Source organism: Micromonospora sp. NPDC052213, from assembly GCF_040679695.1.
In the GTDB taxonomy this organism is placed as follows: domain Bacteria; phylum Actinomycetota; class Actinomycetes; order Mycobacteriales; family Micromonosporaceae; genus Micromonospora.
Genome location: NZ_JBFAVI010000044.1, coordinates 1 through 42,435, shown reverse-complemented (window position 1 = coordinate 42,435; position 42,435 = coordinate 1). Strand labels below are relative to the sequence as shown.

The 42,435-nt window shown below is 72.3% G+C and carries 50 protein-coding genes and 1 pseudogene; 28 read left to right on the top strand and 23 right to left on the bottom strand.

Annotated elements, in window-relative coordinates; translation table 11 throughout:
* The 5 genes from AB0L34_RS14155 to AB0L34_RS14135 all read left to right on the top strand — a co-directional run.
* Positions 1–501 (top strand): hypothetical protein (locus AB0L34_RS14155; protein WP_363704853.1); only part of this gene is annotated, 501 nt, incomplete at its 5' end.
* Positions 502–666: 165 nt separating this feature from the next.
* Entirely contained in the window at positions 667–981 is a 315-nt protein-coding gene (rplU, locus tag AB0L34_RS14150) for a 50S ribosomal protein L21 (RefSeq protein WP_088982529.1), read from the top strand.
* 11 nt (positions 982–992) lie between these two features.
* Positions 993–1,247 carry a 50S ribosomal protein L27 gene (gene rpmA / locus AB0L34_RS14145; RefSeq protein ID WP_013288010.1) on the top strand — a complete coding sequence of 85 codons (255 nt, stop codon included), beginning with the start codon at positions 993–995 and terminating at the stop codon, positions 1,245–1,247.
* A 93-nt stretch (positions 1,248–1,340) separates the two neighbouring features.
* Complete coding sequence (gene obgE, locus AB0L34_RS14140) at positions 1,341–2,819, top strand: GTPase ObgE (RefSeq protein WP_350710862.1); 1,479 nt, start codon at positions 1,341–1,343, stop codon at positions 2,817–2,819.
* A 70-nt stretch (positions 2,820–2,889) separates the two neighbouring features.
* Positions 2,890–3,339, top strand: a complete 450-nt coding sequence (locus AB0L34_RS14135) for a GNAT family N-acetyltransferase (RefSeq protein WP_363704851.1) — start codon at positions 2,890–2,892, stop codon at positions 3,337–3,339.
* An 18-nt stretch (positions 3,340–3,357) separates the two neighbouring features.
* On the opposite strand, the gene AB0L34_RS14130 is transcribed toward AB0L34_RS14135, so the two are convergent.
* On the bottom strand, positions 3,358–4,017 hold the full coding sequence (locus tag AB0L34_RS14130) for a DUF6766 family protein (RefSeq protein WP_363704849.1): 660 nt from the start codon (positions 4,015–4,017) through the stop codon (positions 3,358–3,360).
* A 78-nt stretch (positions 4,018–4,095) separates the two neighbouring features.
* Positions 4,096–4,575 (bottom strand): DUF4383 domain-containing protein, encoded by a 480-nt coding sequence (locus AB0L34_RS14125; RefSeq protein WP_357460350.1) that lies wholly within the window; start codon positions 4,573–4,575, stop codon positions 4,096–4,098.
* A 258-nt stretch (positions 4,576–4,833) separates the two neighbouring features.
* On the opposite strand from AB0L34_RS14125, the gene AB0L34_RS14120 reads away from it, so the two are divergent.
* The 3 genes from AB0L34_RS14120 to AB0L34_RS14110 are packed head-to-tail and all read left to right on the top strand — an operon-like array spanning position 4,834 to position 6,774.
* The gene (locus tag AB0L34_RS14120; RefSeq protein WP_363704847.1) at positions 4,834–5,610 is read left to right on the top strand and encodes a hypothetical protein; all 777 of its coding nucleotides are present in this window, start codon (positions 4,834–4,836) and stop codon (positions 5,608–5,610) included.
* Positions 5,611–5,641: 31 nt separating this feature from the next.
* Complete coding sequence (locus AB0L34_RS14115) at positions 5,642–6,094, top strand: phage holin family protein (protein WP_363704845.1); 453 nt, start codon at positions 5,642–5,644, stop codon at positions 6,092–6,094.
* Positions 6,091–6,774: a DUF3618 domain-containing protein gene (locus AB0L34_RS14110; protein ID WP_363704843.1), complete on the top strand. Its 684-nt coding sequence runs from the start codon at positions 6,091–6,093 to the stop codon at positions 6,772–6,774. The genes AB0L34_RS14115 and AB0L34_RS14110 overlap by 4 nt, the downstream gene beginning before the upstream one ends.
* A 231-nt stretch (positions 6,775–7,005) precedes the next feature.
* Here the strand turns inward: AB0L34_RS14110 and AB0L34_RS14105 are convergent, their stop codons facing one another.
* Positions 7,006–8,043: a glycosyltransferase gene (locus AB0L34_RS14105; protein WP_363704841.1), complete on the bottom strand. Its 1,038-nt coding sequence runs from the start codon at positions 8,041–8,043 to the stop codon at positions 7,006–7,008.
* Entirely contained in the window at positions 8,040–8,777 is a 738-nt protein-coding gene (locus AB0L34_RS14100) for a class I SAM-dependent methyltransferase (RefSeq protein WP_363704839.1), read from the bottom strand. The genes AB0L34_RS14105 and AB0L34_RS14100 overlap by 4 nt, the downstream gene beginning before the upstream one ends.
* 145 nt (positions 8,778–8,922) lie before the next feature.
* Between AB0L34_RS14100 and AB0L34_RS14095 the strand changes: the two genes are divergently transcribed.
* Positions 8,923–9,558, top strand: a complete 636-nt coding sequence (locus AB0L34_RS14095) for a cyclase (RefSeq protein WP_363704837.1) — start codon at positions 8,923–8,925, stop codon at positions 9,556–9,558.
* The gene (locus AB0L34_RS14090; protein WP_363704835.1) at positions 9,555–10,727 is read left to right on the top strand and encodes a zinc-dependent alcohol dehydrogenase; all 1,173 of its coding nucleotides are present in this window, start codon (positions 9,555–9,557) and stop codon (positions 10,725–10,727) included. The genes AB0L34_RS14095 and AB0L34_RS14090 overlap by 4 nt, the downstream gene beginning before the upstream one ends.
* A gap of 53 nt (positions 10,728–10,780) precedes the next feature.
* Here the strand turns inward: AB0L34_RS14090 and AB0L34_RS14085 are convergent, their stop codons facing one another.
* Positions 10,781–12,028 carry a cytochrome P450 gene (locus AB0L34_RS14085; RefSeq protein ID WP_363704833.1) on the bottom strand — a complete coding sequence of 416 codons (1,248 nt, stop codon included), beginning with the start codon at positions 12,026–12,028 and terminating at the stop codon, positions 10,781–10,783.
* Positions 12,029–12,506: 478 nt separating this feature from the next.
* Between AB0L34_RS14085 and AB0L34_RS14080 the strand changes: the two genes are divergently transcribed.
* Complete coding sequence (locus AB0L34_RS14080; RefSeq protein ID WP_363704831.1) at positions 12,507–12,899, top strand: hypothetical protein; 393 nt, start codon at positions 12,507–12,509, stop codon at positions 12,897–12,899.
* A 99-nt stretch (positions 12,900–12,998) separates the two neighbouring features.
* Here the strand turns inward: AB0L34_RS14080 and AB0L34_RS14075 are convergent, their stop codons facing one another.
* Entirely contained in the window at positions 12,999–13,217 is a 219-nt protein-coding gene (locus AB0L34_RS14075) for a DUF397 domain-containing protein (RefSeq protein WP_088992395.1), read from the bottom strand.
* A gap of 68 nt (positions 13,218–13,285) precedes the next feature.
* On the opposite strand from AB0L34_RS14075, the gene pepN reads away from it, so the two are divergent.
* From pepN to AB0L34_RS14025, 10 genes and pseudogenes are all read left to right on the top strand, one after another.
* Positions 13,286–15,799 carry an aminopeptidase N gene (pepN, locus tag AB0L34_RS14070; protein WP_363704830.1) on the top strand — a complete coding sequence of 838 codons (2,514 nt, stop codon included), beginning with the start codon at positions 13,286–13,288 and terminating at the stop codon, positions 15,797–15,799.
* Positions 15,800–15,868: 69 nt separating this feature from the next.
* Positions 15,869–16,465 (top strand): nicotinate-nucleotide adenylyltransferase, encoded by a 597-nt coding sequence (gene nadD / locus AB0L34_RS14065; RefSeq protein ID WP_363704829.1) that lies wholly within the window; start codon positions 15,869–15,871, stop codon positions 16,463–16,465.
* A 110-nt stretch (positions 16,466–16,575) separates the two neighbouring features.
* Entirely contained in the window at positions 16,576–16,986 is a 411-nt protein-coding gene (rsfS, locus tag AB0L34_RS14060) for a ribosome silencing factor (RefSeq protein WP_350710838.1), read from the top strand.
* Positions 16,983–17,612, top strand: a complete 630-nt coding sequence (locus AB0L34_RS14055; RefSeq protein WP_363704827.1) for a histidine phosphatase family protein — start codon at positions 16,983–16,985, stop codon at positions 17,610–17,612. Before rsfS ends, AB0L34_RS14055 begins: the two co-directional genes overlap by 4 nt.
* 39 nt (positions 17,613–17,651) lie before the next feature.
* A complete protein-coding gene (locus AB0L34_RS14050; RefSeq protein ID WP_363704825.1) occupies positions 17,652–18,512 on the top strand; it encodes a DegV family protein in 861 nt (286 codons plus the stop codon).
* Between the two features lie 117 nt (positions 18,513–18,629).
* Positions 18,630–19,115: an SDR family oxidoreductase gene (locus AB0L34_RS14045; protein WP_363704823.1), complete on the top strand. Its 486-nt coding sequence runs from the start codon at positions 18,630–18,632 to the stop codon at positions 19,113–19,115.
* A gap of 125 nt (positions 19,116–19,240) precedes the next feature.
* A complete protein-coding gene (locus AB0L34_RS14040; protein WP_363704821.1) occupies positions 19,241–20,182 on the top strand; it encodes a ComEA family DNA-binding protein in 942 nt (313 codons plus the stop codon).
* A 41-nt stretch (positions 20,183–20,223) separates the two neighbouring features.
* A pseudogene (locus tag AB0L34_RS14035) lies at positions 20,224–22,407 on the top strand (ComEC/Rec2 family competence protein); the annotation flags it as partial.
* Between the two features lie 52 nt (positions 22,408–22,459).
* A complete protein-coding gene (locus AB0L34_RS14030) occupies positions 22,460–23,965 on the top strand; it encodes a recombinase family protein (protein WP_363704820.1) in 1,506 nt (501 codons plus the stop codon).
* 105 nt (positions 23,966–24,070) lie between these two features.
* Positions 24,071–24,865, top strand: coding sequence for a hypothetical protein (locus AB0L34_RS14025; protein WP_363704818.1), 795 nt, complete (start codon positions 24,071–24,073; stop codon positions 24,863–24,865).
* Positions 24,866–26,020: 1,155 nt separating this feature from the next.
* Here AB0L34_RS14025 and AB0L34_RS14020 read toward each other — a convergent pair.
* The 4 genes from AB0L34_RS14020 to AB0L34_RS14005 all read right to left on the bottom strand — a co-directional run bounded on the left by AB0L34_RS14020 (position 26,021) and on the right by AB0L34_RS14005 (position 28,743).
* Entirely contained in the window at positions 26,021–26,194 is a 174-nt protein-coding gene (locus tag AB0L34_RS14020) for a hypothetical protein (protein WP_363704817.1), read from the bottom strand.
* Positions 26,191–26,646 (bottom strand): hypothetical protein, encoded by a 456-nt coding sequence (locus tag AB0L34_RS14015; protein ID WP_363704815.1) that lies wholly within the window; start codon positions 26,644–26,646, stop codon positions 26,191–26,193. The genes AB0L34_RS14020 and AB0L34_RS14015 overlap by 4 nt, the downstream gene beginning before the upstream one ends.
* A complete protein-coding gene (locus AB0L34_RS14010; protein WP_363704813.1) occupies positions 26,643–27,248 on the bottom strand; it encodes an HNH endonuclease signature motif containing protein in 606 nt (201 codons plus the stop codon). Before AB0L34_RS14010 ends, AB0L34_RS14015 begins: the two co-directional genes overlap by 4 nt.
* A gap of 439 nt (positions 27,249–27,687) precedes the next feature.
* The gene (locus tag AB0L34_RS14005) at positions 27,688–28,743 is read right to left on the bottom strand and encodes a hypothetical protein (RefSeq protein WP_363704811.1); all 1,056 of its coding nucleotides are present in this window, start codon (positions 28,741–28,743) and stop codon (positions 27,688–27,690) included.
* A gap of 92 nt (positions 28,744–28,835) precedes the next feature.
* On the opposite strand from AB0L34_RS14005, the gene AB0L34_RS14000 reads away from it, so the two are divergent.
* Complete coding sequence (locus AB0L34_RS14000; RefSeq protein WP_363704809.1) at positions 28,836–29,030, top strand: hypothetical protein; 195 nt, start codon at positions 28,836–28,838, stop codon at positions 29,028–29,030.
* Between the two features lie 13 nt (positions 29,031–29,043).
* On the opposite strand, the gene AB0L34_RS13995 is transcribed toward AB0L34_RS14000, so the two are convergent.
* The 11 genes from AB0L34_RS13995 to AB0L34_RS13945 all read right to left on the bottom strand — a co-directional run bounded on the left by AB0L34_RS13995 (position 29,044) and on the right by AB0L34_RS13945 (position 35,655).
* Positions 29,044–29,433 (bottom strand): hypothetical protein, encoded by a 390-nt coding sequence (locus AB0L34_RS13995; protein WP_363704807.1) that lies wholly within the window; start codon positions 29,431–29,433, stop codon positions 29,044–29,046.
* Positions 29,430–29,684 (bottom strand): hypothetical protein, encoded by a 255-nt coding sequence (locus AB0L34_RS13990; RefSeq protein WP_363704805.1) that lies wholly within the window; start codon positions 29,682–29,684, stop codon positions 29,430–29,432. Before AB0L34_RS13990 ends, AB0L34_RS13995 begins: the two co-directional genes overlap by 4 nt.
* A gap of 215 nt (positions 29,685–29,899) precedes the next feature.
* Positions 29,900–30,511, bottom strand: a complete 612-nt coding sequence (locus AB0L34_RS13985; RefSeq protein ID WP_363704803.1) for a hypothetical protein — start codon at positions 30,509–30,511, stop codon at positions 29,900–29,902.
* On the bottom strand, positions 30,508–30,720 hold the full coding sequence (locus AB0L34_RS13980; protein ID WP_363704801.1) for a hypothetical protein: 213 nt from the start codon (positions 30,718–30,720) through the stop codon (positions 30,508–30,510). The genes AB0L34_RS13985 and AB0L34_RS13980 overlap by 4 nt, the downstream gene beginning before the upstream one ends.
* 7 nt (positions 30,721–30,727) lie before the next feature.
* A complete protein-coding gene (locus tag AB0L34_RS13975; RefSeq protein WP_363704799.1) occupies positions 30,728–31,015 on the bottom strand; it encodes a hypothetical protein in 288 nt (95 codons plus the stop codon).
* 219 nt (positions 31,016–31,234) lie between these two features.
* Entirely contained in the window at positions 31,235–31,423 is a 189-nt protein-coding gene (locus AB0L34_RS13970) for a helix-turn-helix domain-containing protein (RefSeq protein WP_363704797.1), read from the bottom strand.
* A 768-nt stretch (positions 31,424–32,191) separates the two neighbouring features.
* Positions 32,192–32,392 (bottom strand): hypothetical protein, encoded by a 201-nt coding sequence (locus tag AB0L34_RS13965; protein ID WP_363704795.1) that lies wholly within the window; start codon positions 32,390–32,392, stop codon positions 32,192–32,194.
* Positions 32,389–34,149: a type IV secretory system conjugative DNA transfer family protein gene (locus AB0L34_RS13960; protein WP_363704793.1), complete on the bottom strand. Its 1,761-nt coding sequence runs from the start codon at positions 34,147–34,149 to the stop codon at positions 32,389–32,391. The genes AB0L34_RS13965 and AB0L34_RS13960 overlap by 4 nt, the downstream gene beginning before the upstream one ends.
* Positions 34,146–34,898 carry a DUF2637 domain-containing protein gene (locus tag AB0L34_RS13955; RefSeq protein WP_363704791.1) on the bottom strand — a complete coding sequence of 251 codons (753 nt, stop codon included), beginning with the start codon at positions 34,896–34,898 and terminating at the stop codon, positions 34,146–34,148. Before AB0L34_RS13955 ends, AB0L34_RS13960 begins: the two co-directional genes overlap by 4 nt.
* Before the next feature lie 11 nt (positions 34,899–34,909).
* A complete protein-coding gene (locus AB0L34_RS13950) occupies positions 34,910–35,077 on the bottom strand; it encodes a hypothetical protein (protein WP_363704789.1) in 168 nt (55 codons plus the stop codon).
* The gene (locus AB0L34_RS13945; protein ID WP_363704787.1) at positions 35,074–35,655 is read right to left on the bottom strand and encodes a helix-turn-helix domain-containing protein; all 582 of its coding nucleotides are present in this window, start codon (positions 35,653–35,655) and stop codon (positions 35,074–35,076) included. Before AB0L34_RS13945 ends, AB0L34_RS13950 begins: the two co-directional genes overlap by 4 nt.
* Before the next feature lie 39 nt (positions 35,656–35,694).
* Between AB0L34_RS13945 and AB0L34_RS13940 the strand changes: the two genes are divergently transcribed.
* From AB0L34_RS13940 to AB0L34_RS13930, 3 genes are all read left to right on the top strand, one after another.
* Positions 35,695–35,982, top strand: coding sequence for a hypothetical protein (locus AB0L34_RS13940; protein WP_363704785.1), 288 nt, complete (start codon positions 35,695–35,697; stop codon positions 35,980–35,982).
* A gap of 123 nt (positions 35,983–36,105) precedes the next feature.
* Positions 36,106–37,086 (top strand): DNA polymerase III subunit delta, encoded by a 981-nt coding sequence (gene holA, locus AB0L34_RS13935; RefSeq protein ID WP_363704783.1) that lies wholly within the window; start codon positions 36,106–36,108, stop codon positions 37,084–37,086.
* Positions 37,083–37,523 carry a hypothetical protein gene (locus AB0L34_RS13930; protein WP_363704781.1) on the top strand — a complete coding sequence of 147 codons (441 nt, stop codon included), beginning with the start codon at positions 37,083–37,085 and terminating at the stop codon, positions 37,521–37,523. Before holA ends, AB0L34_RS13930 begins: the two co-directional genes overlap by 4 nt.
* A gap of 147 nt (positions 37,524–37,670) precedes the next feature.
* Here the strand turns inward: AB0L34_RS13930 and rpsT are convergent, their stop codons facing one another.
* Together rpsT and AB0L34_RS13920 are read right to left on the bottom strand one after the other, a co-directional pair.
* A complete protein-coding gene (gene rpsT / locus AB0L34_RS13925) occupies positions 37,671–37,937 on the bottom strand; it encodes a 30S ribosomal protein S20 (protein ID WP_091104033.1) in 267 nt (88 codons plus the stop codon).
* Positions 37,938–38,223: 286 nt separating this feature from the next.
* Positions 38,224–39,210, bottom strand: a complete 987-nt coding sequence (locus tag AB0L34_RS13920) for a phosphotransferase (RefSeq protein ID WP_363704779.1) — start codon at positions 39,208–39,210, stop codon at positions 38,224–38,226.
* 109 nt (positions 39,211–39,319) lie between these two features.
* Here AB0L34_RS13920 and AB0L34_RS13915 point away from each other — a divergent pair, with 109 nt between their 5' ends.
* From AB0L34_RS13915 to AB0L34_RS13905, 3 genes are all read left to right on the top strand, one after another.
* Positions 39,320–39,856, top strand: coding sequence for a DUF4240 domain-containing protein (locus tag AB0L34_RS13915; RefSeq protein ID WP_357460400.1), 537 nt, complete (start codon positions 39,320–39,322; stop codon positions 39,854–39,856).
* A 174-nt stretch (positions 39,857–40,030) separates the two neighbouring features.
* Entirely contained in the window at positions 40,031–41,908 is a 1,878-nt protein-coding gene (gene lepA, locus AB0L34_RS13910; protein ID WP_350710822.1) for a translation elongation factor 4, read from the top strand.
* Between the two features lie 220 nt (positions 41,909–42,128).
* Positions 42,129–42,413 carry a GlsB/YeaQ/YmgE family stress response membrane protein gene (locus AB0L34_RS13905; protein WP_363704777.1) on the top strand — a complete coding sequence of 95 codons (285 nt, stop codon included), beginning with the start codon at positions 42,129–42,131 and terminating at the stop codon, positions 42,411–42,413.
* The last annotated feature ends 22 nt before the right edge of the window (positions 42,414–42,435 follow it).

Sequence of the window (42,435 nt, the reverse complement as noted above, 5' to 3'; positions counted from 1 at the left end):
GGTGCAACCCCGGTCCCCGCTGACCTGCCCCCCGGCGCCGGAGGCGCGGCCGCGCGGCCGGAGCCGCCCGCCTCGGGCGCCGCGTCGAGCGGGCCCACCGGCGGTCCGGGAGGCGGGGCGACGGGCACCGGGCCGGGCGGCGGGCCGGGGGCCGGCAGCGGGGCGGCGGGCGGCAACGCCCCCGAGGTCTGTGCCGCCGCGCAGGCGGCCGGGGACACCGCCGTGCGGACCTACGTCGAGGAACTCGGCAAGATGGTCGCGGCGGTCGGGGCGAACGACGGCACCGCGGCCGAAACCGCCCGCAAGCACATCTCCGCGGCGCTGACCGACTGGCGGGCCGCCCTGCGGCGGGAGTCGGGCCGGGCCGAGGACGCCCAGCTCAAGACGCTGCTCGCGGACATGGCGGCCGAGGTCGGCACGCTGGGCACCGACGTCGACGCGATCGACGAGACCGAGCTGGACCGGCTCCGGCAGCGGCTCGACCAGCTCTGCGCCCGCTGACCTGCGGGGCCGGTTTGGGCGTCGGCCCTCCCATGGCGTACGCTAGCCTGCGGCGCACTTTGGTGTGCCGAGTTCCCGCGCGCCTGCGCCGCCGTGCCTCTGCTACCCGGCGAGCCGCCGTGGGAACACCCGCCAGCAGCCTCAACGACAGGGAGTCCGCCTCCGATGTACGCGATCGTCAAGACCGGCGGCAAGCAGTACAAGGTCGCCGAGGGCGACGTGATCGAGGTCGAGAAGCTCGCCGGTGCCCCCGGCGACGCGGTGAAGCTCACCGCGGTGCTCCTCGTCGACGGTGACGACCTGGTGACCGACGCGGCGAAGCTTGCCGAGGTCGCGGTGTCCGGCGAGATCGCCGCGCACACCAAGGGCCCGAAGATCCGGATCCACAAGTTCAAGAACAAGACCGGCTACCACAAGCGCCAGGGTCACCGTCAGCCGCTGACCCAGGTCAAGGTGACCGGCATCTCCAGCGGGAAGTAGGTCGTCCTCAGATGGCTCACAAAAAGGGTGCGTCCAGCTCGCGCAACGGTCGTGACTCCGCGGCCCAGCGGCTCGGCGTGAAGCGCTTCGGTGGTCAGGTCGTCAGCGCGGGTGAGATCCTCATCCGGCAGCGTGGCACCAAGTTCCACCCCGGTGACCTGGTCGGCCGTGGCGGAGACGACACGCTCTTCGCGCTGGCTGCCGGTTCGGTCCAGTTCGGCACCAAGCGCGGTCGCAAGACCGTCAGCATCGTGCCGCAGCAGTAGTTTCTCCGGCGCAGCGGGCCGCGGACCTCGTGTCCCGGCCCGCTTCGCCTTTTCTCGTGCGGGGAGTCGACCTCGCTGGAAGGATTGACGCCCGTGGCGACGTTCGTTGACCGGGTCGTCCTGCACCTGCAGGCCGGCGATGGCGGGCACGGTTGTGTCTCGATCCACCGGGAGAAGTTCAAGCCCTTCGGCGGCCCCGACGGCGGCAACGGCGGGCACGGCGGCAGCGTGTCCCTCGTGGTCGACCCGCAGGTGACGACGCTGCTCGACTTCCACTTCCGCCCGCACGTCAAGGCCGAGAACGGCCGGGGCGGCGCCGGGTCGAACCGGGACGGCGCGAACGGCCACAACCTCGTGCTGAAGGTGCCGAACGGCACCGTCGTGCAGGCCCTCGACGGCACCGTGCTGGCCGACATGGTCGGCGCCGGCACGACCTTCGAGGTGGCCCGGGGCGGGCGCGGCGGCCGGGGCAACGCGTCGCTGGCCAACGCCCGGCGCAAGGCCCCCGGCTTCGCCGAGCTGGGCGAGCCCGGCGAGCAGCTCGACGTGGTGCTGGAACTCAAGAGCGTCGCCGACGTCGGCCTGGTGGGCTTCCCGTCGGCCGGCAAGTCGTCGCTGATCTCGGTGATCTCCGCCGCCAAGCCGAAGATCGCCGACTACCCGTTCACCACCCTGGTGCCCAACCTGGGCGTGGTCCGGGTGGACAACCACACCTTCACCGTCGCCGACGTGCCGGGCCTGATCCCGGGGGCGGCCACCGGCAAGGGCCTCGGCCTGGAGTTCCTCCGGCACATCGAGCGCTGCTCGGTGCTGGTGCACGTCATCGACACCGCCACCCTGGAGCCCGGCCGGGACCCGGTGGCCGACATCGACACCATCGAGGCCGAGCTGACCGAGTACGGCGGCCTGGCCGACCGGCCCCGGCTGGTGGCGCTGAACAAGGTCGACGTGCCGGACGGCCGGGACCTGGCCGAGATCGTCCGCCCCGACCTGGAGGAGCGTGGCTTCCGGGTGTTCGAGGTCTCGGCGGCCACCCGGGAGGGTCTGAAGGAGCTGACGTACGCCATGGCGGAGCTGGTGGAGCAGGCGCGCAGCGCCGCGCCGCCGGCCGAGCCGACCCGGATCGTGATCCGGCCGAGGGCGGTCGACGACGCGGGCTTCACGATCGAGGCCGCGCCGGACGGCGGCTGGCTCGTGCGCGGCGTCCGTCCCGAGCGGTGGGTGCGGCAGACGAACTTCGACAACGACGAGGCGGTGGGCTACCTGGCCGACCGGCTGGCGCGCCTGGGCGTCGAGGAGAAGCTCGGGAAGGCCGGCGCGGAGCCGGGCGACCTCGTCCGGATCGGCGACCGCGAGTTCGACTGGCAGCCGACCCTCTACGCCGGCGCCGACTTCGTCCCGGGCAACCGGGGCACGGACGTCCGGCTGGAGGAGAAGTCGACCCGCGCCTCCGCGGCGGAGCGGCTGGCGGCCCGCAAGGCCCGCCGGCAGCGCCCGGCCGACGAGGTCGAGGCGGGCCCGTCGGACGAGGTCGGCCCGTACGACGGGGTCGGGGAGGGCGACGCCGAATAGCTCGTCGCGCTCCGTGAGCGGGTCGACTGCCGGAAACCTGCCCGAAATCCGCGCCGCCTAGCGTGGCCTGATGCTGATCGAGTCCCGCCCCGCCACGGATCCGGAGATCGACGCCCTGGTCACCGCCCAGCAGCGGGAGCTGCGCGAGGCGGACGGCGGGTTGGACGGCCAGGCGACCGTGACCCACGACGACATCCGCTACCTCGTGGTGGTGGCCGACGGGCGGGCGATCGCCTGCGGCGGGATCCAGGCGCTCGACGACGGCACCGGCGAGCTGAAGCGGATGTACGTCCGTCCGGCGTACCGGGGGCGGGGCATCGCCCGGCAGTTGCTGGCCGCGCTGGAGGAGTTGGCCTTCCGGCAGGGGCACGCGGTGGTCTGCCTGGAGACCGGCACGTACCTGCCGGCCGCGATCGGGCTCTACACCTCGTGCGGGTACGAGCCGATCCCGGTGTACGGCGGGTACGTGGGCAACCCGTACAGCGTCTGCTTCGCCAAGCGGCTGCGCGTGCCGGCCTGACGGCGGCCGCCCGGCCGGTCAGTCGCCGGTGTGCGCGTGCGCCACCGTGACCGGCTTCGACTCCGGCGAGGCGTGCTGACGCAGGAAGATGCTCAGCACGATCAGCGTGCCGACGGCGAGGAACTCGCTCTGCCAGTTCTGCATGGACTGGAACCAGAACTCGCTGGTGCCGAGGAACTCCCAGACGCCGATCGGCGGCGCCCCGCTCTGTAGGGCCTGCTGCTCGTTGTACTCGGCGGTCCCGCCGAGCAGGTGACCGACGAACGAGCCGGCGAAGATCAGCAGCAGCGCGATGGAGAGGCTGTTCCGGTAGATGATCAGGGGCAGCCCGCCGACGCGTACCGGCCAAGGCGAGTCGGGGGTGGCCCGCCGCTCGTCGTCCTCGGGGCGGTCGGTCTGCTCCATCGGCTTCGACTCGGCCGATCCGCGCTGCACCAGGTACGCGGTGAGCAGGACGTAGCCGCCCATCTGGAGGAACTCCGACTCCCAGTTCTCGAAGACCGACTCCATGAAGTGCCCGCTGCGCAGGTACGCCGGCCAACTCGTCGGCGCGGCTCCGAACTCGGCCAGCTCCTCGTTGTGGGCGTGCCAACCGAAGACGCTCTGCAACACCAGGAAGACGAGGAACGCGCCGAACATCGCGATGGTCAGTGCGTTGTTGCGCAGCCACTTGGGCATGGCACCTCCTCGTTCTCGGCTCTTGATCCTCCGGTGCCCTGATGTCGAGCCGGGCAAACGCCTCGAGCCGGCGACCGGTCAGGGGCGGTCGAAGGGATCGTCCAGCCGGGTGCCCATGCCCACCCGGTTGGACAGCAGCAGCCCGAGGGCGAGCATGCCGAAGCCGAGGGCCAGGTGGAGCCAGTTGTCGGCGTTGTTGACCGGGATGAAGTTCAACACGGTCTCCCGGTCGATCGCGAAGCCGTACAGCCACAGGCCGAGGTAGAGCGCGCCGCCGCCGGCGAGGAAGATCCGGGCCCCGGCGACGGTGCGGGCCAGCACCAGCCCGGCCAGTCCGAAGCCCAGGTGCAGCGCGTTGTGCAGGATCGACACCTGGAACAGGCCGAGCAGCCGGGCCTCGGAGTGGTGACCGGCGAACGTCATGTCGCCGTAGTCGGTGGTGACGCCGGGGATGAACCCGAGCACCCCGACCAGGGTGAAGATCCCGGCCGCGGCCACCGCGGCGAACTGCACCGCGGGCTTCGGTCCCGGTGGGGCGCCGCGTGCGTTCCGTGCCATCGATGTCACCTCCGTGGACCCGCGGAACGCCCTGCCCGCGGCGCGGGTCGCGGCGACTGACCGTCACTGTCCGTGATGGCATCGGCATCCGGCCCGACGATCCTCCATTTTGTAGTCCTCGCCGGACGGACCGCAGGAGAAGTCACGAACGAGGTATGGAAGCAGCGACGGAGGGTAGGTCAGAGGAGGCGGCGGCAGCAACGGCCGGTCGCATCCCCCCAGCACAACCGCGACGACTTTCCGAGCGGAAGGGACATCATGACTTACGATCTGTCACCTACGACTTCCACGTACGGGCAGGAGTCGACCAACGGCGGCGGCGTCCGCGAGCAGGCCCGCCAGGTCGGGTCGGAGGCGAAGCAGGCCGGCGGCGCCGTCGCCGGGACGGCCAAGGAGCAGGGCAGGGAGGTCGTCGGCGAGGCGACCCGCCAGGCGCGCAACCTCTACGGCGAGGCCCGCAGCCAGGTGGCCAGCCAGACCGGTGAGCAGCAGCGGCGCGCCGCCGGTGGGCTCCGCTCGCTGGCCGACGAGATGCGCTCGATGGCCGAGCAGGGCGGTCAGGCCGGGCCGGTGAGCGAGATCGCCCGCCAGGCCGCCGACCGGGTGCACGGCGTGGCCGGCTGGCTGGAGCAGCGGGAGCCCGGCGACATCATCGCCGAGGTGCGTGACTACGCCCGCCGCAACCCGGGCACCTTCCTCGTCGGCGCCGCCGTGCTGGGCGTGCTCGCCGGCCGGCTGACCAGGAACATCTCCGCCGCCGGCGACGGCCAGGGCGGCAACGGCCACTCCGCGTACGGCTCGGGTGCCGGCTACGACCCGGACCGGACGGCGGTCATCCCGACGACGCCGGCCGCGCGTGCGGTGCCGGACGCCGTGCCGCCGGGTGGCTACCTGGACCCGGCCCCGGGCGCGTACGCCGATCCGCAGACCACCACCGGCTACGCCGACCCGGCGGGTGGCGTCGGTCAGCCGCTGCCGCCGGTGACCCGGACCGACCCGCTGCCCGGCGTGCCGTCGAGCGGAACCCGTCCGTGAGCCCACGAGTCATCCGAAGGGAGGCGGCGGCATGAGCGTGCCGACGCAGGGGGCGGGGCTGAACTCCGGTCACCACCCCCACGACGCGGACGAGGTCCGGGGCAGCTCGATCGGTGAGCTGATGCGTCAGGTCACCACCGACCTGTCCACCCTGATGCGGCAGGAGGTCGAACTCGCCAAGGCCGAGATCCGCCAGGAGGGCAGGAAGGCGGGCAAGGCCGCCGGCTTCTTCGGCGGCGCCGGCTTCGGCGGCTACATGGTGGCCCTGTTCCTGTCGCTGGCCCTCTGGGCCGGGCTGTCCAACGTGATGGACGCCGGCTGGGCGGCGCTGATCGTGGCCGTCATCTGGGGCGCGGTCGCCGCGGTTCTCTACTCCATGGCCAAGAGGAACGCCGAGCGGATTCGCGGCCTCAAGCAGACCAACGAGAGCGTGCAGCGGATTCCCGACGCGCTCAAGCCCCACCCGCAGGAGGTCACCCGATGAGCACCGACCCGGACCAGATCCGCCGGGAGATCGAAGCCACCCGGAGCAACCTGAGCTCCGACGTGGACGCGCTGGCGTACAAGGTCAGCCCCGCCCGCATCGTCGACGACCGCAAGCAGCGGGCCCGCAACGCACTGCAGAATGTGAGGGACAAGGTGATGGGAACCGCTTCCGACCTGGGGCACAGCACCAGGCACGGCGCCCACTCGGTGGGCGACCACGCCTCGTCGGCGGCGTCCGCCGTCAGCGACAGGGCGCACTCGGCGGCCTCGACGGTCGGCGACAGGGCGCACTCGGCCGCCTCGACGGTCAGCGACGCCGCGCACCGGGCCCCGCACGCGATCCGGCAGAAGTCCGAGGGCAACCCGCTGGCCGCCGGCCTGATCGCCTTCGGAGTCGGCTGGCTCGCCTCCTCGCTCATCCCGGCCACCCGCCGTGAGCAGCAGGTGGCGACGCAGGTCAAGGAGAAGGCCGGCGAGCACGCCGGGGTGGTGAAGGAGAAGCTGGGCGAGGTCGCCAGCGAGCTGAAGGAGGAGCTGCGGGAGCCGGCGCAGCACGCCACCGAGTCGGTGAAGTCCACCGCGCAGGAGGCCGTGCACGCCGTCAGGGACGACACCCGCTCCGCCGCGCAGGACGTGAAGGACCAGGCGCAGCAGTCGCGCGAACAGGTGCGGTACTGACCGACCCGGCCACCGCACGCCGCAGCTCGCGGCCACTCCTCGGAACGTTCCGGGGAGTGGCCGCGAGCTGTCGTGTGCGTCCCGCCCCCGCGCCGCCCTCCCGGCCGCCGCGATCTTGCAGTTTGTGCTCACCATCTGCGGCTTTGCAACCGGACTGTCCGGGCATGAAGCGCAAGATCGCGTGGGTGTGAGCGTGGGCGTCCGGGTGGCGCGGGAGAGGCGTGGGGCGGGTCAGCGGAGGCGGCGGCGGAGGGTGCGGTCGAAGTGGGCGGCGCGCCGGACCCGGCCGCCGGCGTAGCGGACCCCGCCGAAGAGGAGCCGCCGGCCGAGGGCGAGCCAGCTGCACGCGCCGCGTTCCAGCACCCAGAGCGGGGCCGCCAGGGCGGCGGTCGGCGGGAAGACCGCGCTGCCGCCGCCCCGGCGCCGGCCCGCCTCGGCCAGCACCACGGTGGTCCCGGCCGCGCCGAGCAGCAGCCCCGGTCGCCGGGCCGCGACCGCCGCGGCCAGCGCCGGCAGGACCGCGAGCGAGGCCACCAGGCGGGCCGGCTGGGCCAGGTCGTCGTACGCCTGGCGCACCCGCTGGCCGAGGAAGTGGGCGGTGTCGGGCGGCAGCCGGCGTACGTGCAGCCAGGCGGGTGCCGCCTCGGTGCCCCCGTACGCGCGCACGGTGCGGATCAGCTCCAGGTTCTCGAAGAGCACGTCCGGGTCGTATCCGCCCATGGCGAGGAAGGTGCTCCGGCGCACCGCCAGGGTGCCGGGGTAGTCCGCGCCGAGCGCCCGGTTGAGCAGGGTCCGCCCGGTGTCCCACCACGCGTGCCAGGGCAGCGGGTCGAAGTAGTTCTGCGGCCGGACCAGGTCCACCCGGTCGAGCAGCCGGTGCACGGCGCGCAACCCCGCCTCGTCGTACCGGACGTCGTCGTCGGCGATCACCACGTGCTCGTGCCCGGCCGCGGCGACGCCGGTGAGCACGCCGGTCACCTTCCCGTTGACGCCCCGTACGGCGGGATCGGGTGGCAGGTGCCGGACCAGCCCCCGCCAGGCCACCCGGTGCCGGGCGAACAGCTCCGGCGGCGACCCGTCCACCACGGTCACGTCGACCCGCGAGCTGAGCCGGCGCAGGTAGCCGGTCAGCTCGGGGAGCCCGGCGTCGTCGGTCCAGCGCAGCGGCAGGACGTACGCGATCGGCAGGCCGCGGTCGTCGGCGCTCCCGGCCGTCGGTGTCGCCGTGGCGTGCCGGTCGTCGACGGGCCCGGCGGTGGGGGCGCTCACGGCCGCTCCGGGCGGCGGTAGACCGACACGTGGTCGCGGCTGTCGTCGGTGAACGGCCGCCCGGTCCAGTCCTGCCACCGGTGTTCCCGGCGCATCCCGGCCAACTCGGCCATCAGGTCCAGCTCGGCGGGCCAGGCGTAGCGGTGGTTGGCCGGCAGCAGCCGCACCCCGGCGTTGCCGAGCAGGACCTTCGTCGTGGTCATCCGCTGCTCGGCCGGGTGCAGCAGGGCCGCCTCCAACAGCACCGCGTCCTCGGCCACCCGCACCGGGCGCAGCGCCCCGCCGGCCCGGAAGGCCCCGGGATCGGGCACCCAGGCCTCGACCACGAACCGGCCGCCGGGGCGCAGGTGGGCGGCGGCGTTGCGGAAGCAGGCCACCTGGGCGGCCTGGTCCGGCAGCGCGAAGATCGTGTTGAACGCGAGCACCACCAGCGCGAACTCGCCGGGCACGCGGGTCCGCGCGAAGTCGCCGACGGCCACCTCGACCGCGTCGCCGCCGGGCTTCGCCCGTAACCCCGCGACCATCTCGGGGGAGCCTTCGATGCCGGCGACGGTCAGCCCCCGGGCGACCAGCGGCAGCGCGAGCCGTCCGGTGCCGACGCCGAACTCGCACACCGGGCCGCCGTCCGCCAGCGCGGCCAGCCGCTCCACCGCGGCGTCCGGTGTGAGGTGGGCGTACGTCTCGTCGTAGACCTCGGCCACGTGCCGGCCGTACTCGCTGGCGTCGAAGGACAACGGTGTCTCCCGGTGACGGTGGTTGCCCGCAGCAGGTGCCCGCATATCGGCCGGTCAAACCGGTTCGTCGTTTCGGCCGGGCGACGCCGGGTAGCGCAGCGGGTGCGGGTGGTCCATCCCCGGGCGCCCGGGTGGAGGAGACGTGATGACCAGCAACGGAACGAGGTGGGCGCTGCTCGGCGCCGCCACGGTGACCGCGGTCGGCGTCGGCCGGGCAGTGGCCCGTCGACGGCGCCGGCACCAGCCCGAGCGGCGCGACGGCTGGTACGTGGTGCGGCGCGGGGTGACCGTCGACCGGCCGGTCGAGGCGGTGATCGGCTTCTGGACCGACCGGGAGCGGATGGACCGGGCGCTGGCCGAGTGGGCGACCCTGGAGCCGCTCGACGACAACCGGTGGCGCTGCGTGGCGCGTGACCCGGACGGCGGCGGCACCGAGTGGCGCGCCGAGATCACCGTCGACGGCCCCGGCCGGCTGCGCTGGCAGGTGACCGACGGGCCGGCGCAGGAGGGCGCCGTGGAGCTGGCGCCCGCGCCCCAGGACCGGGGCACGGAGGTCCGTGCCGAGTTGCGGTGGCGCTCCGGCCCGGTGCGCCGGGCGCTCGGCCTGGTCCGTGGCGACGAACCGGACCTGGCGCTGCGGGACGTGCTGCGCCGGGTGAAGTCGCTGGTGGAGTGCGGGCAGGTGATCGACACCCGGCGGGACCCGTCCGGGCGCGGCCCGGCCCAGGAGAAGGCGACCGACGAGGTCCGCGAGCGGCTGACGACGGGAGGACGGGCGTGAGGGCGCTCTGCTGGGAAGGCGTCGGCAAGCTGGCCGTACGCGACGTGCCCGAGCCGCGGATCCGCGCCGAGGGCGACATCATCGTCAAGGTGCGGGCCAGCAGCGTCTGCGGCTCCGACCTGCACCTGATAAACGGGTTCCTGCCGGCGATGCGGGAGGGTGACGTCCTCGGTCACGAGTTCATGGGCGAGGTGGTGGAGACCGGTCCCGGCGTACGGCGGCTGCGCGCCGGCGACCGCGTGGTGGTCGGCTCGGTGGTGGCCTGCGGCGGCTGCTGGTACTGCCGCACCGAGCAGTACTCGCTCTGCGACAACTCCAACCCCCAACCGGTCTTGGTGGAGAAGCTCTGGGGGCACTCGCCGGCCGGCATCCTCGGTTACTCGCACGCCGCCGGGGGCTACTCCGGCAGCCACGCCGAGTACGTCCGGGTGCCGTTCGGTGACGTCGGGGCGTTCCCGGTCCCCGACGCGGTGCCCGACGACTCGGTGGTGTTCGCCTCCGACGCGATGCCCACCGGCTGGATGGCCGCCGACTTCTGTGGGCTGAAGGGTGGCGAGGTGGTCGCGGTCTGGGGCGCGGGCGGGGTCGGCCAGATGGCGGCCCGGGCCGCGCAGCTCCTCGGCGCCGAGCGCGTGATCGTCGTCGACCGGCTGCCGGAGCGGCTCGCCACCGCCGCCGACCGGCTCGGCGTGGAGACGGTCAACTACGCGGAGACCGACGTGCTGGAGGCGCTGCGGGAGATGACCGCCGGCCGAGGGCCGGACGCGTGCATCGAGGCCGTCGGCATGGAGTCCCACGGCGTCGGCCCGGCGCACGCGTACGACAAGGCGAAGCAGACCGCGCGGTTGCAGACCGACCGTCCCACCTCCGTACGGCAGGCGATCATGGCCTGCCGCAAGGGAGGCACGGTGAGCATCGTCGGCGTCTACGGCGGCCTGGTGGACAAGTTCCCGCTGGGCGCGGCGATGAACAAGGCGCTGGTGCTGCGGATGGGGCAGATGCACGCCCAGCGTTACATCCCGATGCTGCTGGACCGGCTCGCCGCCGGGGAGATCGACCCCGGCTACCTGGCCACCCACCCGATGCCGCTGGAGCAGGGCGCGCGGGGCTACGAGATGTTCGAGAAGAAGCAGGATGGCTGCCTGCGTACCGTCCTGCACCCGGCCTGACCGGTCCGCGCCGCGGGGATTGGCCGGTCCCCGCGGCGCGGGCGCGGCGTCGCTCAGGCGGTGCGGCGGACGTTCGTGATCACGAAGCCGCTGGGCGGCAGCGTCGGCATCCGGCTCAGGCTCAGCGCCAGGTCCTGCGGGGGCACGTCGTAGCGCATGGCGGTGGTCAGGTTCGTCACCGCCCGCCTCATCAGCTCGATGGTGATCCACTCACCGGCGCAGCGGTGGCCGGACAGATGGTTCCCGCCGCCCTGGGGGACGAGGCGGAACGGGTCGCCCCGCCAGCCGGTGAAGCGCTCCGGGCGGAACCGCTCCGGCTCGGGCCAGAGCTCCGGGTGGTGGTCGGTGCCGTACAGGTCGAGCAGCACCCGCCTGCCGCGCGGAAAGTGGTAACCCTGCCAGTCGAAGGAGCGACGGACCCGGGCGGCGGCCACCGGGAAGAGGGGGTAGAAGCGGCGTACCTCCTGCACGAAGCTCTCGGTGGCCTCCTCGCTCTCGCGGGCCCGCTGCCGCCAGGACGGGTGGTCGTGCAGCGCGAGCGCGGCGAACACGACGAACCGGTCGACGGCGACGGTGGGGCGCAGCACGTTGAGCAGTTCGACGGCGGCGATCCGGCGGGGGAGCAGCCGTCCGCGGGCGTCGCGGTGCTCGGCGATCACCCGCAGCGCGCTGCCCTCGGGCGCCGGGAGCGTGCCGACGCGCTCGCGGTCGATGACGCCGCCGATCCAACGCTCGCCCCGGCGGCGGCCCAGCAGGCCGCGCCAGTGCCGGGGGCCGAGCGCCGCCGGTCCCTCGATCATCGCGTGCAGGTCGGCGGTGCGCCGGTCGACCTCGGAGGCCGCCAGGGGCACGCCCGCCCAGGCGCAGACCGCGCGCGTCAGCATCCGGCCGACCTCGTCGTACAGCACGACGGGCCCGCCCGCCTCCCAGGCCGGGACGCGGGCCCGCCACTCGTCGTCGAAGAGCTGGCCGAGGTGCCGGACCGCGGTCGGCGTCATGATCGACATGAACATGGCCTTGCGGTCGCGGTGGTCGGCGCCGTCCAGGCCCTGCACGCCGCCCCGGCCGGTCAGGGTGCGCTGCGCCCGCATCGGCATCGCACCCGCGCGGACGAACCGCTCGGGGTCGTAGAACAGCTCGACCGCGGGGCGGCCGCGCAGGCAGATGGTGCGCTCCAGCAGCAGCCGGGCCTGGAAGATGTCGCTGCCGTGGCGGTCGCAGCGGCGGCCGACGAAGCGGTAGCCGTCGCGCAGGAACGCCACCGAGCTCTCCGGGCTGCGCTCCGTCGGGATGGTCGCCATCGGGCCTCCTGCAGCGGGCGGCGGCCGTTGCCGGCCTGCCGGTCTCGTCGATGCCTCTCCGACTACCCAGGCCGGCGTGGCGCAATCCCGCCGCTGGCCGGCGTGCGGCCGGCCGGGCGGCCGACGGTCGGGCTGGCCGGTGAGCGGCCGGTGCCGGGCGGCCGGCGGTCGGCGGTCGGGCTGGCCGGTGTCGGGCGGCGGGCGGTCGGGAACCCGGCCCGCCGGGCTGGCCCGGTGCCGCCCGGGACTCGCATGTGGCTCCGGGTCGCCGGCCACGTCCGGCCGGAGGGCGGAACGTGAGGGGAGGGGCCAGCACACGGCGCGCCCGCTGGCCCCTCCCAGGGGCGCGGAAAGCTGGTTGGCTCGGGGGAGCGGTCCGGTCGGGCCGCCGACGGCGTGCCGACGGCAGGCAGCCGGGCCGGAACCCGGGCGGGTCACCCGGGGGAGGGCCGCGCCCACGATCGCCACGGGAGGACCCATGCGGGACAACAGGCCGCCGTACTGGCGGCAGCGGCAGGCGTTGGGGGCGCTCGGCGCGGCACGGGACGCGGCCGACGCCCCGTTGATCGCGCCGCCTCGCCGCCCGGCCCGGCCGGGCCGGTTCTTCACCGTGCACCTCGGCTTCACCGCGCCCGACCTGGAGTCGGCCCGGGAGATCGCCGTCGGATACGCGGAGGCGCTGAGCCTGCTGCGACCCGAGCTGGCCCTGGGCGCGTCGGCGCTGTCGCCGGCCGAGGCGTGGCAGCACGCCGAGCGGCTGTTCTGCGGCGCGTCCGGGCCGGACGGCGAGCGCTGCGTCGACGTGGCCGGCCACCCCGGCTTCCACCACGCCCCCGGCCCCGGCGGACTGGGCTGGGGCGACGGCGACTAGGGCCGCGCGGCCCACGGGATGCCCGGCCCGCCCGCCCCGCCCCTGGAGCGGGCCGGGGCCGACGGCGGGGCCGCGACCGACCCGACGGGCGTCCTCGGCTCAGTCCAGGTCGAACTCGCCGTCCTGGGCGCCGGCGACGAACGCGTCCCACTCGGCCTGGGTGAAGACCAGCACCGGGCCGTCCGGCTCGGCGGAGTTGCGCATGCCGATCAGGTCGTCGACGAAGGCCACCTCGACGGCGCTCTCGGAGGTGTCGCCTTCGGCCCGCTGCCAGACCGCCCGGGAGAGGTCGAAGTCGCCCTTGGGGTGCGAAGCCATGGTTCAGTCCTCCAGTGCCACGGGGTCATGGGAAACACGTGCGGATCCCCATCGGGCAGGATAAGCGGATGCCGAGCCTGACCCGTGTAGAGGCGACCGCGCGTGGCGCGGCGATCACCGTCGAGTCCTACCAGGTGGACCTCGACCTGACCGGCGACGGCGAGCGGTTCCGCTCGACCGCCACCATCCGGTTCCGGGCCGCCGCCGGGGCGCGGACCTTCGTCGAGGTCAAGCCCGCGAAGCTGCTGACGGTACGCCTCAACGACCGGGACCTCGACCCGGCCGCGCTGGCCGACGGCCGGTTCCCGCTGGCCGACCTGGCGGCGGAGAACACGCTCACCGTCACCGCCGAGATGGCGTACTCGAACACCGGCGAGGGGATGCACCGCTTCGTCGACCCGGCCGACGGCGAGACGTACCTGTATGCGATGTCCTTCCTGGACGAGGCGCCGCGCATCTTCGCCGCCTTCGACCAGCCGGACCTGAAGGCCCCGGTGACGCTCTCGGTCACCGCCCCGGCGGAGTGGACGGTCGCCGCCAACGGGGCGCTCGCCGCGAACCCCCGGCCGGGGCGCTGGGAGTTCGCCCCCACCGCCCCGCTGGCCACGTACTTCTTCTCGGTGGTCGCCGGCCCCTGGCACGTCCGCCGCGACTCCCACGACGGCATCCCGCTCGGCGTGTACTGCCGCCGTTCCCTCGCCGCCCACCTGGACGCCGACCTCGACGAGATCCTCACCGTCACGAAGCAGTGCCTCGACCGCTTCCACCAGCTCTTCGCCGATCGCTACCCGTTCGGCAAGTACGACCAGGCGTTCGTGCCCGAGTTCAACGCCGGCGCGATGGAGAACCCCGGCCTGGTCACCTTCCGGGACGACTACGTGTTCCGCTCGGCGGTCACCGACAGCCAGCGCGAGGTGCGCGCCACCACCATCGCGCACGAGATGGCGCACATGTGGTTCGGCGACCTGGTCACCATGCGCTGGTGGGACGACCTCTGGCTGAACGAGTCCTTCGCCGAGTACCTGGGCACCCGGGTCACCGCCGAGGCGACCCGCTTCGACCGGGCCTGGACGACCTTCGCGATCCGCCGCAAGTCCTGGGGCTACACCGCCGACCAGCGGCCGTCGACCCACCCCGTCGCCCCGACCGAGGTCGCCGACGCCGCCGAGGCCCTGCTCAACTTCGACGGCATCTCGTACGCCAAGGGGGCCAGCGTGCTGCGGCAGCTGGTCGCCTGGCTGGGCGACGAGGCGTTCCTCGCCGGGCTGAACGCGCACTTCGCGAAGCACCGGTTCGGCAACGCCACGCTGACCGACCTGCTGGCCGCCCTCGGCGACGCCGGCGGGCGGGACCTGGGCGCCTGGGCCGACCGGTGGCTGCGCAGCGCGCAGGTCAACACGCTGCGCATCGAGACGTCGGTCGACGCCGACGGGCGCTGGCGGGACGCGGCGATCGTGCAGACCGCCCCCGCGTCGCACCCGGTGCTGCGCCCGCACCGCGTCGGCGTGGGCCGGTACGCCGACGGCACGGCGAGCCGCTTCGAGGTCGACCTGGACCCGGACGCCGACGGCGGGCGGACCACGCTGACCCCGCTGCTCGGCGAGCCGGCTACCGGGCTGCTGCTGCCGAACGACGGCGACCTGACCTTCGCCAAGATCCGCCTCGACCCGGCTTCGGCCGACGCGGTGCCCATGGTGCTGCCGGGGCTCGCCGACCCGCTGGCCCGGGCCCTGCTCTGGGGCGAGGCGCTCGACGCGGCCACCGACGGGGAGCGCCCGGTCACCTCGCTGGTCGCCCTGGTCGCCGCGGCGCTGCCCACCGAGACGGAGGTGACGATCGCCGAGGAGGTGCTCACCCTGAGCCGCCGGCTGATCGACCGCTACCTGGACCCGCTCGCCCGGGACGCCGCCCTGCTCCGGGTCGCCGGGGCGTGCGCGGCGCTGCTCGCCGGGGCGCCGGCCGGGGGCTCGTTGCAGCTCGCCGCCGCCCGGGGCCTGATCGCGGCCACCACCGACACCAGGCTGCTCGCCGGGTGGCTGGCCGGTGACGGCGTGCCGGAGGGCCTGGCCGTCGACGCCGACCTGCGCTGGGCGCTGCTGCTGCGCCTGGTGGTGCTGGGCGCGGCCGGCGAGGCGGAGATCGCCGCCGAGGCGGCCGCGGACCGTAGCGCCACCGGGGCGGAGCGGGCCGCCTGCTGCCGGGCGGCGCTGCCCGACGGGGAGGCCAAGCGGGTCGCCTGGGAGATCGTGGTGCGCAACACCGAGCTGTCCAACCGCCTCGTGGAGGCGACCGCCGAGGGTTTCTGGCAGCCGGAGCAGGCCGAGCTGACCGCACCGTACGTCGAGCGGTACTTCGCCGACATGCCGGCGGCGGCGAAGCTGCGTACCCCCTGGGTGGCCGACGCGGTCACCGTGCGGGCCTTCCCCCGGTACGCCGTGGCGCAGCCCACCCGGGAACTGGCCGCGGCTCTGCTGGCCCGGGACGACCTCACGCCCGGCCTGCGGCGCTGGGTCACCGACCTGGACGACGACCTGCGCCGGGCGCTGGTGGCCCGGACGGCGACGGCCGCCGCGTCGGCCTGAGCGGACCGGTGGTCGGGACGGCCGGCGGCCCCGGGGCGCCGTCGGCCGTGCCCGGCCTACGATCATCGGATGGAGGAGGACATCCGGCGGGTCGGCATCATGGGCGGCACCTTCGATCCGATCCACCACGGGCACCTCGTCGCGGCCAGCGAGGTGGCGGATCGGTTCGGCCTGGACGAGGTGGTCTTCGTCCCCACCGGCCAGCCGTGGCAGAAGGAGGACCAGCCGGTCAGCCCGGCCGAGGACCGCTACCTGATGACGGTGATCGCCACCGCCTCCAACCCCCGCTTCCAGGTCAGCCGGGTCGACATCGACCGGGGCGGGCCCACCTACACGGTCGACACCCTGCGTGACCTGCACGCCGAGTACGGCCCGAAGGTGCAGCTCTTCTTCATCACCGGCGCCGACGCGCTGGAGAAGATCCTCTCCTGGAAGGACCTGGACGAGATCTTCGAGCTGGCCCACTTCATCGGGGTGACCCGGCCCGGCTTCGAGCTCACCGACGCGCACCTGCCCGCCGACACGGTGAGCCTGGTGCAGGTCCCGGCGATGGCCATCTCGTCCACGAACTGCCGCGCGCGGGTCGCCCGCGGGGAGCCGGTCTGGTACCTCGTGCCGGACGGTGTGGTGCAGTACATCGCCAAGCGGCGCCTCTACCAGCAGTGATTCGACCCGGTATCGGGTGGTTCGGCCGGGTAACGCGTCAGAACTGACGAGTCGGGATTCTGCCGTGTGTGAGAGGCTTGGAGGATCGCACGGTTGATCGAAGGAGAACGGTGACAGTTTCCGAACGCGCTCACGAGTTGGCGATCGCCGCCGCCCAGGCCGCGGCCGACAAGAAGGCGCAGGACATCGTCATCATCGACGTGGGCGACCAGCTCGCCATCACCGACGCGTTCCTGCTCGCCGCCGCCCCGAACGAGCGTCAGGTGCTCGCCATCGTCGACGCCATCGAGGAGCGCCTCCTCCAGCTTCCGGAGAAGGCCAAGCCGGTCCGGCGCGAGGGTGAGCGGGGCGGCCGGTGGGTGCTGCTGGACTACGTCGACATCGTGGTGCACGTCCAGCACACCGAGGAGCGCGAGTTCTACGCCCTCGACCGGCTTTGGAAGGACTGCCCGACGATCCCGTTCGTCGACCGGGACCTGGTCGACGCCGAGTCCGGCACCGGCTCCGCCGCCGCGGAATGACCCGTCTGATCATCTGGCGGCACGGCAACACGGACTGGAACGCCGCCAGCCGGGTCCAGGGGCAGACCGACGTGCCGCTGAACGACCTCGGCCGCGAGCAGGCCCGCACCGCCGCGCCCCTGCTCGCCGCGCTGCGGCCGGACGCCATCGTCGCCAGCGACCTGAGCCGCGCGGCGGACACCGCCGCCGCGCTCGCGGCGCTGACCGGGTTGCCGGTGCGCACCGACCCACGACTGCGGGAGCGACACTTCGGGCTCTGGCAGGGGCTCGTGCTCACCGAGGCGGCCGAGCGACACCCCGCCGAGTTCGCCCGCTGGCGGGCCGGTGACCCGGATCCGGGCGCCGGCATCGAGACCCTCGACGACCTCGGCAAGCGGATCGGCGCGGCGTTCCAGGACGCCGCCGACCTCGCCCCCGGCGGCACCGTCGTGGTGACCACCCACGGCGGCGGCGCCCGGCAGGGCGTCGGCCAGCTGCTCGGCTGGGAGCACGCGGTGCTGCGTACCGTGGGGCCGCTGTCCAACTGCCACTGGACGGAGCTGCGGCACGACGACGCCCGGGGCTGGCACCTGCGCGCCCACAATGTCGGCCTGATCACTGTGCCGGCCACCACCGAGGCCGTCTGACCCCGGCGTTCCCCGCCGCGATCGGCTAGCGTGCCGGGCATGCCCGTCGCGGTCGTCACCGACTCCACCGCCTACCTCCCGCCCGAGCTGCCGCACGCCCGCCGGCTGACAGTGGTGCCCTTGACCGTCGTGCTCAACGGCGCGGAAGGGCTGGAGGGGGTGGAGGTCACCCCGGCCGACGCCACCCGGGCGCTCGGCGGGCGGCGGGTCTCGGTGAGCACCTCCCGCCCCGCCCCGGAGCAGTTCGTGCGGACGTACCGGGACCTGTTCGACGCCGGCGCCGACGGCATCGTCTCGGTGCACCTGTCGGCCGAACTCTCCGGCACGGTGGAGGCCGCTCGGCTGGCCGCCGCCGAGTTCGACGACCGGGTCGCCGTGGTCGACAGCCGCTCGACCGGCATGGGCCTGGGCTTCCCGGCCGTCGCCGCCGCCACCGCGGCCGAGCGGGGCGGGGACCTTCCGGGCGTACGCGACGCGGCGCTGGCGGCGGTCGACCGCACCAGCATCTGGTTCTACGTCGACACGCTGGAGTTCCTGCGCCGGGGCGGCCGGATCGGCGCCGCGGAGGCGCTGCTCGGCACCGCGCTGTCGGTCAAGCCGATCATGCACATGCCGGACGGGGCGATCGTCGTCAGGGACAAGGTGCGCACCGCCAGCCGGGGCGTGGCCCGGCTCGTCGACCTGGCCGTCGAGGCGGCCGGCGAGGACGACGTCGACCTGGCCGTGCACCACCTGGCCGCGCCACAGCGGGCCGAGGCGCTGCTGGAGACACTGACCGCCCGGCTGGGCGACCGCCTGCACCACGCGTACGTCTCGGAGGCGGGCGCGGTGGTCGCCGCGCACGCCGGGCCGGGCCTGGCCTGCGTGGTCGTGCACCGCCGGCCGCCCGCCACCGACTAACGTCGATCCCGCGACGGTCGTGCCCCGCCGACGCTGCCGAGCTGCCCCGCCGGACGGGGCAGCGGGGGCGGCCGACGCGCGGCCGGCGGCGCCGCCGACGGAATCGGGGAGGCTGCGATGTCCTGTGTGGTGACCGGTGGCGGACGCGGCGTCGGGCGGGCCGTCGTGGAGCGGCTCCTCGGCGCGGGGGACGCGGTCGTGGTCGTGGAGCACGATCCCGACGCGGTGGCCTGGCTGGCCGCGCACCCGGCCGCCGACCGGTTGGCGGCGGTCGTCGGCGACGCCGGCGACGAGCAGGTCGCCGCCCGGGCCGCCGACCTCGCCGAGGAGACCGGGCCGCTGACCGGCTGGGTCAACAACGCGGCGGTGTTCCGGGACGCCTCGCTGCACGCCGATCCGGTCGGCGAGGTGCTCGACCTGATCGGGCGCAACCTGCGTCCCGCCGTGGTCGGTGCGGCGACGGCGGTGCGCCGTTACCTGGCGGCCGGCACGGGCGGGGCCATCGTGAACGTCTCCTCCCACCAGGCTCGGCGGACGGTGCCCGGCTGCCTGCCGTACGCGACCGCGAAGGCCGTCTTCGGCCCGGATCCGGAGGCGCGCTGACTTGCGGCTTTCCGGGGCTTAGCACAGCTTGGGCATGATCAGGCGGTTGTCCACAGGGGGCCGCACCGTCCACAGCCGGCCCCGCGGCCCCCTCCCGACGGCCACCGCGGTCCTAGCCTCGCGTCGTGTCAGACGACGAGGAGACGGTGGTCCGGGAACGGCTGCGCCGGCTGGTGACGGGCCCGCCCTCGGCCGGTACGCCGGCGCGCGAGACCCGGTTCGCCGAGCACACCGGATGGTCTCCGCCGGCACCGGCCGGGACCGACCCGGAGTCGTGGCCGGGGCCCGGTCCCGGCGCCGCTCCGGCGTTCCGGTCGGCGCCGGCCCTCGCCCCGGTCCCGACCGGGCGGACGACGCCGCCGGAACCCGATCCGCCGCCCGAGACCACGGCGGCCACGGCCGGGGCGGCGACGTCCTCCCGGTTGCCGGGGCCGGACGCGTTCGACCCCGGGCGGCGGGGTGTGCGGGCGCTGGCCGTCGTCGCCGTGCTGGTGGTGCTCGGGGCCGGCTTCTGGGCCTGGCGGTCCCGACCGCAGGCCGAGCCGGTCCGGCCCGTGGCCACCGCCGAGCCGCCCGCGGTGTCGGCGACCGGCCCGGTGGAGCCGGGGGAGTCCCCCGCCGGCGAGCTGGTGGTCGCGGTCGCCGGCAAGGTACGCCGTCCCGGGCTGGTCCGGGTGCCGGCCGGCGCTCGGGTCGCCGACGCGGTCGAGGCGGCCGGCGGGGCGCTGCCCGGAGTGGACGTGGCCCTGCTCAACCCGGCCCGCAAGGTCACCGACGGGGAGCTGATCCTGGTCGGCGTCGCCGCCGCGCCGGGAGCGGCGCCACCGCCCGGCGCGGCACCCGGCGGGGCGCCGGGAGCGGCGCCCGGCGCGGGCGGCCGGCTCAACCTGAACACCGCGACGCTCGCGCAGCTCGACGCCCTGCCCGGAGTGGGTCCGGTGCTCGCCCAGCGCATCCTCGCCCACCGCGACCAGCAGGGCGGCTTCCGTTCGGTCGGCGACCTACGCCAGGTCGACGGCATCGGCGACGCCCGGTACGAGCAGCTCAAGGACCTGGTGACGGTGTGACGGCGGGCGGACCGCCCGCGCGGGCCGAGGGACCGCCGCCGGTGACGGCTGCCGCGGGCGGCACGCCGGGCGCCGCGGGGCGCCGGCAGGCGGAGGAGCCGGACCTGCGGCTGGCCGGCCTGGCCCTGGCGGCCTGGCTCGCCGCGCTGGCCGGGCTGCACCTGACCGCCGGCGTGACGCTGTTGCTGGCGGCGGTGGCCGCCGGGTTGGCGGGCCTGGCCGGGCTCCACCTCGTCGGCGTCCTCGGCCGGCCGTCCGCCCCCGTCCGGCGGTACGGCTGGATCGCCGTCGCGGTGCTGATCGGCGTGGTCTGCGGCGCGACGGCGACCGCCGCCCGGGTGTCCCTCCGCGACGCCGGGCCGGTACGCGCACTGGTAGAGGAGCGTGCCGTCGTCACCGCCGAACTGGTCGTCCGCGACGACCCCCGCCCCGTACGCGGTGTCGCCGGACGGCCGGCCACCCTGCTCGTGCCGAGCGAGCTGACCGGGGTCACCGGCCCGGACGGGCGGCGGGTCGTCGCGCCGGTCCGCGTGCTGGTCCTCGCCACCGACCCGGGCTGGAAGGGATTGCTGCCCGGGCAGCGGCTGACCGCCGAGGGGAGGCTGGCCGTCCCGCGCGGCGGGGACCTGACGGCCGCCGTGCTGAGCGCGGCCGGCCCGCCGGAGCGGCACGGCGCGGCGCCGACGTCGCAGCGGGCGGCCGGGGCGCTCCGCGCCGGCCTGCAACGCGCCTGCGCGCCGCTCCCCGACGAGCAGGGCGGCCTGCTGCCCGGCCTGGTCGTGGGCGACACGAGCCGGTTGCCGCCCACCGTGGAGGAGGACTTCCTCGCCACCGGCATGACCCACCTGAACGCCGTCTCCGGCTCCAACGTGGCCATCGTCGTCGGCGCCGTGCTGCTGCTGGCCCGTTGGGCGCGGGCCGGCCCCTGGCTGGCCGCCGGGCTCTGCGGGCTGGCCCTGGTGGGTTTCGTCGTCCTGGTCCGCCCCTCGCCGAGCGTGGTGCGGGCCGCCACGATGGGCGCGATCGGGCTGGCCGCGCTGGCGGCCGGGCGGCCCCGGGCGGCCCTGCCCGCGCTGTCCGCCGGCGTGGCCGTGCTGTTGCTGTTCGACCCGGAACTGGCCGGTGACGCCGGCTTCGCGCTCTCCGTGCTGGCCACCGGTGGCCTGCTGCTGCTCGCTCCGAGGTGGCGCGACGGGCTGCGCCGCCGCGGCGTGCCGGCCGGGTTCGCCGAGGCACTGGCGGTGCCGGCCGCCGCGCAGCTCGCCTGCGCCCCGGTGGTGGCCGGGATCTCGGGCACGGTGAGCCTGGTCGCCGTGCCGGCGAACCTGCTCGCGGTGCCGGCGATCGCGCCCGCCACGGTGCTCGGCGTGCTGGCGGCGGCAGTGTCGCCCGTCTGGCCCGCCGGGGCCGAGTTCCTCGCGTGGCTGGCCAGTTGGCCGGCCTGGTGGCTGGTCACGGTGGCGCGGCACGGGGCGCGGCTGCCGGCCGGGACGCTGCCGTGGCCGGGCGGGGTTCCCGGGGCCCTCCTGCTGGCCGGGCTGACCGTCGCGCTGCTGGTGGCCGCCCGACGCCCGGTGGTCCGCCGGCTGGTGGCGGTGGTCGTCGTCGCGGTGGTGGCCGGCGCGCTGCCGGTGCGGCTGGCGGCCCCCGGCTGGCCCCCGGCGAACTGGGTGGTCGCCGCCTGCGCGGTCGGCCAGGGCGACACCGTCGTGCTGCCGGTCGCCCCGGGCCGGGCGGTGGTGGTCGACGCCGGGCCGGATCCGGCGGCGGCGGACGGCTGCCTGCGCCGGCTCGGCGTACGCGAGGTCGCGCTGCTGGTGTTCAGCCACTTCCACGTCGACCACGCGGGCGGTGTGGCGGGCGTGTTCCGGGGACGGCCGGTGGACGCCGTGCTCGCTCCGCAGTGGGCGGAGCCGGCGGCCGGGCGGGACCTCGTCCGCGCCGAGGCGGCGGCGCACTCGACCGAGGTGGTCGCCGGCCGGGCCGGTTGGCGGTACCGGGAGGGTGTGCTCGACCTGGTCGTCGTCGGTCCGCCCCACCCGCTTCGGGGCACCCGGTCGGACCCGAACAACAACTCGCTGGTGCTGCTCGCCACGGTCGCCGGGGTGCGGATCCTGCTCGCCGGCGACGCCGAGACCGAGGAGCAGCGGGCGCTGCTCGACGGCGCCGTGCCGGGCGGGCGGCGGGCCGACGTGCTGAAGGTGGCGCACCACGGCTCGGCGTGGTGTCCGATGGTACCGTACTTCTTCCCCTCGGTCGACCAGCGGAGAACAGACCATGCGCGCGGCACTCTACCTGCGGATCTCTAAGGATCGGACCGGCGAGGCAGAGGGTGTCGAGCGGCAAGAGCAGGACTGCCGTGCGCTGATCGACGCCAAGGGCTGGACGCTGGTCGAGACGTACGCGGACAACGACACCTCGGCCACCTCGGGTCGCCGTCGACCAGGCTTCGAGGCGTTGATGGCTGCCGTCGAGCGGCGAGCCGTTGACGTGATCGTGCCGTGGAACGCTGACCGGCTGTACCGCACCCCCGCTGACCGGCTGCGGGTGGTCGAGGCTTGCCGGGCGCACGCCGTATCCCTCCACCCCGTACGCGGGACCGGCATCGACATGACCACCCCGAACGGTCGGATGGTCGCAGGCATGCTCGGCGAGATGGCGTGGGCTGAGGTTGAGAACAAGAGCGATCGGCAACGGCGAGCCAACCGGCAGGCAGCAGAGAAGGGCAAGCCGTGGATGACGGGCCCGCGCCCGTTCGGCTACGAGAGAGCGAACGGCACGCTGGTCGAGCACCCGACCGAGGGACCGTTGGTGCGGCAGGCGTTCACGCTCATCACCTCGGGTGCCTCGCTTCGCTCGGTGACCCTGATGCTCAACCGGGCGGGTGCCCGGACCAGCCTCGGCAACGAGTGGCGGCACAACAACGTGCGGGTGATGCTGCTCAACCCGCTGTACGCCGGTCTCCGTGCGTACGCGGAGATGCCCCCGCTCGGCGCGAAGCAGTCTGCCCGTTCCCGTCCGCCGGTCGAGCAACGGAAGCTGACCCCGGGGACGTGGGAAGCGTTGATCCCCGAGGACGTGTGGCGAGCATCGGTAGCCGTGCTGCGCGACCCTGCCCGGACCACCAACGTCGGCAACTTCTCAGCCGTGCGGCACCTTGGTAGCAACCTCTTCCGCTGCGGGCGTTGCGCCGACCAGCTCGGCACCGAGGCTGACGCCAAGCGCAGCGGCGAGCCGGTGATGGGGGTCAACTACACCAACCCGAGGCGCGATGGCCAGCAGGGGCACCGCGTCTACAAGTGCAAGCGATGCCATGCCAGCAGGCGAGCCGACCCTGTTGATGCGTTCATCGGCGAGGTGATCGCAGCCCGGCTCGACCGCAGCGACGTTGCCGACCTGGTCGCCGTCGAGAAGGCGAGTGGCACCGACCTTGCCGTGCTGCGGCGTGAGGCGGGGGAGTTGCGTGCCCGGCTCGACGTGCTCGCCGATGCGCTCGCCGATGGCGAGATGACACGGGACCAGTTCGCCCGAGCCAACCGGCGCGCGCAGGAGCGGCTTGCAGAGGTTGAGGGTCGGTTGGCCGAGGCTGGCAGTAGCCACGTGCTCGCCGGCTTGCACGGTCCAGGGTCAGGGCGACGCTGGCTCACCTCGGATGACATCCAGTGGCGGCGGGCCGTGCTCGCCGCGCTGGTCGAGGTGGTGTTGCATCCGGTCAAGACTGGTCGACCGAAGAAGGGCGAGGAGATCGACCCGACCAGCGTCGAGTTCCGCTGGCGGGGATGAGGGCTTCCGACATGTGTCTCAGCCTCGCCTGGTCGCCAAGGTCATCTACTCTCGTAGATACTGTCAGTGACGCCACGGACCAGGGGGGACGGGAACGCAGGTCACATGGGCAGACGCGACAGCAAGCTGATCGATGAGATCGAGCGGGGCGCGCTCGACGGCGGTGTCTCCCTCGCAGACACGCTGCGCAAGTGCGTGGCTCTCGGTGGGCAGACCAGGTCTGCCGAGCTGCGAGACTGGGCAAGGCGAGAGCTGAGCGGGTACGGCCCGGACGACGAGCTACCCGAGTGGCGCAAGGTGATCGCGCCCATCCTGTTCGACGGTGTGAACATGCGCGCGACCTTCAAGGGGATGCAGGTCAGCGTGACCGAGCTTCCGGACTTCGCGCGCGACTCGTACTCCAACGAGGTGGAGTTGCGGGGCGGTGTGGGCGAGTTGGAGGCATGGCTACGCGAAGCCGACGAGGGGACGGTGCGCCTCGGTCTGCCGGGTGGGGCCGAGCTGGCGCACTACATCAACCTGCACAACGCCGGGCAGCGCATCGATCGGTTCTACTGGGGCGTTAGCACGACCGCTGTTCATGGCGTGCTGGATCGCATCCGAACCTCGCTCACGGCGCTGGTGGCAGAACTGCGAGACGGGATGCCCGATGATGCAGACAAGCCGTCGGCGGAGGTGGCCAACCAGGCAGTCCAGTTCATCGTCACTGGGAAGCGTCATCGGGTGACGATCAACAACGCCCAGGCGAGCGGCGAAGCCACAAGCAGTATCGGGCAAGCATCGGAGCAGGAGCCCGAGTCGCCGGGATGGAAGCGCTGGGCGAAGGTGAGCGGCATCATCGCCTTGGTCCTCACCGTCGTTGGCACTGTCGCAGGCGTACTTCAGTACCTGGCCGGGTAGCCGACTGGTCCGGCTCGACGTGTCCGTCGATGTCCCTGACCGTGCTCGCCTCGGCCTACGATTGACGATCAACAACGGAACGGTCTGTGCCAACCAACCTCGACGGGTTGGTCTTCATGGGTAGCCGCCAAGAGACTGCCTCACCCACCCCCAAGAAGGGGCTGTGAGAGCGCCAGTGAGTGCTCTCTATTGATGTGGTGGGTGAGTGACCGGCAGGATAAAGGGGGCGTTGTGTCGCCCGCTACCGACGCGCATAGGCAGGTGGAGTAACGTGCACAGCGTTGCACCGCGATGCACTGGTGCAACGAAGGAAGCCCCGCCCCACGGTTACCAGGCCCCAGGGCGAGGCGTCCAACGGTGTGATGGGGGCTCAGTTGACCAGCGGTCAGTTGGGCCCGCATCCGTTTCCGGCCAGCGTCACCGCTAGCCCTGCCGCATAGGTGAGCACCTTCAACGCCAGTGCCACCCACTCGCCGACATCCCGCCACCGGTTGGCGTTGGTCCGCCGGCTTCTCCTCGGGCCCGAAGGCCCCTTACGGCGCATTCCCACTCGCCGCCCCCTCCAAGATCGCAGGATCGGGAGATCGGTTCGTCCCCCGGCCGTCGGGGCGACCCGAGCGTGCCCGCCTTGATCTCGGAGACCAGATCGGCAGTTTCGCTTGCGCCGGGAACACCATAGCGACCGGTACGGGTGACCTGCGTGTCGGACTACATCTTCGTACGGACGTGCTAAGTGGAGGGATGGCGGGCCGGCGGGGCGCTGACCAGGGAAAACGGTGGAGCAAGACAGGTTGAGTGCCTTAGTGCAGGTATATGGCGACGCGTGGAAGACGGAGTCAGAGAACTTCTTGTGCAGCTCCGGCACCTCGACGATCAGGTTGTCCATCAGCGGGCCGTCGAGGTTGGGGATGCCGATCGGGTCGAGGTGCCGGCAGGCACCACCACGTTCACTGCGGGAAGTTGTGCAGCGCGATGCAGTCCACGATGAAGAAGTCGTTGGCGAAGCTGCGCGGGGGGGTGGGGGCATGACCCGTTCGACCGGCCTCCCTGACCGCCAAGTGATAGCAGCGGAGATCGCGCGCAGCCCCAGGGGATTTTAGAACTGACCCCCTCATGGGCCCTGGGCGACACCTGTCCAGGGCCCGCAGGGACGTGTCAGCGTCGTTTCTGCTCAGCCATCTGCCGAGCCCACTGCGCGAACCGCCGCGCCATGGCCAGGTACCCGGCTCTCAGTTCGGGGTTGGTCTGCCTCATGGCTGTCTTGTACCAGCCTTCCGCGTGGTCACGGAGAACCTTGACCGGATCGACGACCGGATCAGGTCTGCTCACTGCTTCACCTCGCTCTCCGCCGCCGTGATCGCAGCCTCGATCTCGTCGAGGGTCGGTTCACGGGGAGCCGGCGGGCGCGGCGGCTCGATGGCCACACGGAGGCGCAGCCGGTCAGCCGGTGGGATGATCACGCCGCGCAGTAGCCGATCTACGGTCTCCAGTGCTACGGCGCTCTTGCCCTTGGTGCGGCCTCGGCTGGCGTACTCGCCGTTGAGGTAGGCACTTAGCTCGCCGAAGCAGAACTTGGCGTAGGCCCAGTCAACGCCGGTCATGATGCCGGCTTGCGGGGAGTCCATCAGCGCCAACCACATCTCGCGTGCCGTTGTGTGCCAATCGGGATCGGCAGGTGGGATGAGTACCTGCGCCTCACCTCGGAGGATGAACACGGGGGCAGCGTTCCGCTCTGCTCTGACCTGGTCGCGCTCGCGGCTGTAGTCGTCGGGGTTCCTCACGCGGCCACCTCCTCGACGTCGACCAGGTCGCCGGCAGGGTCGAGCAGGGTCCAGGTAATCGCCCTGCCGATCGGGATCAGCTCGCCGCCGACCGAGTCCCAACGGGCCAACCAGTACTCATCGAGAGACTTGGTCCGCTTCTCCCATACGTTGCACGCTAGGTGTGCCGTCACGGCGTTGTCGTAGGTGTGGCTGCCGCCATCGGCCAGCGGCACGGTGTGATCAACGGATGCCGAGCGAGGGTCGGTGCCGGTCTCCCGTAGGGTCGGCTCTCCGCACAGAAGGCAGATCCAGCCGTCGCGCTCGAACACGTCGCGGCGCTTGACCAGCTCGACCACGGGAGCGCCGTGGGCGCGGGCACGCCGCTTAGCCATCTCGGCCCAACGGGCATCCTTGCCGGCATCGGTCTTGCGGTGGGCCTTCTTCCATGCCTTGCGGCTGTCCCTGTGCCGGGCGTTGCGTTCCGTCACGTTGCGCCTCGCGGCAGCCTTCTCCTTGCACCGTCTCGTGCAGTAGATGGCGCGGGCAGGCTTGCCCTCCATCGAGCCGCCGCAGTGTCGGCACTCCCGTTGTGCATGCTGTTGCTCGTTGGTCTCGCTCACTCGGATCTGTCTCCATGCAGAGTCATGGGCGCTCCCCGTAGCCCGCTGAGGGCCACGGAGAGCGCCTGTCGTTGATCAGGGATGGTCTGGTCGGGGGGTGGCGCCTACGGGCTTCTCGCGCCGCTTCAGCCGCTTGTGGCTGGCTCGGCATGCGTCACGGCAGTAGAGGGAGACTCGGCCGCTGTTGACCGGCACGGCGTCGCCGCACCAGGCGCACGGCTCCGCCGTGTCCGGCTCTTGGCCCACGCGGAGAACGACGTCCCCGCTACGCCTCCACCTCATGTAGTGCTTCTTGCAGAGCCCGCGCGCCCAGTGCTGGCCGGGGCAGCCGAGCACTGTGCACTCATGGCGGAAGCTCTTGCGCGTACGGGAGTTGGTCATGGTGATGCCTGGCGTCCAGGGCAGGGCACTCCGCGGAGCACCCTGCCCGATCGCTCCGTCAGGCAGCAGCCTTGCTGGTCAGAGTCACTTCAGCCGTGACGTCCAGGGCGCGGCGGTCACCGAACATGGTCGGTTCCGCGCTGGCCAGCTTGACCGACTCGACTCGACCGAGGCCGGGCGAGAAGATGCCGGTGGTGTCCTCGATGCCGCCGGCCACGAAGCGGGACAGCTCGGGGAAGTCGATGTCCTGGTTGATGCCGTGCACGATGAACTGCACCCGCACCTTGCGCCGGACGGTGTCGCCGTCGCGCGACTGCGAGACCACCTCGCCCGACTCGCGCCGGGACATGATGGTGTGGACGTTCGCCCACCGGTCGGTCCGGTGATCAACGACGTACTGCTTGCTCCGCACGGCGGCGAGCCCGCCCACCTGCCGAGCCAGGGTGATGCCGGTGGCGGTCGAGCGCTCCTCGATCACGGGCATCAGCGGCGCAAGGTCCTTCAGGAAGACCGAGAGAACGAAGTGATCCGGGCGTACGACGATGCTGTCTCGCACGTCGGCGTGCCCGGCGTCGCGGATCAGCTTGTAGACCGCCGTACCGCAGGCGTCTCGGATGGTGGCCAGTCCGTCAGCGGGTACCGCCACGAGCAGGTGAACCTGCCCGGTCATCCGGCCGGTCTTCGTGTCGCAGTCCGCGCCCTCGGTCTGGTACAGGTACGCCGCCGGAGTGGTCAGCTTCTCCGGCCGCTGCGGCACCACCTCGACCGGAACGCCGAACAGACCGAAGTTGAACCGGTTCTCCTCGATGACCGACCGCAGGTACTCGGCGAGCACGGGGTTGGTCTGCCCCTCGTACAGCTTGACGGCGCGCTCGGCGGCAGGGATGCGCTTGCGAGCCATGCCGAGCAGGTGCTCAGTGCGCTTGATCTCCGCCTCGGCGGTGGCCAGGTCGAGCCCGGTCACGGTCTCGTCGCCACCGTCGAGCCGAGCGAACAGCTCATCGGCAGCTTCCTTGGCCTGCTCGTGCTCGGCCTCCCGCTGACTGACCAGGGCGAGGGCCTGGGCCAGAGCCTCGACGGGGGTGGGGGTGGTGTTCTTCTTGGCGGTAGCCACGGTGTTGGAACCTTCTTCCAGATACGACGAAGGGCGGCCGGTCGGCCGCCCGTGGGATGTGTTGCAAGCCCTGAATCCGTCATGATCACGAGATGGACATGGGGAACCCGAAGGAAGTCAGGGAAGAGTTCGACAAGCTCATGGTTGCTAGCGAGATGGGTACGCCTTCGGAGCTGGACTCGCGTGGTCGTGCAGGCATCGGCAAGTTCGCTGCCAACGCGCGCCGGCTGCGTCAGGGCGAGATCACGCCACAGGAGTTCGACCGGATCATGAGCGAGGACGATTGACGGTCGCCGGGCTTCAGCCGGCTAGAGAGGCTGAGGCGGACCAGTGGTGTACGGCGATGCTCAGTCCGCCATCGGACTGGACGCGCGTTGCCCTGTGCTGGCGTAGCTTCAGCTCGACGCCAGGTAGCGCGGTCATCAACTTCGGCAGCACGAAGCCGGTGACGTTGTCGACCAGGTCGAGCGGCGAGAGTGTCAGCGGCTCGCCATCGCTGAAGGTCAGGACCAGGAGGCGACTGACCAGCACCCCGCCTCTGGCATGTCCCCGCCCGCGTAGCCGGATCGCCGGCCGCGTGGGCGGCGGCAGGATCTCCGTCCGGGGTGGGGTCGGCTCGATGTCGATGCCGTCATAGCGAGCCCGGAACACTTCGGCGACAAGCGCCGGCAGGATGGGGTCGAGGCTCACGGGCGAACGTCCCGCCAGGCGATGCGGTGGTAGCGGCTGGCCTGATCGAGCGCAGCTCGGGCATCGGTGACCAGAGCCGTTGCCCGGCTCAGGTTCTCGACGGCGGCGGCGATGAGATCGGGGGCGGCATCCGCCGCCTGCAAGCGGGCGAGATCCGCAGCGGCGGAAGCCTTGGTGTCGAAGGCTAGGGCGTAACGCTGTTCGGCGAGTTGCCGAGCCTTGCGAGCGTCGGCGCGGGAGAGGGTTTCCACTGGTTGATGCTCCTGAGGGCATACGAAGAGAGCCGGCCTCCGGCCGGCTACTGCTGGTGTTGGGTGTGCTGTGAGTGCCGGCCTCCGGCCGGCATCTACTGGCTCTGCTGGTGATGGCCCCTCCGGGGCCTCATCTCCTCGCCGCTGCCTGCAAGCCTGCCGCAGGGGTACGCACCGCAGCGGCGCAGTGCGAAGCGGGTGCCGGGCGGTAGGGCCTACGGCATGGTCAGCTTCGCCAGCGTCCAAGGATCTTCATCCTCGGTGGGGGTGAAGGTCTCGACGTCGGCGGGATGCTGGCTCGGCCTGGTGAGGATGCCGACCGGCCTCTTGGTAGATGTAGAGGTAGATAGAGGTAGAAGGTGCGACTCTGTGTCGCACTCAGTACGACTCTGTGTCGCACTCGGCGGACATGGTGTCGCACTCGGCTCTGACTGCGACTCTCGGCGAGGCTTGCGAGTACGACTCTGTGTCGCACTCGGGGAGACCTGGCCAGGCGAGTCCGACTCTCTGTCGCTCTCGCGAGTGCGACTCTCCGTCGCACTCGGTTCCATCTTGAACCAGAGATCAACCCGTCGCCGGCTGCGCTCGACTCGGTCGAAGTACTTCAACGCTTCGGCCTGGTCCTCGGCGAGGGCCCGCTCAGCGGTTCGCCTGGAGAGCCCGGCATCGCTGGCGATCATCTCAAGGCTCGCCCTCACCTTGCCGTCGCCGTTGTTGGTCCGCAGGACAGCGAACACCAACACCGCCTTCTGCGGCGCGGTCAGCTTGTCGTCCTCGCGGACGGCTCGCATGGTGCCGAACGCATCGAACTTGGGTGGCTTGCTCACGGGGTCTTCACTCCCTCGGGGATCGTCATGATCCACACGTCAGGGGCGACCGGGATCAGCCAGCCCTTGACGACCAGTGCGTCTACGTTCTCTCGCACCTGGTCCACGGTCATGCCCGTGTCTCGCGCCCACTCTTCGAGCGTCATGCGGAACGGTGGGCTGACGCTTGCCGTCGCCGGCTCCCGGCTCCGCTTGCGCTTGCGGCTCACTGGTCGGTCACCTCCTGGTCTCGTCCGCCGATGGGAAGTAGGCGATGCCGTTGAGGGGCCGTCTGCTCGCCGCGCCGCTGATGCTCCGGTGCCACTCGGCAAGCTCTGACGGTCCGTCGTCGCCGATGCCCATGGGGTCGAGCCCTCCGGACACCTCCGGCGGTTCGATGGGCCCTCGGCTGCGCTCGATGCGCTCGGCTTCCCGTGCGGCACGCACGCGCTCGGCATGCTCGGCTCGCTCGGCTTCCAACGTCTCGGCGATGGCAAGGGCTCGGTTGATGCTGGCGTAGCTCACTGGCCGCCCCAGAGGATCAGGAACAGGGCGAGCGAGGCCGCGCTGAGCAGGTGGCCAAGGACGACAAGCTGGGTGTAGCTGAGCTTGGTCAGTGGATACACGGTTACTGGTCTCCGTTCAGGGTGCCGGCGAAGAGTCCGCGCAGCCTGGCTCGCTGCTCGGGGGTGAGGGGTGGCGCTTCCTGGGCGATGCGTTCGGCGATGCGCCGCAGCTCCTCGGTCAACGGCCCAGCTCTCGGCCGTACCGCTCAACCTCGGTCAGCGGGTAGAGCACCCTGCCGAGGTGCTTGACGTAGCGCATCGGGGAGCGCCCCTCGCTGCGCTGGTTGATCAGCGTCCGCGCGCTGAGGCCAAGACGCTTCGCCGCTTCGATGGTGTCCAGGTAAGTGATGCCGTCGATTACATGCACTGCTGGCCGCTCCGTTCCGCCCACGTGCGGGCATGAAGAAGGGGCAGCCTCAACGGCTGCCCCCTCGGTTGGGTGTGAAGTAAGACTTGACCTACCTGCTCATGGCCAAGAAAAAAGCCAGGCCAACCGGCCTGGCGGATGAAGCCTCTACCTATATATCCCCGGTGATCTTGGAGTTATGCACCCCTGTCGTGACCGAGGTCACCGGCAAGTCTCCGAGGTGAACCCTCTACCTATGTATCCGCTCGGATCTTGGAGTCTTGACGACGATCGTGACCACGCTCACTGGCAAGCCTACGAGGTGAACCCTCTACCTATGTATCCCCTCGGATCGACCCGGAAGTCAGGGTGCCGTGGCCGAGGTCACCGGCAAGTCTCCGAGGTGAACCCTCTACCTATGTATCCGCTCGGATCTTGGAGTTTTATAACCAGGTGTGACCGGAGTCACCGACAAGCCTCCGAGGGAGAACCCTCTACCTGTGTATCCGGGCCGACTGAGCCGATAGTCAACGTGCCGTGACTGGGGTCAACCGGCAAGCCTCGGAGGTGAAGCCTCTATCTACGTATCCGGGCCGTCTGGCGCGGAAGTTGCGCCGCCGTGACCACGCTCACTGGCAAGCCTCCGAGGTGAACCCCTCTACCCATGTATCCCCCTTGATCTTGGAGCCTTACCGGCGATCGTGACCACGCTCACCCGGCATGCCCGGACAAGCCAACTGCCCGCCACCCTCGGGATCAGGGCGACGGGCAGTCAGTCAACCGGTCGGGCTACCCGGTGATCACCGGGGCGACCATCGGGGGCGTGGCCGTCCTGACCCAGTGCTCGACCTGGTCGCGGTGGGCGGTTGGCAGCGCGGCCCTGATCGCGTCAACAGTGGCGTCGGGACCCATGCCGGGGTCAACGAAGATGACCCCGAGGGAAGGGGCGACCACGGCGGCAGACCCGGTGCGCGCTTGGATGATCTTCACTGGCTGATCCTCTCCTCGTTCTTGGCTCCTGCCCAGCGGGCAAGGTCTGCTCTCGCGTACAGGTCTGCGTTGCCGCTCTTGCCCCTCGCGGTGGGCACGTTGCCCACCTTGCGCTGTAGGCGCTTCTTCGCTGCGTCGAGCTTCCACGGGATCACTCCGGCGTCGATCGCTTCGCGCAGCGTCAGGAAGTCCCCGGCAGGGCTTGATAGGCCGTTGACCTGGGATGTCTCCGGGGACCGGGGACATGCAAGCGCCCGAGCCTCGCTCGCGGTCAGGTAGGCAACCTGCGTCTCGGTGGCTTGCCCGCCGATGACCACCTGCCACCGGCCGAGGGTCCGCGAGGCACGCGGCATGGCTGCCTCGGGTACCAACATCTTCCAGTTGTTCGCCGTGTACCGGGCGAGGCACCGGATGCCGAAGTTCTCCCGCGCCTCGGGTCCGCCGATGGCGCGGGCGGTGAGCATCTGCGCGATGGCCAGCACGTTGACCTTGGCGCTGCGGCCCATGAACAGCAGGTCAGCCAGCGCCGACACGGCAGGGGAGCGCTTCGGGTCACCCTTGCCGCGAGCCTCGGCCCAGAAGTTGACCAGTTGCCCGATGGTCGCGTTCAACTCCTCGGCGATGACCAGCACGCGCGGACCGGGGTCCCAGTCCTCAGCCTCGTGCATAGCCAGCGTGTTCCGCTCATCGGCGAGCGCGGCCAGCCTGACCAGCGCGTCATGCATCTGCGCCGGCTTGGTGCAGTAGTCGACCCCGGTCAGACCGAGCGCCCAACGGTGCGAGCCCTTGCGGTCGAGGATGACCACCCGGCCACCTCGGGCGAGCACCTGCACGGCGACCAGCTCGGCGAGCACGCTCTTGCCCGCACCCGTACCGGCAGAGACCGCGATGTGCGGCGAGTCGTCCCGCAGCGACAGGATCAGCGGCCGATCGCCTGCACCCTGCCCGATGTAGAACTCCCACTCAGCCAGCCGGGGCAGGTGCTCGGCGACCTGGTCGACACCGACCCGAGCCGGCGGACGCTTACGCACTGTCCACGTAGCAGTCACCCGCGGACCGACCTGGTGCCAGTGCTCGACCAGGTCAGAGACCGGGATCTTGCTGCCGATGATCGAGGAGACCAACTGCCGCTGTTCCTTGGTCAGGTACGGGGTGTCGGCAACCAGCTCGATACGCGGACCCATGTCGCCGTCGACCGGCCGGCGGAACACAGCCAGCCGAGAGGTGACCGGCTCGGCGGCACGCTGCACCGACCATGCCGCCCGCTGAGCACGCTCAGGCAGCCACCGGATGATCGGCTCGACGTGCTCGCCGTACCAAGCCCGTACGGCGGTCTCGGCAGGGCTGAGCGGCTTGGCCAGCCTCGGGGTGAGGTTGCCCAACGTCGGGTCGACGTGCAGGCGTACGCCGGTCTGTAGGCCCATCGCCGGCGCAAGGGCAGCCAGGGTCGGCGCGATGTACTCGCGATTGAACCGGCGCATGGTGAACCGGCGACGCACTCGCCAGCCGGCGACCAGCGCAGCCGAGCCGACCAGTGAGCCGACCTGCTCGGGCTGAGCCGCTGCCAGTGCAGCCGTAGCGGGCACGCTGAGCCGGATCACCTGACGCTGCCAGCCGGTGAGCCGACCAGCACCCCGGCTCAGGTACGGGTAGCCAGCCTTGCCGCTGAGCGGCCTACCGGAGACGTACCGGTAGGCCACCCGCGACACGGTGTGCTTGCGCCGCAGCTTGCGGATAGCCCGCTCAAGCTCGGTCACGCCGCCACCCCCGCAAGCTCAGGCGTACGACCGTTGGCAGCAGTCTCCGCAGGCTGCGAGGTGGACGGCGAGCCAGCCGAGCGGGTAGGCCGGTACCGCTTCACCGTCGCCAGGGACACCCCGGCAAGCTCAGCGATCCGGGCGTGCGTCGCCTCGGGCTCGGCGAGGTGAGCCGACATGATCCGGTCAGCCGAGGTGAGCGAGCGGGGAACAGGCTTGGTGCTCGGCTGGCTGGTCCGCTTGACCGGCTGAGCCTTGACCGGCTCGACGGCAACCGGCTCAGGCTTGCTTGGCTCAACGGTCGGCAGAGCGGTCGGCAGCCTCACCGGCTCAGGCTTGCTCGGCGCGATGGTCGGGCGGCTCACCGGCTCAGGCTGGTTGATCAGCTTGCCTCGCCGAGACAGCACCTCGACGGCGAGCAGGAAGGCGACCGGGGGAACGGCGGCAACGGCTCGGGCAGTCCACGTCGGGTGAGCCGAGGCGATGTTGGCAGCCAGCGTGGCGACGATGCCGAACGCGACAGCCAGTCGAGCGGACAGGCGAGGCTTCCGGTTGCTGCGCTTGTCGTCGAGCATCGCCAGCGTGCCGACCAGGATCAGACCGTCGATGGACAGGGGCAGCACCGACGCGACCGAGACGTGCTCGCCAGCCTGCCGGGCGACCTTGAAGATGTGCGAGAACGATGCGTAGCCGGCGACCAGGGCAACCAGGCCGGTGGTCAGCCGAGAGGTGATGGCAGTACGGGACACGGCGAGGCTCCTCAGAAGCGGGTGGGGACGTTAGGAACGTCCGAGAGGTGGGCGATGTCGTCGGCGACCTGCTCTGCGTGGCGCTCGCTCAGCCGGCGAGCGATGACGAACGGCGCGAGCATCGAGAGCGGTCCGCCGATCAGGACCAGGGCGAGCGCGTAGGCGGCGGTGGCGTTCATCGGCCACCCGCCAGCGCCTCGGAGCGGCACGGTCCGCAGTTGTGGGCGAGGGAGCCTCGGTGCCTCGGGCACTGGTCGGTGCCGGCGACAGGCGGCAGGGCTGCACCTCGACGCTCGGGGTACGGGTAGCCACCCGGGCGAGGGGTGGTGGTGTTCTTGTTCTTGGGAAGGAAGCGACGCCAGTCCCGCGCGCCAGCGCGGTTCTTCAACTTCCCTTGGTCTTCAACACTTCGGGTGTCACCCTGGCTGTCACCCCCGGTGCCCTGATCTGTCACCCCGGCCGGCTGGTTCGTCACCCCCTGCGGAGCGGATGACACCCCCTGACCGAGGACCAGGCGGTAGACGCGGGTGGCGATGCCGGCAACCTTGGTGACGACCAGGCGACCGAGCTGCACCAGCTTGGCGAGCGCCCGCTGTACGGTCCGCTCGGAACAGCCGGCGTACTCGGCGATGGTGGCGACAGACGGCCAGGCGTTGCCGTCGTGGTTGGCGTGGGCAGCGATGGCGATAGCTACGGCACGCTCGTTCTTCCCGAGGTCACGGGTCGCGAGCAGGGCAGACTTCACAGCTACACTCATGGGCGGCGGACCTCCGATGTCCGTCAGACCCCGGGGTCAGTGTTCGCAGCACTGCCCGGGGTCGCTTGCTATTCCGGTACCCGCCGCGCTCATGCGTCCGCCTACCAGGATCCGGCCTTCCTGGACGCGGTCCGCCCGGCGGTCGCCCTGGTGCCGGTCGGGGCCGGCAACACGTACGGGCATCCGCACCCGGCGGTGCTGGGGCGGCTGGCCCGGGGCGGGGCGCGGGTGCTGCGTACGGACACCGACGGGGACGTGGCAGCGGTGCTCGGCCGGTCGGGCCTCGCGGTCGTGACGCGCGGCACCTCGCCGGGTCGGCAACCGTAGGAGTCGATGCCAATTCTCGGCTTTGGCGGCGTACTGAGATAAATGTCTGGATTTGCACTGAGTGCGGGCTCTGCCGTCACAGAGCGGATGACCAGGCTGGATCGGGCCGCCGGCCGTGCGAATATGGGCGGCGTGACCGCCGCCAGCCTCGCTCCCATTCTGCTCGTCCTCGGCGACGAGGAGCTGCTCGCCACGCGCGCGGTCACCGAAGCCGTCGCCCGGGCCCGCAGTGTCGACCCCGACGTGGACGTCCGCGAGTACCAGGCCGGCGCCCTGGCCGTCGGCGAGATCGCCGAGATGCTCAGCCCCTCCCTCTTCGGCGGGCGGCGGGTGCTGGTGCTCCGCGCCGGCCAGGACGCCCGCAAGGACCTGGTGGCGGCCCTGCTGGCGTACGCGAAGAACCCCGACCCCGAGGTGCAGCTCGTCGTGCTGCACCTCGGCGGGGCCAAGGGCAAGGCGTTCGCCGACGGGCTGAAGGCGGCCGGCGCGACGGTCGTGCCGGCCGCCAAACTCAAGGGGCACCGCGACCGGGTGGCGTTCGTCCGCGACGAGATCCGCCGCGCCGGCGGGAAGTGCACCGACGACGCCGCCGAGGCGCTCATCGCGGCGGTCGGCAACGACCTGCGCGAGCTGGACGCCGCCTGTTCCCAGCTCATGGCCGACACCGACGGCCGGATCGGCGCCGACACGGTCGCCCGCTACTACCGCGGCCGGGTCGAGGTGAGCGGCTTCACGGTCGCCGACGCCACCATGGTCGGCGACGTGCCGGCCGCCCTGGAGGCGCTGCGCTGGGCGCTGCACGTCGGGGTCGACCCGGTGCCGATCGCCGACGCGATCGCCGACGGTGTACGCACCGTGGCCCGGGTGGCGTCCGCCGGTCGGGGCAGCCCCTACCAGTTGGCGAGCAGCCTGGGCATGCCGGCGTGGAAGATCGAGCGGGCGCAGCGCCAGGGGCGCGGATGGACGCCCGAGGGCCTGGTCGAGGCGATGCGGGCCGCCGCCGAGTGCAACGCGGCCGTCAAGGGCGGGGCGGACGACCGGGCGTACGCGCTGGAGCGGGCCGTCTTCTCGGTCGCGGCCGCCCGGCAGGGTGGCGCCCGGTGAGCGGAGCCCTCCGCGGCTCGTGGGCCACGATCCCCGCCGACGAGGAGCGCTACCGGCCGCTCTACGCCCGGCTCCTCGGGCTGCGCGTCGTCAACCCGGGCGGGGTGCTCTGCTTCCTCTTCTTCGAGGGCGCCGTCGCGCTTGCCGCGCTGCTCGCCCTCGCCGAGCTGGTCACCTGGTGGGCGGTGCTGATCCTGCCCGCGACGGTGGCGGTGATGGTGAAGCTCAACGACATGGTGGCCGCCATGGTGGTCCGGTCCGCGGCTCTCGTGCCGGAGCAGGAGCGGGACCGCTTCCGCCAGCAGATGCAGCCCGTGGTCGGGCGGGCCAGGGTCGACTGGATCACGCACAGCGTGCCCGGCGTGGTCGTCACGGCCGAGCCGGTGGCGCGGGCGGCCGGTGACGGGACGGAGACCCGTCGGCCCGCCCAGCCGTGATCCGCAGCCTGCTCAGCCGTGATCGTCGGCACGCCGGAAGCCCGGCCGGGTTCTCCCGGCCGGGTGGTGGTGCGGAACGCAGAAGGGCAGACAGCCGGAAGCCCCGGGGATTGCCCGGGGCTTCCGGTCAGGTCTGAGGTCGCCGCGTCAGGCGGAGAGCGACACCACGCGCTTGGCGATCGCGGACTTGCGGTTCGCGGCCTGGTTCGAGTGGATCACGCCCTTGCTGACCGCCTTGTCCAGCTTGCGCGAGGCGTCGCGCATGAGGATGGTGGCCTTCTCGACGTCACCAGCCTCCGCGGCCTCGTGGAACTTCCGGACGGCGGTCTTCAGCGACGACTTGACCGACTTGTTACGCAGCCGGCGCTTCTCGTTCTGCCGGTTGCGCTTGATCTGGGACTTGATGTTCGCCACGCGACAGCCTCGTCTTGATAGCTCGGGTTGGTCTGCTTTTGCGCGCGACGAGCAGGCGTCATCGCTGCGCGAAAAGCCAGGTTACCAGGTCGCCCGGGACGAGCCAAAACGGCTCCGCCCAGGCCCTGGTGGGGCCGTGTCCGGTCGGGCACGGGCCGGTCAGGAGCCGGACACCGGTTGGGCACGGGCCGGTCGGGAGCCGGACCCGGCCGGGCGCGGGCAGCCGGGGCGGGGAGTCCGGCCGGCGCGTGCGGAGGCCCGGGTACCGGCCGAGGGCACAGGGGGGTCAGGCCCAGCCCTGCCGGTGGGCGAGCCAGGCGAGTGACTGCTCGCCGCTCCACCGCTGGTGCGCCGGCAGGTGCGGCGACGCCGTCGCGGGCGCCGAGGCGGCCGTGGTGAGAAAGTAGCCGGACAGGGCGGCCAGCGTGACGTCCAGCGCGTCCGGGGGCGCGCCCGCCGCCGCCGGATGCCGGGCGAAGAGCGCGTCGGCGTCCAGGCCGCCGGCGTACGCGGTGAGGAGCAGGCTGACCAGGTCGAACCAGGCGGGACCGTGGCAGAGCCAGGTCCAGTCGCAGAGCCAGGCCCGGCCGGTTCCGTCGATCAGCACGTTGTCCAGCCGGAGGTCGCCGTGGATCAGGCCGCTCGCCCCGGCGGCGTACCCGGGGAGGCGGGACTCCAGCGCGACCAGGTCGGGCAGGCGGTCGCGCACCCGCTCGGGCAGCGGCGGCGACGGCTCCCGGCCGGCGGCCACCTCGCCCCACCAGAGGATGTCCTCGCGGGCCAGGTCGGCGAGGTGGGGCAGCCCGAGCGCGGCCAGCGGGGCCGGGGGCGCGGCCAGCGCGTCGGCGACCTCGGCGTACCCGGCGAGGGTGGCGGTCAGCTCGGCCGGGTCCCAGGGCAGCCGGGGCGTGTGGCCGTCGACGGCGTCCAGGCAGAGCACGAACCAGCCGGCCTCGTACAGCGTCCAGCGGGGGCGGGGAGCCGGCAGGCCGTCCGGAAGCCGGTCGAGGATCGCGGCCTCCCGGGCGTACCAGTCGACCAGGCGCGGTTGCTCGGCGGCGGACGCGGCCTTGACGAAGGCCCGGTCCCCGGCGGCGGTGGTGAGGACGGCGGCGAAGCCCCGGGTGAAGCCGGCGCCGGCCACGCGGGCGGCGACCACCGGGGCGCCGATCCGGGCGGCGATCGCGGTGCGCAGGGCCGCGGGCAGCGTCTCCCACGGCGGCCGGCGGGCGGTGGCGTGGTACGGCACCGGGGGCGGGAAGGTCGGGGTCACGCCACCATGCTGCCGGGGCACCGGGCACGGGGCACCGTGCGGGCCGCGACTCGTCGGGGTGTTCCCGCTGCCGCGGGAGGGGCGGCGCGGTCTGCCAGACTGCCAGGCCATGAGGACCGACGACTTCTGGCAGTTGATCGACCGGGCCCGGGCGGGCGGCGGGGGAGAGCCGCACGCGGTCGCCGCGCGGGCCGTCGCCCTGCTCGCCGAGCGCGACCCGGACGACATCGTCGGGTACGCCCGCCACCAGGCCCGGGTGCTGTCGGCCTCGCACAAGGCCGACCTCTGGGGTGCGGCCTACCTGATCAACGGCGGGGTGTCCGACGAGGGCTTCCACCACTTCCGGGGCTGGCTGATGGCCCAGGGCCGCGAGGTCTTCGCCCGCGCCGTCGGCGACCCGGACTCGCTGGCCGGGCTGCCGCAGGTGCGGGCGGCGTCCCTCAGCGGCGAGGAGTTCTCGGCCGAGGAGATGCTGGCGGTGCCGTGGGACGCCTACCGCAGGGCCACCGCCACCGAACTCCCGGCGGACCGGGAGCCGGCGCCGGTGCCGGACCTCAACGACCTCTGGGACTTCGACGACGAGGAGGAGGCCAGGCGGCGGTTGCCCCGGCTCGCCGCCCTCTTCGTGGAGCCGCCCGCCGAGTGACGCCGGTCGGGGCGTCGGCGGAGTGACGCCCGCCGGAGGCCCGGCGCGGGGTCGCGGGGTGATCCTCGGCGGTGGGGATCGCCCGCGCAGTGGGCGCGCGGCGGCGACGTGGGAGCATAGAGGGGGCCGGCGTCGTGCCGGCCCGCTCACGTCAGCCGACCAGAACGGACCGCTGTGCCACCGACGCTCGATTCCGGCGCGAACGCTCCTGGTGCCACCGACCCGGCGCGCATCAGGAACTTCTGCATCATCGCCCACATCGACCACGGGAAGTCGACCCTGGCCGACCGGATGCTGCAGCTCACCGGCGTGGTCGACCCCCGGCAGATGCGTGCGCAGTACCTCGACCGGATGGACATCGAGCGCGAGCGCGGCATCACGATCAAGAGCCAGGCCGTCCGGATGCCCTGGACCGTCCGGGAGGGCGACCGGGCCGGCGAGACCGCCGTGCTCAACATGATCGACACTCCGGGCCACGTCGACTTCACCTACGAGGTGTCCCGGTCGCTGGCCGCCTGCGAGGGCGCGATCCTGCTGGTCGACGCCGCGCAGGGCATCGAGGCGCAGACCCTGGCGAACCTCTACCTGGCGCTCGAGAACGACCTGCACATCATCCCGGTGCTCAACAAGATCGACCTTCCGGCCGCCCAGCCGGAGAAGTACGCCGAGGAGTTGGCGCGCCTCATCGGCGGCGACCCGGCGGACTGCATCAGGGTCTCCGGCAAGACCGGCGAGGGCGTGCCGTACCTGCTCGACGAGATCGTCCGGCAGTTCAAGCCCCCGGTCGGCGACGCCGAGGCGCCCGCCCGCGCGATGATCTTCGACTCGGTCTACGACGTCTACCGGGGCGTGGTCACCTACGTCCGGGTCATCGACGGGCGGATCAGCGCGCGTGACCGGATCAAGATGATGTCCACCGCCGCCGTGCACGAGCTGCTGGAGATCGGCGTCATCTCGCCGGAGATGGTGAAGGCCGACGCGCTCGGCGTCGGCGAGGTGGGTTACCTGATCACCGGCGTGAAGGACGTCCGCCAGTCCCGGGTGGGTGACACGGTCACCATCAACTCCCGGCCGGCCGCCGAGGCCCTGGGCGGCTACAAGGACCCGAAGCCGATGGTCTACTCGGGCCTCTACCCGATCGACGGCTCCGACTACCCCAACCTGCGCGAGGCGCTCGACAAGCTCAAGCTCAACGACGCCGCGCTCGACTACGAGCCGGAGACGTCGGGTGCGCTCGGCTTCGGCTTCCGCTGCGGCTTCCTCGGCCTGCTGCACCTGGAGATCATCCGGGAGCGGCTGGAGCGCGAGTACAACCTCGACCTGATCTCGACCGCGCCGAACGTGGTCTACCGGGCCATCACGGAGGACGGCCAGGAGATCGTCGTGACGAACCCGAGCGAGTACCCCACGGGCAAGATCGCCGAGGTGTACGAGCCGGTCGTGCGCGCCACCGTGCTGACCCCGAACGACTACGTCGGCGCGGTGATGGAGCTCTGCCAGGGTCGCCGGGGGAGTCTGCTCGGCATGGACTACCTCTCCGCCGACCGGGTGGAGCTGCGCTACACGCTGCCCCTCGCGGAGATCATCTTCGACTTCTTCGACCAGTTGAAGAGCCGCACCAAGGGCTACGCCTCGCTGGACTACGAGCCCTCGGGCGAGCAGTCGTCCGACCTGGTCAAGGTCGACATCCTGCTGCACGGCGAGCCGGTGGACGCGTTCAGCGCGATCGTGCACAAGGACAAGGCGTACAACTACGGGGTCACCATCGCGGCGAAGCTGCGCAACCTGATCCCGCGCCAGCAGTTCGAGGTGCCGATCCAGGCGGCCATCGGCAGCCGCGTGATCGCCCGGGAGACCATCCGCGCGATCCGCAAGGACGTGCTCGCCAAGTGCTACGGCGGTGACATCAGCCGCAAGCGCAAGCTGCTGGAGAAGCAGAAGGAGGGCAAGAAGCGGATGAAGATGGTGGGCCGCGTGGAGGTCCCCCAGGAGGCCTTCATCGCCGCGCTCTCGTCCGACTCCGGGGACGGCAAGGCCCCCGGCAAGAAGTAGCGGTCCGGCTCCGCGCAGCGGCCGGCGTCCCCTCGCAGGGGCGCCGGCCGTTCGCGTACCCAGGAGATTTTCAGCCTCTGGCAGCGCTCCCACCTGCGGGTTCGCGTCAGTCGGGAGGGTGGCGGTCGATACGGCCGGTTTCGGTTTTCGATGCGTCGGGCACTTAGCGGTCACGACAGCAACCGCACAGAACGTGCGAAATCGCTTTAGGAGGACGACCGTGGAGTTCACCGTCTGGGGCATCATCACCGCGCTGGTCGTGGGTCTGATCGTCGGCGCGCTGGGCCGGCTGGTCGTGCCGGGCCGGCAGAACATGCCCATGTGGCTGCACATGCTGATCGGCGTCGGCGCCGCGCTTCTGGGCACGCTCGTCGCCCGGGCCTCCGGCTTCGCCGAGACCGCCGGCATCGACTGGCGCGAGCTGATGCTGCAGGTGCTGTTCGCCGCGATCGGCGTGGCCCTGGTGGCCGGTGTCGGCCGTCGCCGCGGCGTCTCGCGCTACTGACCCCGCACCACGCGCCTCGACG

Bases quoted from the DNA above. Each gene is read 5' to 3' on its own strand.
- rplU (WP_088982529.1), top strand. From the start codon at position 667: ATGTACGCGATCGTCAAGACCGGCGGCAAGCAGTACAAGGTCGCCGAG.
- rpmA (WP_013288010.1), top strand. From the start codon at position 993: ATGGCTCACAAAAAGGGTGCGTCCAGCTCGCGCAACGGTCGTGACTCC.
- AB0L34_RS14135 (WP_363704851.1), top strand. From the start codon at position 2,890: ATGCTGATCGAGTCCCGCCCCGCCACGGATCCGGAGATCGACGCCCTG.
- AB0L34_RS14130 (WP_363704849.1), bottom strand. From the start codon at position 4,017: ATGCCCAAGTGGCTGCGCAACAACGCACTGACCATCGCGATGTTCGGC.
- AB0L34_RS14125 (WP_357460350.1), bottom strand. From the start codon at position 4,575: ATGGCACGGAACGCACGCGGCGCCCCACCGGGACCGAAGCCCGCGGTG.
- AB0L34_RS14120 (WP_363704847.1), top strand. From the start codon at position 4,834: ATGACTTACGATCTGTCACCTACGACTTCCACGTACGGGCAGGAGTCG.
- AB0L34_RS14115 (WP_363704845.1), top strand. From the start codon at position 5,642: ATGAGCGTGCCGACGCAGGGGGCGGGGCTGAACTCCGGTCACCACCCC.
- AB0L34_RS14110 (WP_363704843.1), top strand. From the start codon at position 6,091: ATGAGCACCGACCCGGACCAGATCCGCCGGGAGATCGAAGCCACCCGG.
- AB0L34_RS14095 (WP_363704837.1), top strand. From the start codon at position 8,923: ATGACCAGCAACGGAACGAGGTGGGCGCTGCTCGGCGCCGCCACGGTG.
- AB0L34_RS14085 (WP_363704833.1), bottom strand. From the start codon at position 12,028: ATGGCGACCATCCCGACGGAGCGCAGCCCGGAGAGCTCGGTGGCGTTC.
- AB0L34_RS14080 (WP_363704831.1), top strand. From the start codon at position 12,507: ATGCGGGACAACAGGCCGCCGTACTGGCGGCAGCGGCAGGCGTTGGGG.
- AB0L34_RS14075 (WP_088992395.1), bottom strand. From the start codon at position 13,217: ATGGCTTCGCACCCCAAGGGCGACTTCGACCTCTCCCGGGCGGTCTGG.
- pepN (WP_363704830.1), top strand. From the start codon at position 13,286: ATGCCGAGCCTGACCCGTGTAGAGGCGACCGCGCGTGGCGCGGCGATC.
- nadD (WP_363704829.1), top strand. From the start codon at position 15,869: ATGGAGGAGGACATCCGGCGGGTCGGCATCATGGGCGGCACCTTCGAT.
- AB0L34_RS14055 (WP_363704827.1), top strand. From the start codon at position 16,983: ATGACCCGTCTGATCATCTGGCGGCACGGCAACACGGACTGGAACGCC.
- AB0L34_RS14050 (WP_363704825.1), top strand. From the start codon at position 17,652: ATGCCCGTCGCGGTCGTCACCGACTCCACCGCCTACCTCCCGCCCGAG.
- AB0L34_RS14045 (WP_363704823.1), top strand. From the start codon at position 18,630: ATGTCCTGTGTGGTGACCGGTGGCGGACGCGGCGTCGGGCGGGCCGTC.
- AB0L34_RS14030 (WP_363704820.1), top strand. From the start codon at position 22,460: ATGCGCGCGGCACTCTACCTGCGGATCTCTAAGGATCGGACCGGCGAG.
- AB0L34_RS14025 (WP_363704818.1), top strand. From the start codon at position 24,071: ATGGGCAGACGCGACAGCAAGCTGATCGATGAGATCGAGCGGGGCGCG.
- AB0L34_RS14000 (WP_363704809.1), top strand. From the start codon at position 28,836: ATGGACATGGGGAACCCGAAGGAAGTCAGGGAAGAGTTCGACAAGCTC.
- AB0L34_RS13950 (WP_363704789.1), bottom strand. From the start codon at position 35,077: ATGAACGCCACCGCCGCCTACGCGCTCGCCCTGGTCCTGATCGGCGGA.
- AB0L34_RS13945 (WP_363704787.1), bottom strand. From the start codon at position 35,655: ATGAGTGTAGCTGTGAAGTCTGCCCTGCTCGCGACCCGTGACCTCGGG.
- holA (WP_363704783.1), top strand. From the start codon at position 36,106: ATGGGCGGCGTGACCGCCGCCAGCCTCGCTCCCATTCTGCTCGTCCTC.
- AB0L34_RS13915 (WP_357460400.1), top strand. From the start codon at position 39,320: ATGAGGACCGACGACTTCTGGCAGTTGATCGACCGGGCCCGGGCGGGC.